Source organism: [Clostridium] celerecrescens 18A, assembly GCF_002797975.1.
GTDB lineage: Bacteria > Bacillota > Clostridia > Lachnospirales > Lachnospiraceae > Lacrimispora > Lacrimispora celerecrescens.
In genome coordinates, this window is record NZ_PGET01000001.1 from 3,993,437 (window position 1) to 4,051,107 (window position 57,671).

Annotated in this window: 48 protein-coding genes (2 of these 48 running past the window's edge); 8 read left to right on the plus strand and 40 right to left on the minus strand. The window is 39.1% G+C overall.

Annotated features, from left to right (window positions below; translation table 11 throughout):
• From H171_RS18150 to H171_RS18160, 3 genes are all read left to right on the plus strand, one after another.
• On the plus strand, positions 1–104 hold the 3' end of the coding sequence (locus H171_RS18150; protein WP_100306385.1) for a (4Fe-4S)-binding protein. 850 nt of this gene lie to the left of the window's left edge; only the last 104 of its 954 coding nucleotides appear in the window; its start codon lies off the left edge, out of view; the stop codon is at positions 102–104.
• Positions 105–202: 98 nt separating this feature from the next.
• The gene (locus tag H171_RS18155; RefSeq protein WP_242976990.1) at positions 203–1,240 is read left to right on the plus strand and encodes a YeiH family protein; all 1,038 of its coding nucleotides are present in this window, start codon (positions 203–205) and stop codon (positions 1,238–1,240) included.
• A gap of 39 nt (positions 1,241–1,279) precedes the next feature.
• Positions 1,280–2,074 (plus strand): sirohydrochlorin cobaltochelatase, encoded by a 795-nt coding sequence (locus tag H171_RS18160; protein WP_100306386.1) that lies wholly within the window; start codon positions 1,280–1,282, stop codon positions 2,072–2,074.
• 254 nt (positions 2,075–2,328) lie between these two features.
• Here the strand turns inward: H171_RS18160 and H171_RS18165 are convergent, their stop codons facing one another.
• The 3 genes from H171_RS18165 to H171_RS18175 form a co-directional block, all read right to left on the minus strand.
• Entirely contained in the window at positions 2,329–3,588 is a 1,260-nt protein-coding gene (locus tag H171_RS18165; RefSeq protein ID WP_100306387.1) for an Nramp family divalent metal transporter, read from the minus strand.
• A gap of 202 nt (positions 3,589–3,790) precedes the next feature.
• On the minus strand, positions 3,791–4,312 hold the full coding sequence (locus tag H171_RS18170; protein ID WP_242976992.1) for an L-2-amino-thiazoline-4-carboxylic acid hydrolase: 522 nt from the start codon (positions 4,310–4,312) through the stop codon (positions 3,791–3,793).
• A 68-nt stretch (positions 4,313–4,380) separates the two neighbouring features.
• Positions 4,381–5,613 carry a Zn-dependent hydrolase gene (locus H171_RS18175; RefSeq protein WP_100306388.1) on the minus strand — a complete coding sequence of 411 codons (1,233 nt, stop codon included), beginning with the start codon at positions 5,611–5,613 and terminating at the stop codon, positions 4,381–4,383.
• 187 nt (positions 5,614–5,800) lie between these two features.
• Here H171_RS18175 and H171_RS18180 point away from each other — a divergent pair, with 187 nt between their 5' ends.
• Positions 5,801–6,583: an IclR family transcriptional regulator gene (locus tag H171_RS18180; RefSeq protein WP_166433634.1), complete on the plus strand. Its 783-nt coding sequence runs from the start codon at positions 5,801–5,803 to the stop codon at positions 6,581–6,583.
• A gap of 516 nt (positions 6,584–7,099) precedes the next feature.
• Here the strand turns inward: H171_RS18180 and H171_RS18185 are convergent.
• Together H171_RS18185 and H171_RS18190 are read right to left on the minus strand one after the other, a co-directional pair.
• The gene (locus tag H171_RS18185; protein ID WP_100306390.1) at positions 7,100–7,510 is read right to left on the minus strand and encodes a YbaN family protein; all 411 of its coding nucleotides are present in this window, start codon (positions 7,508–7,510) and stop codon (positions 7,100–7,102) included.
• A 13-nt stretch (positions 7,511–7,523) separates the two neighbouring features.
• Complete coding sequence (locus tag H171_RS18190) at positions 7,524–7,997, minus strand: pyridoxamine 5'-phosphate oxidase family protein (RefSeq protein WP_100306391.1); 474 nt, start codon at positions 7,995–7,997, stop codon at positions 7,524–7,526.
• A gap of 116 nt (positions 7,998–8,113) precedes the next feature.
• On the opposite strand from H171_RS18190, the gene pdxR reads away from it, so the two are divergent.
• Together pdxR and H171_RS18200 are read left to right on the plus strand one after the other, a co-directional pair.
• The gene (pdxR, locus tag H171_RS18195) at positions 8,114–9,520 is read left to right on the plus strand and encodes a MocR-like pyridoxine biosynthesis transcription factor PdxR (protein ID WP_100306392.1); all 1,407 of its coding nucleotides are present in this window, start codon (positions 8,114–8,116) and stop codon (positions 9,518–9,520) included.
• Positions 9,521–9,839: 319 nt separating this feature from the next.
• A complete protein-coding gene (locus tag H171_RS18200; RefSeq protein ID WP_100306393.1) occupies positions 9,840–10,943 on the plus strand; it encodes a glycerol dehydrogenase in 1,104 nt (367 codons plus the stop codon).
• Positions 10,944–11,201: 258 nt separating this feature from the next.
• Here the strand turns inward: H171_RS18200 and H171_RS18205 are convergent, their stop codons facing one another.
• The 33 genes from H171_RS18205 to H171_RS18370 all read right to left on the minus strand — a co-directional run bounded on the left by H171_RS18205 (position 11,202) and on the right by H171_RS18370 (position 52,845).
• A complete protein-coding gene (locus tag H171_RS18205) occupies positions 11,202–13,280 on the minus strand; it encodes a glycoside hydrolase family 31 protein (RefSeq protein WP_330404261.1) in 2,079 nt (692 codons plus the stop codon).
• A 16-nt stretch (positions 13,281–13,296) separates the two neighbouring features.
• Positions 13,297–13,959 (minus strand): YesL family protein, encoded by a 663-nt coding sequence (locus H171_RS18210; RefSeq protein ID WP_100306394.1) that lies wholly within the window; start codon positions 13,957–13,959, stop codon positions 13,297–13,299.
• Between the two features lie 77 nt (positions 13,960–14,036).
• Entirely contained in the window at positions 14,037–16,052 is a 2,016-nt protein-coding gene (locus tag H171_RS18215) for a glycoside hydrolase family 31 protein (protein ID WP_100306395.1), read from the minus strand.
• A 10-nt stretch (positions 16,053–16,062) separates the two neighbouring features.
• Positions 16,063–16,920, minus strand: a complete 858-nt coding sequence (locus tag H171_RS18220; protein WP_100306396.1) for a carbohydrate ABC transporter permease — start codon at positions 16,918–16,920, stop codon at positions 16,063–16,065.
• 1 nt (position 16,921) lies between these two features.
• A complete protein-coding gene (locus H171_RS18225) occupies positions 16,922–17,824 on the minus strand; it encodes a carbohydrate ABC transporter permease (RefSeq protein ID WP_242976994.1) in 903 nt (300 codons plus the stop codon).
• A 90-nt stretch (positions 17,825–17,914) separates the two neighbouring features.
• Positions 17,915–19,255, minus strand: a complete 1,341-nt coding sequence (locus H171_RS18230) for an ABC transporter substrate-binding protein (protein WP_100306397.1) — start codon at positions 19,253–19,255, stop codon at positions 17,915–17,917.
• Positions 19,256–19,500: 245 nt separating this feature from the next.
• On the minus strand, positions 19,501–20,235 hold the full coding sequence (locus H171_RS18235; RefSeq protein ID WP_100306398.1) for a response regulator transcription factor: 735 nt from the start codon (positions 20,233–20,235) through the stop codon (positions 19,501–19,503).
• A 27-nt stretch (positions 20,236–20,262) separates the two neighbouring features.
• Positions 20,263–22,068: a cache domain-containing sensor histidine kinase gene (locus tag H171_RS18240; RefSeq protein ID WP_100306399.1), complete on the minus strand. Its 1,806-nt coding sequence runs from the start codon at positions 22,066–22,068 to the stop codon at positions 20,263–20,265.
• A 1,189-nt stretch (positions 22,069–23,257) separates the two neighbouring features.
• Positions 23,258–24,193, minus strand: coding sequence for an O-methyltransferase (locus H171_RS18245; RefSeq protein WP_100306400.1), 936 nt, complete (start codon positions 24,191–24,193; stop codon positions 23,258–23,260).
• Between the two features lie 39 nt (positions 24,194–24,232).
• Positions 24,233–25,531 (minus strand): ATP-binding protein, encoded by a 1,299-nt coding sequence (locus tag H171_RS18250; RefSeq protein WP_100306401.1) that lies wholly within the window; start codon positions 25,529–25,531, stop codon positions 24,233–24,235.
• A 655-nt stretch (positions 25,532–26,186) separates the two neighbouring features.
• Positions 26,187–27,338, minus strand: a complete 1,152-nt coding sequence (locus tag H171_RS18255) for a cysteine desulfurase family protein (protein WP_100306402.1) — start codon at positions 27,336–27,338, stop codon at positions 26,187–26,189.
• On the minus strand, positions 27,338–27,721 hold the full coding sequence (dndE, locus tag H171_RS18260; protein ID WP_100306403.1) for a DNA sulfur modification protein DndE: 384 nt from the start codon (positions 27,719–27,721) through the stop codon (positions 27,338–27,340). Before dndE ends, H171_RS18255 begins: the two co-directional genes overlap by 1 nt.
• Positions 27,718–29,664, minus strand: a complete 1,947-nt coding sequence (gene dndD / locus H171_RS18265; protein ID WP_100306404.1) for a DNA sulfur modification protein DndD — start codon at positions 29,662–29,664, stop codon at positions 27,718–27,720. Before dndD ends, dndE begins: the two co-directional genes overlap by 4 nt.
• A complete protein-coding gene (gene dndC / locus H171_RS18270) occupies positions 29,661–31,211 on the minus strand; it encodes a DNA phosphorothioation system sulfurtransferase DndC (protein WP_100306405.1) in 1,551 nt (516 codons plus the stop codon). Before dndC ends, dndD begins: the two co-directional genes overlap by 4 nt.
• Before the next feature lie 13 nt (positions 31,212–31,224).
• Complete coding sequence (gene dndB, locus H171_RS18275; RefSeq protein WP_100306406.1) at positions 31,225–32,298, minus strand: DNA sulfur modification protein DndB; 1,074 nt, start codon at positions 32,296–32,298, stop codon at positions 31,225–31,227.
• An 81-nt stretch (positions 32,299–32,379) separates the two neighbouring features.
• Entirely contained in the window at positions 32,380–37,722 is a 5,343-nt protein-coding gene (locus H171_RS24630; protein WP_157803188.1) for a helicase HerA domain-containing protein, read from the minus strand.
• Entirely contained in the window at positions 37,703–39,115 is a 1,413-nt protein-coding gene (gene dptG / locus H171_RS18285; protein ID WP_100306408.1) for a DNA phosphorothioation-dependent restriction protein DptG, read from the minus strand. Before dptG ends, H171_RS24630 begins: the two co-directional genes overlap by 20 nt.
• Before the next feature lie 2 nt (positions 39,116–39,117).
• Positions 39,118–40,842: a DNA phosphorothioation-dependent restriction protein DptF gene (gene dptF, locus H171_RS18290; protein ID WP_100306409.1), complete on the minus strand. Its 1,725-nt coding sequence runs from the start codon at positions 40,840–40,842 to the stop codon at positions 39,118–39,120.
• 616 nt (positions 40,843–41,458) lie between these two features.
• On the minus strand, positions 41,459–42,847 hold the full coding sequence (locus H171_RS18295) for a hypothetical protein (RefSeq protein ID WP_100306410.1): 1,389 nt from the start codon (positions 42,845–42,847) through the stop codon (positions 41,459–41,461).
• Positions 42,844–43,269, minus strand: coding sequence for a G protein-coupled receptor family protein (locus H171_RS18300; protein WP_157803189.1), 426 nt, complete (start codon positions 43,267–43,269; stop codon positions 42,844–42,846). Before H171_RS18300 ends, H171_RS18295 begins: the two co-directional genes overlap by 4 nt.
• Positions 43,270–43,354: 85 nt before the next feature.
• Positions 43,355–43,573 carry a hypothetical protein gene (locus H171_RS18305; RefSeq protein ID WP_100306412.1) on the minus strand — a complete coding sequence of 73 codons (219 nt, stop codon included), beginning with the start codon at positions 43,571–43,573 and terminating at the stop codon, positions 43,355–43,357.
• A 181-nt stretch (positions 43,574–43,754) separates the two neighbouring features.
• Positions 43,755–44,681 carry a DUF5688 family protein gene (locus H171_RS18310; protein ID WP_100306413.1) on the minus strand — a complete coding sequence of 309 codons (927 nt, stop codon included), beginning with the start codon at positions 44,679–44,681 and terminating at the stop codon, positions 43,755–43,757.
• Positions 44,682–44,874: 193 nt separating this feature from the next.
• A complete protein-coding gene (locus tag H171_RS18315; RefSeq protein WP_242976996.1) occupies positions 44,875–46,257 on the minus strand; it encodes an ATP-binding protein in 1,383 nt (460 codons plus the stop codon).
• 109 nt (positions 46,258–46,366) lie between these two features.
• Entirely contained in the window at positions 46,367–46,633 is a 267-nt protein-coding gene (locus tag H171_RS18320; protein WP_100306414.1) for a hypothetical protein, read from the minus strand.
• Positions 46,634–46,699: 66 nt separating this feature from the next.
• Positions 46,700–47,254, minus strand: coding sequence for a zeta toxin family protein (locus tag H171_RS18325; RefSeq protein ID WP_100306415.1), 555 nt, complete (start codon positions 47,252–47,254; stop codon positions 46,700–46,702).
• Positions 47,254–47,433 carry a hypothetical protein gene (locus H171_RS18330; protein WP_100306416.1) on the minus strand — a complete coding sequence of 60 codons (180 nt, stop codon included), beginning with the start codon at positions 47,431–47,433 and terminating at the stop codon, positions 47,254–47,256. The genes H171_RS18325 and H171_RS18330 overlap by 1 nt, the downstream gene beginning before the upstream one ends.
• Before the next feature lie 615 nt (positions 47,434–48,048).
• Positions 48,049–48,858 carry a recombinase RecT gene (locus H171_RS18340; RefSeq protein WP_100306418.1) on the minus strand — a complete coding sequence of 270 codons (810 nt, stop codon included), beginning with the start codon at positions 48,856–48,858 and terminating at the stop codon, positions 48,049–48,051.
• Between the two features lie 215 nt (positions 48,859–49,073).
• Entirely contained in the window at positions 49,074–49,355 is a 282-nt protein-coding gene (locus H171_RS18345; protein WP_100306419.1) for a type II toxin-antitoxin system prevent-host-death family antitoxin, read from the minus strand.
• A gap of 140 nt (positions 49,356–49,495) precedes the next feature.
• Complete coding sequence (locus H171_RS18350; RefSeq protein ID WP_100306420.1) at positions 49,496–50,425, minus strand: YqaJ viral recombinase family nuclease; 930 nt, start codon at positions 50,423–50,425, stop codon at positions 49,496–49,498.
• Positions 50,426–50,947 (minus strand): JAB domain-containing protein, encoded by a 522-nt coding sequence (locus H171_RS18355; protein WP_100306421.1) that lies wholly within the window; start codon positions 50,945–50,947, stop codon positions 50,426–50,428.
• Positions 50,948–51,103: 156 nt separating this feature from the next.
• On the minus strand, positions 51,104–51,358 hold the full coding sequence (locus H171_RS18360; RefSeq protein ID WP_100306422.1) for a hypothetical protein: 255 nt from the start codon (positions 51,356–51,358) through the stop codon (positions 51,104–51,106).
• A gap of 163 nt (positions 51,359–51,521) precedes the next feature.
• On the minus strand, positions 51,522–51,896 hold the full coding sequence (locus H171_RS18365) for a hypothetical protein (protein WP_100306423.1): 375 nt from the start codon (positions 51,894–51,896) through the stop codon (positions 51,522–51,524).
• Positions 51,897–51,909: 13 nt separating this feature from the next.
• Positions 51,910–52,845 carry a DUF932 domain-containing protein gene (locus tag H171_RS18370; protein WP_100306424.1) on the minus strand — a complete coding sequence of 312 codons (936 nt, stop codon included), beginning with the start codon at positions 52,843–52,845 and terminating at the stop codon, positions 51,910–51,912.
• Positions 52,846–53,057: 212 nt separating this feature from the next.
• On the opposite strand from H171_RS18370, the gene H171_RS18375 reads away from it, so the two are divergent.
• A complete protein-coding gene (locus H171_RS18375; RefSeq protein ID WP_100306425.1) occupies positions 53,058–53,255 on the plus strand; it encodes a helix-turn-helix domain-containing protein in 198 nt (65 codons plus the stop codon).
• A gap of 253 nt (positions 53,256–53,508) precedes the next feature.
• On the opposite strand, the gene H171_RS18380 is transcribed toward H171_RS18375, so the two are convergent.
• Together H171_RS18380 and H171_RS24745 are read right to left on the minus strand one after the other, a co-directional pair.
• Positions 53,509–54,792, minus strand: coding sequence for a hypothetical protein (locus H171_RS18380; protein WP_100306426.1), 1,284 nt, complete (start codon positions 54,790–54,792; stop codon positions 53,509–53,511).
• Positions 54,793–55,351: 559 nt separating this feature from the next.
• Entirely contained in the window at positions 55,352–57,328 is a 1,977-nt protein-coding gene (locus H171_RS24745; RefSeq protein ID WP_100306427.1) for an N-acetylmuramoyl-L-alanine amidase family protein, read from the minus strand.
• A gap of 312 nt (positions 57,329–57,640) precedes the next feature.
• On the opposite strand from H171_RS24745, the gene H171_RS18390 reads away from it, so the two are divergent.
• On the plus strand, positions 57,641–57,671 hold the 5' portion of the coding sequence (locus H171_RS18390; RefSeq protein WP_100305291.1) for an IS110 family RNA-guided transposase. The gene runs 1,223 nt beyond the window's last position; 31 of the gene's 1,254 nt are visible here — the first part of the coding sequence; it begins with the start codon at positions 57,641–57,643; the stop codon falls past the right edge of the window.

The window sequence follows — 57,671 nt, forward strand, 5'->3', positions numbered from 1 at the left end:
GTTTTGAAAATGTTCAAGCTCAGTTATACACGAATGATTTACTAGACCGCAAACAGGAAATCTTAGATGCTAAGCTTCACTTAGTCGGCGGCGCAACCTGTTAATATAAGCTTTATAATAACCGAATAGAGTAAAAGCTCTATCGGTTATTATTTCGGGCTTTATTGTTAAAAATTTAACTACATTTGAGGGGACATTACAAATGATGAACAAAAAATCTTACATAGCTATTGGGACCTGCGTTGTTATTGCAATTATAGCAACTTATCTTGGAAAACTTCAAAATATTATTGGTGCACCAATGATTGGTCTATTTATCGGTATGCTTCTTGTAAACATCTTACCTAGCGTAGACAAAGACTTTAAAAAAGGTACCACTTTTGCAGGTAAAAAGTGCTTGAACTTAGGTATCATCCTTGCAGGCGGAACACTTAATTTTGCTCAGATCTTAGGATTTGGCGCGAAAGCGCTTCCTTTAATCTTTATAAACATCTGTTTATCCTTTACAGTAGCTTATTTCGTTGGCAAACAATTAAAACAATCCTGGAATACCTGTACTTTAGTAGGTGGAGGAACTTGTATCTGTGGCGGTACAGCCATTGCTACTCTCGCTTCTATTATTAAAGCAAAGGAAACTGAAATTGCTTACGCTATGACAGCGATCTTCCTATTTGATATATTGGCAGCTCTGGTTTACCCATACTTAGCAGGTGAACTTAATTTAACTTCCAATCAATTTGGATTCCTTGCAGGCACTGCAATCAATGATACATCAAGTGTTGCAGCATCAGAAGCCACATATAATGCTATAAATGGTTTAGACTTAAATCTGGCAATTACTGTGAAGCTTACACGTACTACTATGCTCATAGCTTTAGCAGTGATCTTTACTATAATCACTGTTCGTAAACAGTCTAAGAACAATGCTACAAATGCGGAGCAAACAAGTATTTCAAAAACTGTATTAAAGGTATTCCCATGGTTTATCCTTGGCTTTTTAATAATGGCAGTTTTAAATACAATGGGGTTATTCGATTTAGTTAACGGATTAGATAAATACTTAAAAGCCGGTTATAAGTTATTTATTACCATTGCATTAGCAGGCGTGGGATTCAAGATTAAATTCAAAGATTTACTAACGAAAGGTATTAAACCTATTATTCTTGGTGGATGCACTTGGCTGGCTGTTGCTGCTTCCTCTATGACATTTATTCATTTGTTTGCAGGATTTATTGGTTAATATAAAAAGACATTTCAAGAGGAAAGGAGCCCTATCACTATGGATCTGCATCAACCAAAAAAAGCAATTCTGATTGTAAGTTATGGTACAAATTCTTTAAGTACCGGTAATAATTTTATCTTAGCACTAGAAAAACAATTAACTTCAGCCTTACAAGACTATGCTGTATATCCAGCAATCATTAGCTTTGGACAGGATAAGGATTCCACGGGACTGCCTTTTCTCTTTAAAGTGCTGGAACAGCTATATTATAATAAAATAACTACACTTTTTATCCTGCCAACATTCCTTCTGCCTGGTCATAGTTTTCTTAAAATGCAACAAACTCTGGCTGATCATCAACATTTATTTAATGAAATCAACATTTGCCCACCATTACTGGCTGCAAAAGGATGCTATGGCCCAATTTCCACTTCTCTTGCAGCCTTATATCCAGTTCACAATGATGATGAGGTGATTGTATTCTTAGGGCATGGGAGTTCCCACTCATCCGGTATTTATTACAATGAACTTGAAACTTATTTTCATAATAATCATCACATCAATTATTATGTGTTAACTCTTGATTTTCTTTCGGATATAGGTAACTTTATCGCCATGTTACATAAAAGAAGTATAAAACATATATGGCTAATTCCATTATTAATGCTTGCCGGTTATCACGTTTTTCACGACATGGCCGGCAAGCATCAGGATTCTTTATATTCTGTTTTAACTGCAGCAGGTTTCAAAGTTGACTGTGTTCTGTCAGGTCTTGAAAACGAGCCTTCAATTCAACAGTTATTGATAGATCAGCTGCAAAAACAAATTAATAAAGATAATTTACTTCTTTAATTCCCAAACATAAATATCAGATCATGGGATTGAACTTTTGACATGTACACCACACATTCTACTTGCCTAGAGAGTACAATAATGATTTTGTAGGGAGTGCGTACTCCCTTAGTGGCGATCAGTTTATTCCGAAAGTAGTTTCACAGCAACTGAGGACTTCATCTCCGCGGTTTCTGAAGTGTGTCTACCGGTACAGATGAAAGGCGTTGATCTATTAAAAATAAATCAACGCCTTTTTTAATACTTTATTTTATTTATAAAAAAGATATTAAACTGCTAATTCCCACAATAAGGGTTACCACTCCTACCAGGATACCCAATACATTCTGAATAGGAGTACTCTTATATTTGCCCATCAATTTCTCACGACTAGTTAAATAAATTAACAGGAAAACTACAATTGGAAGGAAAATTCCATTTACCGCCTGCGCTGTCATAATAATACTTACGGGTTTAAACCCGGACAAGGCAACTATAATTCCCGTTACAAGAACAATAACATTGGTATAAAAAAAACGTTTATCTTTTCTGTGCATTTCCCAGCCAAACAGACCAGATAAAACAAAAGAAACACCCAACGGAGTACCAGTGGAGGCCGAGACTCCGGCCGCAACCATTCCAATAGCTAAAAAAGGTTTTGCAAAACGTCCCAGCAGCGGCTCCAGTGAGCCTGCCATATCTGCTGCCGAAGCTACTTCAACACCGCGGATAACAGTACCTGCACTAATCATGATAGCGGCAGTAATAATACCGCCTATAATCATAGTTATAGTTGTATCAAATCTGGAAAGGGGAAGTTGTTTAGGGTCTGACCAGGTTCTCCTAGAACTTGTTGCGTGAATGAACATGTTATATGGTACTACTGTTGTACCTATCATCGCAACACATGTTAGTGCCGAGCCATGGGGTATCGATGGAATCATACCCTTAAATATTTCGCTCATATCTGGTTTTGTAATAATCATTGTTGCTGTAAACACCACGGCCATGACTGTTACCGTAACAGACAGAAGCTTCATAAGCGTTTTAAGAATATCGTCACTGATATTTATTATTATAAGTATACAGCACCCCCATACAGCTGCAACGATATTTGATGGTATTCCGGTTATTGAGGACACACCCATAGCAGTTCCTGTTAAGTCACCGCCCATATAGGCCATTCCACCCAGAGTAATGGAAAATGCAATGACAGCGGCCATTATTTTACGTATAACCGGCTTGTCTCCCAAATATGACATAATCCCTTCTGCCAGGCCTGTTTGTGTAACAATTCCGAAGCGGGATGCCATTTCCTGTAAAACAATTACGGCAATAATAGAAAACACAACAGTCCATAATAATGCGAAACCAAAGCTGGCTCCAGCCCTGGTAGCACTGGTTATGGAACCTGGCCCCATAAAAGTACCGACAACCAAAATTCCAGGCCCCATACCCTTGAGTTTTTCTTTCAGAGAGTATTTATTGTACAGTGAATTATTAGTATTTGCTTTTGATACTTCTTTTTCTCCCATAGTAATCTCCCATTTTTATTCAATTTTTTGTTCTTATCAACATACGAACTCTGTATCTTCTTCTGATTGACAGACTCTTTCATTCACAGTTCAATATGATTTCAGGCTCTGTACAACCGAGAGCAGGTACAAGCTCACTGAGTAGAATTGCCACATAATTATCATAGATATTTTGTTCTATATTCTTAACACCTTTGTAGATCTAATTATGCGCATCTTTGTTTTTCATACGGAAACAGAATGAACAGACTCCATTTTCATAAATACGTCTGTCATGGATACATTCCAAATCTTCGCTGTAACCTTTTGCAATAGCTGGATCGATAACGTCACAATACAGCTTTCCGTATTCTTCCATTCCATCTTTAATCCATTGTTCCGCAAATCCGCACTGAGTAAAGAGTTGCTCCACCTGATTGTCTCCATATGTATTTTCGGCGGTAAAATCATCACTTCTGCCCATATCATAGTTAGGTAGATAATTGAAAGCATCAATCGTACAGCCTTTTGCTTTTGCCCTCTCAGCAATGTTTCGTCCCCGCTCTTCACCAAAAGCCCAAACTCCATCTCTAATTGCCTGTTCTCCTTCTTCGCCGAATTTTTCAACTACCTCTTTTGCGAGGTGTGCAAACAACCGGCAGAATAAAGTAGCCCAGGAAACCGGTTCCTTACTCTCATTGTCCTTCATGCTTACTGCTCCCTCTGTTCTTTCAATGTTTTCCATAGTTAATTTCCTCCTCAATCTTTTTTTGTTTATTAAATTTCATCTATCAAGAAATGCATAGCATTTTCTTACGACTTACTGTCCAAAGCAAGTATAGTTTGATACAATACATCCGTTCCTTTTGCAAGTGCCTCGGGAAAAACGTACTCCTCAGGATTATGGGTAATGCCTTTGATGCATGGGACAAACAGCATGGCAGCCGGCCAACGTGCAGAAAGTATCATTGCATCGTGCCCTGCTCCACTGTTCATAGTGCGGTAGGAATACCCTAACTGCTCACAGCTTTCCTGAATCATGCTGCACAGATGCCCGTCCATTTCAATTGGATCTTGACGGGAATCAATGCGAACCTCAATATCCACATTGCATTCTTTTGCCACTTCTATGGCCTTTTGCTGAATGAAGGCAGTCAATTCATCAATATTTGACATCTTACCTGAACGTAGATCTACTGTAAAAATGCATTTTGATGGAATGCAGTTTGAAGAACCCGGCAACAAATCCAACTTTCCAATAGTGGCGGTAGCACTATGCGCATAATGCTGGGTAGTGTGACACGCAATGTGATTCACTAAACGGCATGCACCTGAGGCTGCATCCTGCCTTAGAGGCATGGGAACCGTTCCTGCATGACCTGCAAAGCCGGTGACCGTTACCGTAAGCCAGGAAATTGCAACGATGTTCTCAACAATGCCAATGTCAATGTTCTCAGTTTCAAGAACCGGCCCCTGCTCATCATGCAATTCTATAAACGCTAAGATTTCTTCGCTTTCCCTATATGGCGGACAGACATTGGCAGGCAGATAAGTATGATTGACATCCCTTAAAGTGTTCCCTTCTGTATCTCGGATTGCATCCAATTCTTTCTCACCGAACACACCGGTTATAAACTTGCTGCCTAAAAGTACCTGCCCAAAACGTGTACCTTCCTCTTCCATAGTTCCGATTACCTCAAAAGTATGCCGCAGAGTTATCCCCTTTTCCTTGATCATCCTGACCGCCTCCAGGGCACATACCGCCCCGGCGATTCCGTCAAAAGCCCCGGCGCACCTCACCGTATCCAAATGTGAACCGGACAGAATAGCAGGTAACCCCTTCCCTGATCCTTCTAATCTGCCGTATATGTTGCCGATCCCGTCCTCTCTTACAGCCAAACCAGCTTCCTTCATACGGCTCTTAAAAAAATCAGCTCCTTGTCGGTAGACTTGTGTAAAACCAATCCTAGTTGTTCCAGCATCACATGGTTCTGAAATACCTTTCAGACTCTCAATGTCCGACTGGATTCGCATCATATCAGCCATTTATATCAACCTCCTAGATTAACTGTACTATCGTAAATTGACAATTCTTATTTATGAGCTTATAATATCAGAAGAAAACGATAATGCAATGTGAATAACGGCATTATCGTGTAACTATAAAATATTAGTATTAATATCTAAATACAGCCAATCTATTTTGGCAATTATGACTGAGGGAGGGTACACTATGAAAGAAGAAGTAAAAACGATTCAATCAGTACAGCGGGCAATTGACATCATAAACTGCGTTGGAGATGCAGGGCGAAAGATAAGTCTCAAAGAGATCAGCTCGAAACTGGATCTAAATATAAACACTACACGGGGACTGGCACAAACACTTCTTGCCAATGGATTCTTATCCAGAGATGTAGAACAGGGAACTTATACCTTAGGGTATGAATTTCTGACAAAATCAAAATTGGTGTATCAACTTCAAATACAGCGTATACGAGATATTGCTCATCCCCGTATGGAGCAGATATCTGAAAAATATAATGTTTCATCCTGGCTTCAAATCAGCTTTTACAGAGATATTTATACTGTGGAAACATTGGAAGCACCCAAAACAAGTTATTCCTATACACCCAAATCTGGTGCAAGCCTTCCATTGCATGCGTCTGCGTCAGGTAAACTGCGCATTGCTTATATGCCGGAGAATGAACGGGAAAAGGTTCTGAACACCATATATCTGGAACAATTGACTACGCATACAATTACAGATCGAAAAGAATTTGAAAATGTGATTAAGCAGGTGTATTCCCAAGGCTATGCCACTGAGTTTGAGGAAATAGATATGGGAATCAGCAGCATAGCCGTCCCTATCTTCGACACCCGGGGGGCATTAGGCGGAACCTTAAGTATTGCAGCGCCGTCAGTTAAACTGAACCGTGTCTTTAGCAATATATTAGTCGATCTCAAAAGGGCAGGTATGTACATCACAGATGGCATTTCGAGCCGGCGAAGGATTTAGGCATATGGTTGAATCGGTAAGTTGGGGTATTTATGTGACCATTTTTACACCGTCTGGTTTTTGAACAACAAAAATATAGGCTTTCTTTTTATGACAACCTTTCTTTAAAGCGGTGCCACTTACTTCATCATATTTATATAAACACCTTACTTTGTGTTCGAGTTTACTGCAATCCTCATAGCCAAAGACTTCTATTGTTCGCGTATAGTCATCTTGTCTGCATTTTCTATCCGTATTAGAAAAAACAGTCTTCCGTCATGGCAGCGGCAGCCTATCTTCCTATCTTCTTATCTTCCTATCTTCCTATCTTTCCGATCTTTAAATAAAAAAGAGGCAGAGTTCATAGGTCATTTAGACTTAAAACTTTGCCTCACAAATTTGAAATTGTTGCATAGATAGGGGATTTGCCTATTACCGGACGGAAAATGATAAAGTCGAAAGTATCTCCAAACTTGTGACCTCTGTGGCACCCCATTTTACCCTTGCGTTCAACTACTGCGATTTGATTTTAGATTTTCATGTGTCCTCCTGTACTGTCTTATGAAGTGGTATTTTGCTTGGTATTGTCTTGATTTTGAAAGTAAAATACCACCATTTGAATACCATAATACAAGCAATTCCTGTTCGGAGAGTCCATGACGGAATAAGCATCATGGTAATGATCAGGATACAACTCACCGGAATACACAGGCCGAGCTTTGCCCTCAGCGTCATGGCTCGTGTTCTTACAAACTCCGCCATGTATTTCTGATATAGCTTCGTGCCTGTAAACCACTTATGAAACTGTGGCGAACCTTTTGCGAAACAGAAACAAGCCAACAGATAAAACGGGGTGGTTGGCAAAACCGGAAGGATAATGCCAACCGTTCCGAGTCCAACCGCCAGAAACCCAATAAATAAAAAGACGAGATTAAGGATTTTCTTCATGTGCAGCATATCCTTAATCGTAGTATTTTCCTGTCATTTCAAGAATCTCTACCTGAATGACTGCTGTTCCTCTTACCATATTTTCAGGCAGTGTAGTCCCTGATAGGTGAGGGGTATATTTTTTTACAACCTCCATCAGAGCTTCCCTTTTCAGGTCAATATCATCCACCAAGGCAGCCATACCAGAAAGTATCACACTTTCGTATTTTGTGTTGGTATCGCAAGCCTTGCCGTCCGGGTCAAGGAGTAAGTCTTGCATTTCATAAGCGGTGATACTCACATGAGGGTCTGCTTTGATGTTATTTATTTTTTTACCCTTGGGTAAGCCGTGCATATAAATAAAGCCATTGTGATAGACATGGTGCATTGGTATGACATATGGTGTACCTTCCTCATTCAGCATAGCAAGACTACACGTTGCAGTCCGATTCAGCAAATCCTCCATCTTGTCCTTGGTCATCATATGTGTTTTCATTCTGTATTGCATGATTTATTCCTCCATAATATGATACTTTATATCTTATCAAGTATATCGTATAATTGTATCTATCAAAAGTTACAATTATCAAATTTTTAATAGGTACAATTAAGGAGAGAGAGTATATGTTAATCATAGACAAGCATTCAGATGAACCGTTATATATGCAAATTTATCATCAACTAAGGGATAAAATTATATCCGGAGAATTATGCGAGGGTAGCATTCTCCCACCGATCAGAACATTGGCCAGTACACTCATAGTTGCAAGAAATACGGTTGACAGTGCATATCAGCAGCTTTGTTCCGAAGGTTATGTTCAAAGCAAGATTGGCAGCGGCTATAAGGTACAGAAGATAGCGATAAACAACCTTGCTCCGTCCCATATAAAACAAACTGACTTTGAAAAGCCCATCACAAAGAAATCAAAAGAAGCATATACCGTACAGTATGATTTCAAATACTGCCGACTTGATATTGCGAATTTTCCCCTTCGTATCTGGCGTAAGCTGCTGAATCAGGTATTGCTATCCGATGAAATTGGGCATATCGCTGATTATCATGAGAAAAAGGGAGATTCAGCACTTCGGGTACAGATTATGAAATATCTCACCAACTCCAGAGGGGTTGTTTGCCGTCCGGAACAAGTTATTCTTTGCTCCGGAGCTATGTCAGCCCTGAGTTTAGTCTGCCAGTTGCTCATACAGGAAACCAACATTGTTGCTGTGGAGGACCCCTGCTATGACAGTGCCAGAGAAACCTTCATCAATCATGGTTATGATGTGATGCCTATTGGATTACAGGATGATGGCATTGATTTGATGAAACTCTCGGCTTCCGGTACAAAGCTAGTCTATACCACGCCCTCCCATCAGTTCCCAACAGGTATTGTCATGTCAATCAACAAACGGCTCAAGCTGTTAGAATGGGCGGAGCAGAATCACGCTTATATTATCGAGGACGATTATGACAGTGAGCTTCGTTATAACAGCAGACCAATCCCCTCTATCCATTCCCTCGACAAGAAAGAACGTGTGATTTATGTCAACACCTTTTCGAAAGTGCTTGCTCCCGGTCTAAGAATGGGGTTTCTCGTTTTGCCGGAGGAATTACTGAAGAAATACCATGCTAACTTCTCAAGTTATCACTGTTCTATTCCTTGGCTGGAGCAGAAAGTCATGTATCACTTTATCCAGCAGGGGCATTGGAATCGGATGCTGAACAAATCCTCTGTATCCAATAAAAGAAAGCATGATATGTTAATCAGCACAATCCAAAGTCAGATGGCAGGGAGGGTAAACATCCATGGTAAAAATGCCGGTCTGCACATTCTGCTGGAGGTTCATAATGGGATGTCCGAAAAAGAACTCATTGCGTCAGCACAAAGGGCAGGGGTTGGAGTTTATCCGGTATCCGACTATTGGATGAACCGGCAAAGCTACTCGGACAATTTTGTTCTCATGGGATACAGCAGTTTATCAGAAGAAGAAATTGTGGACGGTATCACCCAGCTATCCTCCGCTTGGTTTTAGAATATACAGAAAATAAAAGTAAAGCAAACACTGCCAATAGAGTATATTAACATTTGCGATGCTTGGAGTAAAAAATCTCCCGGAGGGCAAGAAACAAAATAAGGGGAATGCTATCAACCCAATCCTGGCAGAGGATCACGCTTAATAACCTATCTGTAAAACTGCTGATAGTTCTGGATCCCTAATATCCTTTGATAAAAGATTAACTATAATTACTTATCTGGATTGACATTTATGTATAATAAAAATATAATATATTATATCGATAAATATTTATCGATATATAATTGTCAAACTAACAATCTAAGGAGGAATTAACATGGCTAATATAATTGGCAGCCCTGAACGTTACGTTCAAGGCAGAGGGATATTAGGTGAGCTATGTAAACATTTGCAAAATATAGGAAAGGCGCCCTTTATATTAGTTAGCGAATCCGGTAAGGGACGTGTTAAAGAACCTATCGAAAAGAGTGCAAAAGAATATAATACAAAATTATTTTTCGAAATCTTTCAAGGTGAGTGCTCTCGTAATGAAATTGACCGCTTAGTGAACGTATATAAGGAATCTGGTTGTGATGTAGTTGTTGGAATTGGAGGAGGAAAGATCCACGATACAGCGAAAGCTCTTGCTTTTTACGCAGAAGCTCCTGTAGTAATCGTTCCTACCATCGCCGGAACAGATGCTCCATGCAGTGCTTTATCAGTTATCTATACAGACGACGGCGCTTTTGAAGATTATCTTTTTCTTCCTAAAAATCCAAACATGGTTTTGGTCGATACTGAAGTAATTAGTTCTGCTCCGGCACGTTTACTTGTATCTGGCATGGGAGATGCATTGGCAACCTATTTTGAAGCCCGTGCATGTATGCAGTCAAACAGTCCTAACTTTATTGGCGGCTACTATACCATCACCTCTATGGCAATTGCCAGATTATGTTATGATACATTACTTGCTAACGGTATTCAGGCTCTTGTTTCTGCACAAGCGAAAGTATGTACAAAAGCACTGGAAAACATTGTTGAAGCAAATACATATCTTTCAGGTATTGGTTTTGAAAGCTGTGGTATCGCAGCAGCCCATGCGATTCATAATGGATTTACGGCTATCCATGAAACACATCAGTGTTACCATGGTGAGAAAGTGGCTTTTGGTACCTTAACTCAATTAGTACTTGAAAATGCTTCTCCGGAAGAATTTGAAGAAGTGATGAATTTTTGTTTAGATGTCGGATTGCCAACAACTCTGGAGGATCTTGGAATTCATGAGACTAAAATAGATGAATTAATGAAAGTTGCAGAATTAGCATGCAGCCCTAATGATACAATGGGGAACATGCCATTAACATTAACACCTGAAATAGTTTGTGATGCAATTATCGCCACAGATAGACTGGGGCACTATTTTAAAGCAAAGCGGCTTTAATTAAAAACACGTTCAAAGTGAGCGTGGACATACTTTAGTGGAACTGGAATAACCATCCAATAACTTGATTAAAAATAATGCGGCACAGATGGGTAAGGCTAAGGTCTTTCCCAACGCCTGCTGCGGCTTAACGGAGAAACGGTGGACCCTAAACGCATATAGAACTGAAAACAGGAGAGAAATGGTCATGATTCTTCTTAAACCGCTCCCCTCCCGGGTATCATATAATGATTCCATTAATTTCAGGAAAAACTGGTTTTATGGTTCACAAACATCCAGAACGAATCCGTCCCGCACAAAGAGCGGCATCTGATCCAACGGCGTCTCTACCTCGATACTCTGACCGCCTTCCCACGTTTTCTTCGTCCAGATATTCATCCATACTGCACCTTTTGGAAGGTAGACACTGATCTTATCAGCTCCTGCCTCCATAACCGGCACTACCATGACATTCGGGCCATACATATATTGATTTTCTGTCTCCCAGCATGCATAGTCCTCTGCGAAATCATAGAACAGCGGCCTCATCACAGGGGTTCCTTTTTCATGAGCTTCCTTCATCAGCTTCCGCGTATAGGGGCGCATATTTTCACGAATCCATAAGTACTTCTTACAAATTTCGTACACCTTATCGCCATAGCTCCAGATCTCATTGGGCGCGCCAGACACGCATGCTGCCCCTCCGGTAGTCCCCTGCTGAGGCTGATACGGCATCCGATAACCGTGAAGCCGCATAACAGGGCAGAAGGTTCCATATTCAAACCAGCGTACCAGCACCTCATGGAATTTCTCGTCGGTAATGTTGGCTCCAAAAAATCCTCCTATATCCGTAGTCCACCATGGTATACCCGCCAAACCCATGTTGAGTCCGGCTGCAACCTGATTTTTCATGCTGTCGAAGCTAGAATGTATATCGCCGGACCAAACCAGCGCCCCGTATTTCTGGCTGCCCGCCCAGGCACAGCGCAGAAGGTTTACCACATTCTCCTGTCCTTCCCCACGCATCCCGTCGAAGAAGGTCTTTGCGTACATCGCCGGGTAAATATTCCCGATCTGCACATTCGGCCCCAAATGATAGCGGTAGTTTTCAAAATCATAGACGGAGTATTCCGGTTCTGCTTCATCCAGCCAGAATATCTTTACACCCTTATTATAATAATTCTGTTTGCATTTCTTCCAGATGTAATCCCGCGCCTCAGGGTTTGTGGGGTCATACTGGATCGTGTTGCCCATATAGACATTGTCAATACGCACGCCCTTCTCCACCCGGGTCAGCAGACCCTTCGCCTTCATCTCCTCGAAATTCTCACTTAAATAATCGACCATTGGCCATACGGATACCATCAGTTCGATCCCCATATCATTCAGTTCCGCAATCATGCCGTCCGGGTCCGGCCAGTACGTAGGATCAAACCTCCAGTCCCCCTGTTTGGGCCAGTGGAAGAAGTCCACGACAATCACGTCGATGGGAAGCTCCCGTCTCTTATACTCTCTGGCGACCTCCAGAAGTTCTTCCTGCGTCTGATAGCGCAGCTTACACTGCCAGAATCCAAGACCATATTCCGGCATCATCGGCACCTTCCCCGAGGTGTTCGCATACGCCTCCTCAATCTCTGCAGGAGAGTCTCCCGCAGTAATCCAATAGTCCAGCTTTTTCGTGGACATCGCTTCCCATGTAGTAATATTTCTGGCGAAATTGACACGCCCGACTGCCGGGTTATTCCACAGAAAACCATACCCCAGCGAGGAAAGGGCAAACGGTACGCTGGCCTGGGAGTTTCGGTGCGCCAGTTCCAAATCTGCACCTTTCAAATCCAGAAAATTCTGCTGATACTGCCCCATCCCATAGATTTTCTCCTTAGGGTCAGATACAAAGCGCATTGTCAAGGCGTAATCCCCGCCGATAATCGGCTTAAATTCTCGAGCCTCAATCTCCAGGGAACTGCACGTATCGGCAAACATATCCTCCCGGTTGCGTACGTATTCTTCCAGAAGCAGTTCCCCTTTCTGGTTATAGAAAGAAAGCTTTCCAATATTATTGATAACCGCTTTAATTTTTCCATTCGTGATCTCTGCCGTATAATCATGAATTGTCACCTTCGATCCTGAAAACTCCGGCTTTCCTTCCAGCGCCCAAAGCTCCTCCGGCATCTGCGCCATCTTTGACGCACGCACCCGCAGAGAATTGGCCCCCCATGGCTCCACAATTAAACGTTCCGCGTCATAGCGATAATAGAGCGCCCCGTCCTTCTCTTCAAAATACCCCAGTAAAAACCGGTTATGGGAACGGAAATCTCCGGCTTTCTCCATTTTCTGCATCTCCTCTTTTTGGTCCATCTGCGTGATCCTCCTTTTACTCAACTGAATATGAATGAATTTTTTTACTCTGCGGTGTGTGTTCCGCCAATACCGGTTCTATCAGACAATGATATATCCTGTGGACAGGGGCCGGCAGAAGCAGAACAAGCGGAAAACACCACCAGACAAGCATGACACTGACCGCCGTAACCAGTACCAGGAGTATGGTGCGCGGTAAATGACGGAGACACATATAAATGGAAACTTTCAGAATCCACCCCGCGGGCATGGAAAAACGGGAAAGAGCAGGAAATGCGTAAAGCTGCGTCCCTATTGCAAAAACCAGGCACATACTGTACAGAAGCAGCAGAAAAACAGCTCCGTCTCCCTCCATCTTTGCCGAAACAATCCCAAGATTGAGCTGAAAAATGATAGCCGCAGCCACAAAAATTCCCCACAGTCCACAGGAAGGTTTGAAGTTCCGCCCAAAGGATCGAAAAAACACCTTTACAACATACCCCTTATCCTGCACTCCCTGTTTATGGACCGTATCATACAGCGCCGCGGTAGAAGCGCCGACGGTAATCACAGGCAAGCAGAACAGCAGCCAAAGCAGGTTAAGCGCCGCCGTATCAAAGATCTTCTCCATGTAGTAAAAGTAGTCTCCTCCGTAGGAGAATAACCCTTTGCTTCCAAACCTATTTCTGATTTTCTCCATATCCTATCGTCTCCTTCATCGCTGCCTTCCACGGAGTCCCATGTGATGCTCTTGCAATAATTCCCCGCAGTTTCGCATCACTTTGCGGTTTCGAACAGATAGTCCAACGTCCCTTCCTTTACGAACACCGGGATAGCGTTAATGGGGGCCGCTGCTATAATTTCCTCTCCCCCCTCATATACCAAAGCATCATTTAAGTTTTTCCAGCGGCCGGCCGGCAGATAGACCTTCCGCTCCGTCACAGCCTCGCAGAGAACCGGTGCAACCAGAACGTCCGGGCCGAATAAGTATTCATCCTCAATTTCCCAGCATCGGCCGTCTTCCGGATAGTCATAAAAAAGAGGGCGCATCACTGGTGTTCCCTTTTCGTGGGCCTCCAGCATCAGTTCCGTAATATATGGCCGCATCTTCTCCCGCAGGTAAATATATTTCCTGCAGACAGCGTAAATCTCTTCTCCATAGGACCAGATCTCATTCTCCGCTCCGCTGTTGTGTTTTCCTCCACCGGCAGTACCGATCGGCTCCTTGATGGGTTCTCTGTATCCGTGCAGCCTCATGACAGGGCAGAAGGTGCCAAATTCAAACCAGCGCACAAACACTTCTCTAAATCCTTCATCGTGTATATTACCTCCGTGAAATCCGCCAATGTCTGTCGTCCACCACGGAATTCCGGACAGTCCCATGTTGAGCCCGGCTGCCAGCTGGCTGCGCAGTGAGCGGAAAGATGAATCGATATCCCCGGACCACACCAGCGCCCCGTATTTCTGGCTTCCGGCCCATGCACAACGCAGCAGGCTCAATATATTTTCCTGTCCCGCCTGCCGGAGGCCTTCATACGCCATCCTGGCATATTCCTTCGGATAAATATTACCTGTCTCTAAATCGGTTCCCTGATAATACCGGTAATGAGAGAACTGATACCCGGTAAATTCCGGCTCCGCCTCATCGAGCCAGAACAACTCAATTCCTTTGTCATAATAATTCCGGCGCAGTTTCTCCCACACGAAGCTGCGCGCGTCCGGATGCGTGGCGTCAAAAAATGCCGCATTACCCAACTGACCGATCGCTTTTCCGTGCTCGCTGCGGACTAAATATCCTTCCCGGAACATCTTATGATAGTTTTCACTGCTTTCCTCAACGGTTGGCCAGACAGACACCATCAGCCTGATCCCCATCTCCTTCAGTTCACGCACCATGCCCTCAGGGTCGGGCCAGTAATCCTCATCAAATTTCCAGTCCCCCTGATTGGGCCAGTGAAAATAGTCGCAGACGATGACATCCAGTGGAATGCCCCTCTTCTTATACTCCCTCGCTACTTCTAAAAGCTCTTCCTGCGTCTGATAGCGCAGCTTGCACTGCCAGAAGCCCATGCCGTAATCCGGCATCATCGGTACCTTACCTACCGCATTCGCGTAAGACTCCTCGATTTCAGCAGGAGTATCCCCAGCCACAATCCAGTAGTCCATTACCTTTGTGGACTCCGCCGTCCATTCCGTGATGTTCTTTCCGAATGTAACGCTGCCAATGGCTGGATTGTTCCACAAAAATCCGTAGCCGCGGCTGGAAAGTGCGAAGGGGATACTTGCCTGGGAATTGCGGTGCGCCAGCTCAAGACGGCAGTTCTTTACATCCAGATATGGCTGCTGATACTGGCCCATGCCGTAGATTTTCTCTCCGTCACTCGGTTCAAACCGGACTTTTAGACGGTAATTATCCGTACCCGTGATTGGTTCAAAGGTCCTGGGATCAATTTCCAGAGCGCTGTTAAATTCCCCCTTAATCTCCTTGCGGAAACGGTTTCTGTCGTATTCCTCCAAAAGCAGCTCGCCTCTCCGGTTATAAAATTTTAACTTCCCGGTAGCCATCAGTTCACATCGAATGTTTCCATTTTCAATCCTGGCACCCATGCCGTCCAGCACGATGCTGATTTTTAATTCCTCATTTTCCGGTTCCAACAGAGCCGACCATTCTTCCTCCTTAATTGCAGAAAGTTGGGTAGCGCGGACCCGTAGGGCATTGGGCCCCCACGGCTCAATCTGCAGGATTTCTTTTTCCTGCCTCCTTATAACTGCATTTCCATTCTGTTTCAACATTTCTTTCCTCCTATTCTTTAACCGCTCCGGCTGTTAAGCCGCTGACGATATATTTTTGCAGAAATACAAATAGCAGAACAACCGGTATGACAAGAATCGCGCCGTACGCCATGATACAGTTCCATTTTGTTCCGTATTTGCTCTGGAACTTATAGATATTGGCAGTCAGCGGGCGCATCTCCGGCTTGACGTTAAAGGTCATGGAATAGACCAGGTCGTTCCAGCCATTCAAGAACGAGATAATTACCACCGTGATCACACCGGTCTTGATTGCCGGTATCATGATAGAAAAAAATGAGCGGACCACGCCGCAGCCGTCAATTCTTGCAGCGTCATCCAAGGACGTGGGAACCCCCTTGAAATACGGTCTCAGTGTCACCACAATAAATGGGATCGATCCCGAAGAGATTGCCAGCGCAGGGCCTAAATACGTACCCAAAAGACCGATTTTGTTGAAGATTAAATACATGGGAGTCAGCATCAGGGAGGCAGGCATCATCTGGGTCACCAGAAAGGCCAGCAGAAAGCCTTCGCTTCCCGGCACCTTATACCGCCCCATCCCATACGCCGTCGGCACACCGAAGCAGATAGAAATCGTCATAGACAGCAAAGCAATCAGGCAACTGTTCCTTAAAGAGCACAGGAAATCCTTGTCGGAGAAGTTCTTAATCCATGGCTCAAGCGTAAATGTGTGGGGATAATACGTCACTATTTTCCCGAAAGACTCCCCGTCTGTCTTGAAGGACATGGACAGCAGCCAGTAGATCGGGAAGAGGAAGATCACTGCAATTAATATCGCCAGCAGGCAGTTTAAAACATCTTTTCTGCCGCTGCTTGTACACACGGCATATCTGATTTTTTCTCCCATACTAATCATCCTCCTTTGTTATCAGCCGCAGATAGAACAATCCAATGACGAAGAGGCAGGCAAACAGCACCATAGCCGCTGCAGAACCCAACGAAAATTCATATTTAGTAAATGACAGGCTGTAAGCGTATGTCCCCAGGACGTCCGTGGCGTTCAGCGGTCCGCCGCTTGTCATGATAAACATTAAATCAAACGCCTTAAAGGTATAGATAAATCCTAACATCAGCACTGCTAAAATAGAAGACTTCATCAGCGGGAGTGTTATGTATCGGAAACGCTGAATTTTGTTCGCCCCATCCATGGAAGCACTCTCATAAACATCCTGTGAAATGCCAGTCAGGCCCGAGGTCAGTAGCAGCATATTAAATGGAATGCCGACCCAGCAGTTGACCGCGATAACCGCGGCAAGAGCTGTGCTTCCTCCCACCAGCCATTCCAACGGCTGCTGAATCAATCCGATCTTTAAGAACAGATCATTGATGACGCCCTCCGATACCCCGAATAAATTCTTTCCCAGCATGGCGGTGACAGACATCGGCATCATATATCCAACCAGAATTAATCCGCGAATCGGCCCCGACAGCGTAAATTGCTGGGAAAAGAACAGAGCAAACATGAATCCAATGGTGAACTGAATGACAAGACAGAACACCGTAAAAATAAACGTATTTTTTAAGACCAGTAAAAATGTAGGATCGTGGAACAGTGTGATATAATTCAAAAATCCCACAAATTCAGAGGTTCCCTTCGCAAAATTCTTAACGTTCGTGTTTTTCAAACTCAGAATTACGTTATAGACAAGCGGATAGCCAAGAATCAACATGACGTAAAAAAATCCAGGCAGAATAAAACCAAAGCCCTCAAGCGTCTTCTTTTCGGCTATTGTCATCTTTTTTCTATTCAAGACCGCACACTCCTTTCTCTCAAACTTTTATGCCATTTTCATACAGGGGGCGCAGCAACGCCCCCTGTAACGATCATTTGCTGCTGACTCCTATTTTGCAATAGGGACGTCAGCCAGAATTGGATCCACGATTCCTGCGGCCTGGGCCATAGCCTCCGTGCCCGTCTTCTCTCCCAGAAGCACGGACTGCTCAGCCGTATAGATCGCTTCTGATATGGTCGGCCAGGACTCGTGAGGGCCTCGCGCTACCGCATAATCCATGGATTCATTGAATACCGCATAACGGGCGTCCTCCGTCCAGAAATCCTTCAGCTTAGTGGCGTCGCCCCTTACTGGCAGCTTGCCGGCAATCTCGCACCAGTCCGCGTTATTTTCCGCAGTCATCATATATTTTAAAAACTCCACGCACTCCTCTTTGGCTTCTGTACCGGTACATACGCCAAAATTCTCGCCGCCGATAACCGAGGCGTTCTGCTTGCCCTTAGGAAGCATGGCGTACTGGTAATTACAGTCCAGCTTTACATCACCACTATCAAACTGAGCAATCTGCCAGGTACCGGACTCCAGCATCGCAGCTTTTCCCGCCGCAAAGGCGTTCAGCGCGTCCCCCTGTCCCCAGTTTACGACTTCCTTACTCATCAATCCTTCATTCACAAGCTTTGCGAGAAAATCAAGGGATTCGGCCGCCTCCGGGGAAGTGAGGGTCGTCACGTCTGCGCCCGCCGCATAGAGCCAGGGGATATACTGGAAGGTTCCCTCCTCATTGCCAACCGCACACATTGCAAATCCATATACGGAATCCGCCGGATTTGTAGTCGCTTTACACACCTCATAGAACTCGTCCCAGGTGGTCGGAGGCTCCTTAATCCCCGCAGCATTTAAGATATCCATATTGCAAAGCAGCGCCAGACAGTTGGAATTATTGGGAATACCGTGCAGCCTTCCTTCCGAATCCCGGCAGCTGTTTAGAGGACCCTCATAAAACTGGTCTAAATCTCCCCAGGCCTTCAATTCATCGTCGATATCTTCAAAAACTCCCAGAGATATATAAGAAGCCATGTCTGGAGAATCTACCATACCGATATCCGGGAGTTCCCCTGATACCGCGCCGATCGTGTACTGGTTCATCAGCTCATCCCGGGATACATACGTACATGTAATGTGGACATCATCCTGCAACTCGTTATATTTATCCGCAACCTTTTCCAAAGCTGCTGCCTCATGTTCGAAATAATGCCAGATGGATATCTCTTTTCGGTCTCCACTGCCTTTCGTTTCTGCCTTTGCCTGCTCCGTACTTTTTCCTCCTGAAGCCGCGCTTGTCACGCCGTCGCTGCTGTTACTGCTTTTGCTGCCACATCCAACCAGCACTGCTGCTGCCAGTAATCCAGTTGTCAAAGCCGCTGCCAACTTTCCCCAACCTGTTGTCATATCTTATTTCCTCCTTTTTCTGCCGCCGGACGACTCCGGAATGCTTTTTTTGACCGTCATTTAAGATATGACCATTATAAACAATCCCCCCAAAAAAATTAACCGATATCTTTAAGATACGGCCCTATTTTTAAGATAAAATTTTAATATTTTAGCATGATTTTAATATAACTTTCTCCTAATTTGCCCCATAAATCAGAAAATGGATCCCCTGAATCAGGAATCCATCTCCTCTCCTTGCACTGCTATCTTCTGTTTTCACGAATATATTCCCCTACGCTCATCCCTGTAGCGTTCTTAAAAACCCGGTTATAATACTTCTCATCTACAAATCCTACTTTAAAAGGCACTTCCTCTCTCGGAATGTCACTGTGGAGATAGAGGGATTTTGCTATCTCAATACGGTAATTTCTCAGAAAATGTACGAAAGATTCTCCCATATTTTTGCTGAACAGCCCTGAAAAATATTCCGGGCTGATCCCCAAATCATTTGCCATATCCTTCTGGTTCACGGGTGTCGAATACTCATTTTCAATCTTTCGCAATGCCTTTAAGATAATCGGATGGACTTCCGGATAACACTCAGACAGACTTACCTTGCAGTTATCCTGTTCCCCTCTGTCGCGGACAGCGTCGAGGGCCTTTCGGATGTCTTCCATTATCAGAGGTTTTACCAGATACTCCGATACGCCGCACGTAATCGCCTGTCTTGCATATTCAAATTCCTCATAGGCGCTGATAATCACAAATTTTGTATCCATCCCCAGTTTCCGCACTTCTTTAATCAGTGTGAGTCCGTCCATAAACGGCATCTTAATGTCCGTAAATACTGCATCTGGTTTCACAGTCTTAATCAGCTCCAGAGCACTTCTTCCGTTAGCTGCCTCTGCCACGATCTCATCTTCCTGGGAAATAGATAAGATAATATTCTTCAGTCCCCGTCTCGCCCGCTGTTCATCCTCAACAATCATCAGCTTCATGGCAATATACCTCCCCGCTTTTGCCTGTTACCTTTTTACTTCAGGGATAAAGAACCGGAACTCAGTCCCCTCCCCTTCTGCCGAAGTGACTTCCAGCAAAATCCCGGCCCCATAGAACAGACGCATTCTGGCGGCCACATTCCGTATCCCGATTCCGATATCCTTCATCTCTACCCCTTCTTCCCCCGTCAGGACTTTCCGAATCCGCTCCAACTTATCCGGAGAGATACCGCAGCCATTATCCCTGATGGAAACAGTCAGCCGCTCCCCCTCTTTTCGGGCCTGAATGGACAGCGTCCCGCCGCTCTCTCTGCCTTCAAACCCGTGTAGGATGGCATTTTCCACAAATGGCTGAAGCATCAGCTTGCAGCAGCTCCAGTTGACACATTCTTCCGGAAACTCCACCTCATAATCAAAGACATCCTCAAGACGCGCCTTCTGCAGGAACAAATATTGCTCAATCCAAGCAAATTCCTGGTACATGTATACATTCTGGCACTTCTGGTCAAATGTGTAACGCAGAATATTTGACAGCTTCTTTATCAGTTCTGAGACCTTAAAATTGCCGCACTCCATAGCCTCATAGTTGATTGTCCCTAGGGTATTGCACAGAAAATGAGCGTTGATCTGAGTCTCCAGGGCTTCCCGCTCCGCCTGATGCTGCCGTTCCATTGCTGTTATGCACAACTGATAATTTTTCTCCACCTCTTTTTCCTGCTTTACCAGCTTGTCTATCATATCGTTGTATCCTATGGCCAATTGCCAGATTTCGTGTTCGCCTTCCACAACAACCTTGTTGCATAACTTTTCACTGCCAGAGGCGGTCAGCTCCATAGCAGTCTCAATACTGCGCAGCGGCTTATTCACTTTTCCGATAATCATATAAAATATCCCAGCCACCACAAGAAGAAGAAAGACATAAACTCCCATCCCCTGAGCAATAATTCCCATCACACTTCTGTCTAACTGATCCTTATCAAGGGAAACGTGCAGCTGCCAGTTCACCTTTTCCAGAGGTTTGTCCATGATAAACAGCATTCCGTCCTCCCGATACACCGACTCAGGTTTTCCCGTATATTCTGGATTGGAGTGGCAGATGATCCTTCCTCCCTCTTCCGTCACGTATGCCTGCGAGTATGTCCCCTCCTCCCCTGATAAAATATCCATAAAGGGCTGAAGCATATCGAGCCGAAAGGTCACGCAGAGCATCCCGTGCATCTTGGAAAAACTGTTCTCCTTACCAACAATCGGATAGAAAATATGGAATACCGGTTCTTCGTTCGTCGGGTGACTGCCATGTTCCGTACTCACCAGATACTTAGGCACTATGCTGTCATTGGCCCGCTCATAGAGCTTCTTATACATCTCCTTTAAAAAACCGGAGTCCTTCGGCCTCCACATGATGGCATCAATCTGATACAGACGGTCATACTGATAGACTTCCCCCTCTTCCGAAGCAACGGAAATATTAATCACATTCTTGGAATAATTGGCCATGGTTGCAAAGGTTGCTTTCAGTATCATGAAATCCCGTTCCGGGTCTTCCCGTGTCCCCGTCAGCCTGCCGGCCAGATCATAAACAGCCGGGGCAACGGCAATCTGAACCCCCATATTGATATATTCCATCATAGTATAGTCAATATTCATCTGCATAGCGTCCAGCACAGCAGATTCCATCAGATGGTTCTTTTTCACCAGGAAATTCTCATAAGCCTTTCTCATATAGACCTGATAACAAAAAATAATCATCACCAGGGACATCATAAAAATTAAGCTTATCTGAATCCAGATATGGGTTCTTAAATAGTGCAAAAATAGTTTTATTCTGCTCATCCGTACGATTACCCGTTTCCTTTTCTCCTTTTTCCAGGCTTGTCGATTTTTTCATATCTCAAGGGACGTCTGCCTAAATTATAGGTCTGCCGGCCCGCGGTTGTCAATACAGGCATATTCTGCCAGAGAACCAATTTATGCAAGACGTATATCACATACAGGTAAAGATCTGGATTTCCTATTTCCAAGTCTGATGATGACAGCGGTTGATGAGCGAAATTGGCAGTTGTATGCGGAACTTTAGCAAACATAGAAGGCTGGGAGGTAACTGTTGAAACTTTATCTTTTTCTGCAAGAATTGCATCAAACGCTTCACGCTTGTTCTTGCAAATCCAGTAATAATAGGATTTTCTACCGTCAGCATGAGCGGTTCACCAATCAGATACTTTCTGATTGCTTGCCATGCATTCCTGAATCCGTTCAATCCAAAGGCTGAGTTTCTGGGAATCAGCTGCTACAGTTAAGTGAACCATAGATAAACCTCCAATCCCTTAAGGTACTTAAGTTCCTTAAGACTTTTAGAATTAGAAACATTATCTCATAAATAAAAGTAAAAAAATATACACCAACATATTTGACGCTTACTATTCAATAATATAAACCGAACTATTCCATTCGTTTCTCTGAAAAAAATGAGAACATGCTTTCTGTTCGGCTTTATGCGGTAAAAAAAGAACTCCTTACGGACTGGACTTAATTTCCAATCCGCAGAGGTTTTATGCACTACCCATAATGAATAAATAAATTAATAGCAAATCTGTATCTATACAATTCAGTCTTACAATTTTGAATGGTAGTTCAGGCAGTTCAAAAATTGACATTAATATTATAGTTACCCGAACTGCATTGTCATTCTGAAAAATAGAAATTATACATATGAAGTATACAAATTTTCGAGCCTCCTATAATTAATTATTAGAAAATATGATTGCACCAATTTGCACCAACTTTTTTATAATAGCAAAAGTCCCTCAAACCCTTATAAGGTTTGAAGGACTTTCTGAGAGAGGAGACAACTAGATTTGAACTGGAGATCGCTCAAAAAACGTAGGAAAAAGGAGGGTTTGGCGTGCCGGGATGGATTTGCGCAAGCGGGGGGCAAACAAAACTCAAAGTCTATTAATGTAATTTAATTCATTCATTTCTTTTAGTTAATATCATTATTAATAAAAAGATCTATGTATCGTACTCATGTAAAAAGCGATGTTTCCAAATAAAAAGGATAGTATCGATAAATTTTAGCAATCTGATTTATATGATCTTCATTAAGCCCAGGAATTTTTATTGCTGATAAATCATCACAAGGTAACTGTTCAAATATCTTTATTGCTTCTTTATATGTTAGTGGTGGAATTACTAGACTAAAGGCATCTGTACCTCGATCTTTTCTTACAAAATCTAGATGAGAAAAGTCTAATTTATTAAAACTACTCATATCATCTTCGTTCAAAATAATCCCACCAATGGTAGTCATTTCACAGCCATCTTTATAAATAAAATCCACTAATTGCACGTATGACATCCCGCCTCTTAATGACACAGCGTTATCAATAGTATTATTTATTGGCTTACATTGTGTTTGATGTTTATTCTTATTGTTAAAATCACGGCTACTGAGACTGAACGGATAATACTCTTCCAGTTTATCCTTAAAAAAAGGTTCTCTGTTACTGGCATTCCTTGGCCACTCTGAGTTGAAAGAGATAAAAAACATACTTCCAGTTGAAACTTTGGAAATAATAGTTTCAATATCTTCCAACATAAATTTTGAAAGTGGACTATCATAATCTAACCAAATAATGGAACGTATTTTCTGTATCCAATCAAGTTTAGGTAGCACATCACTAGAAAGTCCATACTCCATATTTATGCAATTTAGCGGTTTATTAAACTCATATTTCTCCTTATTATCTATGTCAGCTTCAATGCTTATCATCTTTTGGAAGCCAAACTCGCGATGAAACAATAAAAAATCTGCAAAATATTTTGCCCCCATACCGATATATTGGAACTCATGTAGATTAAAGATTCTATTTACACTACTAAAAAGTTGACAAAACATTCGTCTTTCAATTGATTTTTGTTGTCGTATATAATAATTAATTTTCATGTCTGTATCAGGCATTTTAGATTTCCTCCATTTCAACGAAATACTCAAATGTCTTTAAGCCAACATCTTTATTATTTTGCTAACATCTAAGGCTTTTTTTACCTTATCAACTAATTCCAGTTCAGCCTTATAGGAGATAGTTGTCATAGGAATTTTACTTGCTTCATTCTCAAATTGTCTTATATATGGATCAATAAAAGAAATATTCGTTCTATTCGAGATTTCTGTCGCAGCATAATAGTGAATCTCCTTTGGAGTTTGTTTTTTCAAATCTTGCGTAATAGCAGTACGGATCTCCTCATCAAGTTTTGCTAGTTTTTTTAATTCAGCCGTTATTACTTTGAATGCATCTATCATGTGAGGACGAGTTTCTTTATAAATCATTGATGAGCTATCTATTCCCGTTTTGGAAGTGTTCCATGGTAACATTTCTGGATATTTACTTGTAAAAAATACAAATCCTCTAAAGGTAGCATAATCATTATGATATTTTATTCCTTCATTATCGCTATCATCTTTCCAGGTTGTCAACGATGTTTTGTCAGCAGATAATATTTCTCTATTATTACAATATACATACCAACCAGCTTTATCTGGATTAGTCTCTGTTGAAATACCTGCCAATATCATAACAGTTATATTATTCGAATCAAAAGTATACTTATATGGCATGACATTCCCGCCCATAGCAATAGACAAAAATGAACCTTCAATTTTACTTCCATTAATTGTTATAGTTAAACCATTCTTAATTTCAGAATTTGTTTTACGTCGCACAGTGTTTATAATTTCGTTAATAAATGCATTATAATGAAAGCTTTGAGAGATACCAGAAAATAATTTTGTAACTATAATCGTAGTTCCACATTCCTTTTCATCATAGTTGACTGTATCGTCAGACGAAACAAGCGGAAAGTCCCATTCATCTTCTTTCATCCAGTCAGCGACATTCACTTTTAAAACAAACTCAGAATTTTTTGATTTAGAAGACACTTCAAACTCTTGCCCCATTTTAAACAATGCGCGCTTCATACCAATACCAAAGGTTCCCGTTGTTTCAACACGTTCTTCTTTATCTCTTGCTTCTTGCGGCTTCCCAAATACAAATGCATAATCAGTAGCAATTGCTAAATCAATTCCTCCGCAATTATCTTCTATTTTAAATGATTCTTGGTCAAAATTTACATGAATGTAATAATCATTGTATTTTGATACCTTTTGTCTTTTTATTCCATCTATAGAATTATCTATAAGCTCAACTATTGCATCTGGTAGCAATATATCTCTAGTTATCATCGAAACAAAAAATTCTTTTGTAGGCCCAGCTTTCACTTTATTAATTTCACTCCTCATATCATACTTTCCTCCTAGTTTATGTAAAATTATATAATATATACAAATTCCATATTAACATTGAATTTCGGATAAGCAATCTCTGATCTTTATCATAGCCTACACTCGTTAAATCGGGAGAATTAAAATGAAATTGAGTATTCCGGATACTATTGAACCAGCTGTCCGGCGAACGGGAGCCAGTACAAATAAGTATGATTTGGCTAAAATAAAGTTATTATTCAACATAAAATTTGTAAAGGCTGCTTCGCACCGCAGAAGCGGCAAGGCCTTGACAAATTTCCTGTTTCATAATTGATAGTAATTAAGCCAAATTAAAGTGGCTCTTTACCGCCGGAACGGTGGCTCTCATTTTTCCGGAAGCATGGCTCTCATCAACAAGAATATTCATGAAATAGTAGTTATCCTGTAATTATCCTGTAACCATCATTTATTTCAGTAAACATACGATGATAATAATCATGAATTAAAAGTACTTAATTATATGAAATTATATCATAATTTGTCAAAAAGTGTAAATAAATTAACTTTAAAATAGTAAATAACCAGATCACAAATTATCTATGATCTGGTTATTTGATATATAAGCGGCGGAACGAACACTAGCATTATAGGACCCTCTCAATTAAATCATCAATTACAGAATTAATTCTACCTAAAGCACTAATCCTCTTGCCACTTCCAATAATCTTTTAAATCCTTCAACAACTTCATCCTTATCTGACTTCGCGCCCCAACTGATTCTTATTGCCTCGGAAATTCTTTCAATATCCAATCCCATTGCTGCCAAAACATAGCTTGGACTATAATCACTTGATGTACATGCCGAACCATTAGATATACCACAGTACTGTTTTGAGGATAACATCAATGCTTCCGACTCGACACCTTTTATACTTATATTTAAAGTATTAGGCATACAATATTTTTGATCGCCATTAATTACATAATCTAATCCCGTTTGTTCCAATATAGTCAAAATAGACATCTTAATTTCCTTGTAATTATTCCAACTGCTATTATATTCAGATGATGCCAATTCACACGCCTTTCCTAATCCAGCTACTAATGCAACCGGTGTCGTACCAGGCCGTATTCCATGCTCTTGTTGGCCACCATACATTATGTTTTTAACTGGAGGGAGCTTGTAACGCTTTTTTCGCAAAATCAATGCTCCTATTCCTTGAGGGCCACTTAATTTATGAGCACTTAAAGAAAGCATGGTATATTTTAGTTCTCTTAACTCAGGAACAAGTTTCCCACAAGTTTGTGTTGCATCAACATGAAAGAATATCCCTTTTTCGGATAGAAAATCTCCTATTTCTTTAACAGGCTGGATCACGCCGTTTTCATTATTTGCGTGCATAACTGATACCAAAAGGGTATCCTCACGTACAAGGCTAGTAATTTGATCCGCATTAAATCTTCCACTTACATCGGGATTCACAATATCTACTTCAAATCCATCATCTTTAAGGCTCTTTATCGTTTCCAAGACAGCCTTATGTTCGATAGAGGTTGTAATTACATGCTTTTTCCCAGTTATGTCAGCATATTTTTTCAAACCAAGAATTGCAATATTATTGCTTTCCGTGGCACCACTTGTAAAAAATACTTCTCCACTATCAACACCTAATAATGTAGCAACCTGCTTTCTTGCTATTTCAACAACCTTACGAGCCCCTTCACCAAAATCATGTGTTCTGCTATCTGCATTTCCATATTCATTTTTATAAACCTCCACCATAACCTCCAAAACTCGGTTGTCAATTGGGGCAGATGCATTATAATCCAAATATACGCTCATTATTTTCCCTCTAAGACCAAATTCATCAAATCATCTAAGTTTTTTATAAAGTTTGTTCCTGACAAATAGGCGATTCCTCGCTCAATATGTAACTTAAAATACTTCGCCAAAGTATATTCATCTGTAGGAAGACCCATCTTTTTACACCATGCGATCATCAATGCGTCATATATTTCGCTGTACTCTCCTCCAAATGTATACCAAGATATTTCCACATTACTATCTCCATTAATAGAGATATCTGTTGGCCTTGTATTTTCAGATAGCGAATAACATAGTGCCCATCTGCAAAGTACATTCCAGTTCTGGATACCGCACTTTCCTTTTAATCTGCTTAACCGATCCTTAGATGCACTGGATAGCTTAATTTGTTTTACAATCACTTTACAACACCTCCCCACGAAAAATACCCTGATTCTATAGTGGTCTTTTTATCCTTATCACTATATTTTAGGGTATATTCATCTCCTACGCTTTCCCTAATCAACTCGTAATATGTTTCATCAATCTCTGAATCCGTAGAAAGAATAATTGTCTGATCACTTGCATTGGGAAAATATATCTTAACCAGTGCCTGCCTATGTGATGAATCCAATCTAGAAAGAGGTGTGTCTATGATTACCGGCAATCTTTTCTTAGAGCAAATTGCCAATGCCCACAGTAATGAAATGACCATTAGTTGCTTTTCTCCTGCTGATAATCGCTTTTTTGCAACTTCTTCACCGCTGTCGCTCAAATATCGTAAGTCTAATGTTTCAGAATCCATTACTATTTTTTCTACCATGTTCTTCTTATTAGCCAATTTTTTATAGCAATCTGTCATTGTTTTGGCTAATAAGTCTGTCTTTCTTTCCTGTAGCCGGATTCTATACAAAGAAATAATTTCTATTGCCATATGCGCATATTTCAACGTTCTTTCATCAGCATCTACTGTTTCCAAAGAAGTTAAAACACTCTCAGCCATTTTATTAAACTTTGACTCGGCCGCCATGGAAACTCCATGCAATGTTTTTCTATTACTATTTAGGCTTTCCAATTCTACTCCTTTTTCAATAATCTCTTTTTCGAGAGACTTAATTCTTTTAAACAAGCCACTCAATGCCTTTTCATCAATATCCACTGATAAATAATTATCAATTTCTTTTATTCTGCTCTGATATCGATCTTTTTCAGCCAATAATTTTTTTGCTTTTTTTGCACTATTCTCAAGTCGGCCATTATTTAATGAAATAACTTGATATAAGGTTGAATCGGAAAGCTTGTACAGATCTTCCTGATTCTCTATAAGCATTTTTTCTTTAATAAAATCAACGAATGTTCTAGTATTAGTAGTCTTATCGGAAAAAACATCATAGAGATTTTGAATTTTTTCCAACGCCATATGGTTAACTTTCTGTTCATGAGCAACTTCACCCTGTTTCTGAATATCATTTAACAAGGGTGTTACCATTAAAAGAGGCAATTCACCTCCTGCCATATCTATTAATAATTCCTGGCTGCTTATGAGAGAAGACATATTTTCATGACGCTGGCTCATCAAGTCATGCTTTTGTTCGATAACATCTCCGCCCTTTACAGAATATTCCGTATTTTTATTTTCTAATTCAGCCTGTAAAGCAATCAATTGCTGACTAATTTCCGCAATCTCCCTATCCGTTTTCTCTAAATCTTTAATCGCATCGTTCTTCTCTTGACGTAATTCTTCCAACTTTTGAAGATCCTGATTAACAGTACTTCTTCTTCCGATCTTACTTATAATCTTTCCTATATCACCCTCTAATACATCTAAAACGGAGATTCCAAGCATAGCCTTAATAGATTCTTTCATCTGCTCACTTGTATCCTCTACTGCAAGTTCCGCAATTTTCTCTCCATCAAAAAAGAAGAAGTTTGACAAAGCACTAGGTAATATATTTTCAACAAACATAGGCCAATTCTCTGTCAAAAAGGCATTCTCTTCTCCATTCCTTTTAACCCATATTCGTTCTCTAACTCTCTGTCCTTTACCCTCCCACTCACGATGCACGAAATAGACTTCACTTTCAGTTCTATCCATTGTAAATTCAATTTCTACATATGATTCGAGCGTATTATCGGACTTGTTTACATATGATTTTAAATATTGTCCATATGTCTGAAATTTACTTTCTCTATATGCAAATGAATTCGATCCATACAGGGCTAGTAACACTGCCTCAAGAATAGTCGTCTTTCCACGGCCATTCATGCCACCAATCAGCACAACAGGCTTATTTCCATGAAATTTCAATATATTTGTGGACGCATACACTCCAAAGTTATGCATCACTAATTTTTTAATTATCATTCACTACAATCCTCGTCTTCATCATCCTCTTCAGGTTCATCATATGAACTATCCAAGACCTTCTCATTATATTTTCCACCTAACTCTTTCTTTCTTATTACTTGATTTAAGTAAAATTCAGTCGCATCTTTTTCATTCTTATAATAAGTTCTCTGAATAATGTTTTCTAAAGAATCTGTAATGCCTTTTCGTTGGTTTAAACTGTTTGATCGATTTTCAATATCAATCAAACTGTATGCCATCTCAAATGCAAGTTCTTCATCCGGGTATAATTCTGAAACAACATTCTTCAATATATCCCATTCCTCACTCTTGAACGCATCTGAAGCGATCCATTCAGGATCATCAAACTTTTTTCCTAGCACTGCTTCATAAATACGAGGTAGGGAATCATCAAACTCATGCTTATCAAATACCCATATTCTTCGTATATTTCTCAATTCCGGTAATGTGATTAACTCTAAGTTTTCAAACTCTTTCGGACCATTCTCGTTAATATCTTTTTGTATTTCCAAAAGATCTCTCAACCACTCTTCACGTACTTCTTTTAAATAAGGGCCATGATGTAACTGCTTATAGCTTCCCTGCAAATATCCTGCCATCTTACGGAAGCCTCTCTTTTCTCTATCACTTTCCTCATCTCCAAACTTATTTCTAAACTCTAGAAGCGGTGTCATCCATGCCTTTTCATCATCATTTGCAATCATCGCCTCCATAGATTTGTCTTTTTCAACCATTGTACAAACCCAACAGCCAAAACGACTCTTCCCACAACTCGGGAGCCCTTTTTCTACCATCATGGGACATTCTCCATCCGCTGTAGCACCTTTATAAAGTGTAAGCAATTCTTTATTCGAATAGCCCCATGGATTCTTATATTGCATTAAAAACACCCAAACATCATTGTCGTTCCAGTCCTCCAAAGGAGAAAACACCAGTTCATTTACCATAGACTGGTTTGGGCTTAGCAACTCTCTAACTCTTTTCTTTTCATAATAAGCCATAGTTTGGGCACGCCTTGCGCTTTCCGCTTTACGCGTGCCAATCACCATAATAACCTCTCCATGCTCTGCTATTTTCTCCTTTACAAATGAATTAACAGGCTGGATTTTTAATCTGTCAGTACACCAACGAAGCTTTTTCCTAGGAAATGGATATCCTTTTCCAATTAAATTTACCCAAAATGTATTATTATAAGCTGGTGTCAATGAATGCGTCAAAAATGGAAGTCCCTGCTCTACAGCTGCCTTGTCCATTAGATTCAAAGAATTTTGAACCCATTTTGAAATTACTGGTGACTCAACTAATGTATCTGTATTTATGATATGGACCGGCTTCTTTAACTGTTCTTTAGGTAAAGTACTAAGTGAAAGCCATACCAACTGTAATGTTGCAGTGCTATCTTTTCCTCCAGAATATCCAATTACCCATGGAATATCATCAACCAAATATAAATTTCTTACTGTTTCCATCAATCCAACTATTATTTCTTTAGTAATCGTTACATCCCGCTTGTTAACTTCGCAGGTCGCACACTTTTCTGCCATCTTCCCATCTCTCCTAGATATTAATAGACCCAAGGAATTGATTTTCCCTATGCTCTTCATCCTTTGAAAATTCAAGTCCAATTTCTCTTTTGATTCGATTTGCTGTAAGCATTATTGCTTTATTGCTTGTTATGATTTTTCCATCAGCCCTAATTACTCGTAATTTCCACTGTACTGCACTTCTTTTCCAATCAATGCTCTGAAGCTTCAAAAGAACATCTTCCATTTGACTTTGAGGATTATTATAAAAATAATTACCAATGATCCCAAATGCCTGTATCACAACACCTTGAGTAACAATATAGTTTTCTCGCAGATCCACTTTAGAAATTTCATGGTTCATTAACTCATTCCACTGAATAATATTTTGAACAATGTTTGTCCAAAATTTACACAAAAATCTTTCAGCTGCATCCGATACTTCAGTACAGCCAACAATTCTTTTATTTGCTGTATAGAAAGTATTTAATGTAAACAAGTTAGATGAAAACTTCCCTAATATATCCCTTTCCTTATCCGTATAATCATTTAGAAATTTTACCCGTGAGACGACATTCCTATTAATAACAGCTAGTGCATCTCTTGAATCATATAATTCTGCAATAGAATTAGATGTCTTGACGGCATGCTTGTTTAAATCAGTAAATAGCTGTTGACTTCTAGTTAAGCCTAAATCCTCATAAAGTACGACTGAAATAGTTTCTGTACCAAGTGAAGCGTCTTCATTTAAAGCATCTAAAATGGCTGCTTTTCTATGTTGTCCATCGTTAATCAAAAGGCGAGCATCCATAGCAACCTCTAAAATACCCGTTCCCAGCCCATCACTGCTTTCATGAAATTCAAATTCTCCATCTATTGAAGCTGCTAATGCTGAAAATGCATAAGAATCCCTATTTTCAGTTATATACCTACTAATAACCGGAATTCTGGACTCATTCATTTTTCTTTGGGCCCTATATTCCGGAAGAACATATTCTTCTGTATTAGGGAAAAGTTTTGATAACATTTTTAAAGGCACCATGGCTATATAATACTCTCTTCGCGCTTGTTTACCTCTTACCACTGGAAATTTGTACGTATAATCCATAATTCCTCCAAAATAAATAAGCTATACTTAAGTAGACTACTTAAGTATAGCTTCATCATTGTTTTTAGTCAATTAAAACCCTTATCTTTCTTCCAATATTTCCTTTGCATACTTCCAGAAAGCGTTATCTTTCATATAGATTGGATCTTGAACATTTCCTATTTTAACAATGCTTTCATGTTTCTTTAAATTTTTGATATCACTACAAATGCGTGACTCATCTGAGCTTCCTGGTTGTGTGTTGAATACAAACCTAACATCTGCATTGGCTAGGTCTGCTACATTATGAATTACCCACGAAAGTATATACTTTGAATAGTCCTCTTCCTTTGTCACAAAATGTTTTAGGAACTGCGTTGAAAGTATAGTTCCCACTCCAAATTCTCGGCCTTCCTTTAAAATCTTTCTCAGTGATGGGTAACATTCACGAAGAAAGTTATCTGCCTCATCTACCAATATGAGTTTATTCATTTGGCGATAACTGCCTTCTAACTTGCTGTGCCCCGCCGCCTGCATCTGCGAATAGAACAGATCCAGTGTCAATGCAACAACAAGGTTTTGAATATCCGCATCATATCCCGACATATCGATAACTACTACGCCATGAAGAAGATCAAATAAAGATTTTGTATTTGATGCTACAGGTTCAAAAATTTCAAACATTGAGATTTTACTCAATATCGCATCAAGCACATCTCCCTTCTTTATATCTTCATCTAAATCATAAATTTGGTATATATTGGCAAATGTGGGTGGCTCATTAGCCCATGTAGAAGAATCTGCTTTTTTAATTCCGCATCTTGAATATGCCTCATCAATACAATTCAATAAAATATTCTTCTGCTTTGGACCTAATGAAGAATTTACTTTTGCCAAAGTATCAACAAAGGTATTTGCCGTATGTACTGGCAAAAGTGGCTTTGGTGTTTCAGACCATGCCAAAGCCAATGAATTAAATGGTAAATGATATGGTCTATATACCTTTGCATCAGTCAGTTTTACAAAATCCGTTTTTGTTTCGTTATAGTCTCCTTTATAATCAAAAATAAGGATTCCTACATCATCTGATGCAATATTTGCTGTACGTTTCTGATAAATCTGTGCAATTAATGACTGTGTAAACTGAGTTTTACCAGTTCCCATTGTACCTATAATACCAGTATTCGTATGAAAAAGAACATCTGTATTATTTGGTTCCCAAATAACATCCATACCATTTTGCTGGTTCACGCCAAATTTCACTCGGATTCCCGGAGAAGATACTTCTAACTTATTCATTTCCGAAAGCGTATTTTGAGGCTCATCAAATGGCTCATCATCGGGATTTCTCTCTTCTTGCTGTCCAGAACATTCACATATCTCTTTATCTTGTGTATTCTTATCCTGCTCAAATTCTGTAACATTTAACTTGGAAAAATCTCCTGTCAAACCTGAAATATCTTTCTCATTAAACAGCATGAATTCATTATCTTGTCTTAAAGCTATATTATCAGATATCTCATCTATAGTTTTTAGAATCAATTCAAATTCGTCATATTCGAGCATTTCAATAAAGTTAATAGCATCTTCCTTAAATGATGTCCGGCGTTCAATATGTGCCTTTCTAAAAGAGAGAACAGCACCCTTTCCCAAAACCTCTCGAATATCATCAGATATTTCATACTCCTCATTTAATATCGCTTCTCTAAACTGATCAATTACAATATCCCATTTTTGTGAGTCATCTACATGATATACCTTCATTTTTTTGCAACTCGTAACCAAAAGTTGCATCAAAAAGTTTCTATTTACTTTGTATAAAATTGTTCCTACCAATTCATCATTAGGTGCGAATGCTTGCTTCAAACCATTAGCAGTAGACGCAGACTGTTCAAATGCCTTTTTAATTACTACATTATCATTTATTCCCGTCTTTACCTCAGTTGGATACAAGTATATTTTTAATTTATCCGCATTGTAATTCAATCCAATGAATAATAAATCGTCACTCGTCGGTCCTTTTTCGAATCCAAGATTTTTGGCTGACAAAATACTTTCGTCCCGTGACAAACCTGCTCCTCCAGACACTCGTAACATTTCTTCCAAAGAGATAGGAACCCACAGAATATCTGGATGACGCAAGAATGCCAACATAAATTTGATTGCAGCAACAATACTAATTTTTTCTCTAGAAAAAGTTGAATCCTTATTTGCTCCTACCATCTTTTTAGACGACACAAGTCGTAGCAGCCAATCTCCGTTGATTGCATTAAAAAGATTTATAATATTGGAAATATCCCGAAGTTCTGCATCTATACCTTTATCTTTCAAATATTCTTGAATTACTTTTGAATATTGCTTTGACTTTTGAGTTACTGTTATCGCATCATATCCACTACTAGAAGTATACTGATCACTATAATGAATTATCAACAAATCACTATTTGCTTCTTTTTCACTGAAAAAATCCAAGTCTACTTTAGGATTCACAAATACAACCCAGTTTGAAGCGTCATATATTCCATTCATCTTATCTTCCGCTTTAGAATCTATCTGTGTAGATATACTACTCCCTGAATAATATGGATTTCCTGTCGTTCCTACTTGTACTAGTGCATTATATTGTTCCGTTAATTCAATTAGCTTTGTACGTTTCGCATATTTTGTTCCAAATCCTGTTCTGTATTTCTGCCCATACTTACTAGAAGGTACCCCTGATAAAATTCCTCCAATTGATGCACCCGTCTCAATTTGATTCATAGTTGCAATCTCAGATGTCACCTCAGATTCCATTTCATAAAATGATATATGTGCATAGGCATAATTTTTCCCTGTGTCTTTATAAAAATAACATGCAACATTCTTTGACATTATGCCTTCAAGATTGTTCATTGTAATACCACTTACAACCGAAAGCTTCATATCAGCTAAATACTTTTTGAGCAGCCCATAATCTCTCAAATTTGAAAAAACATTTCCTTTTTTATCATCTGTATAAACATGAATCTCAAACCTCATTAGCTGATCTACGTCTGGCTGACGATTAACCGAATGAATAAAATACTGAGCAATTCCTATAAAGACATCACTGCAATCCCCCATATTAATCAGATTAATCTTAATTGTCTTATTATTAATATCCTCAAAAATGTATTTGAAGTGTGAACTAAACTCTACAATTTTTTCTTCTACAAGTTTCGGAACATATCTTCTGCTGCCACGATATTTCCTGTTTTCAGCTGGAGCATAATACTTCCATTCTGTAGAATATAATTGGTCGGAGACCTTATAAATTTTTTTATTTCTTCTTATATACGGTAACAAATTAATAGAGTTTAGTCTGTCAACAACAATATCCGATGCTGAATCTATAGATTTTTCTTTCGCCAACATCAACTGATATTCAACGTTCAGTGGATGTAATGGTGTAAGAAGTATTTCATTATCTTCATTTCCAACTGATATTGATCCCAAGAACAATGCTTCTTCCTGTAACTTTGAAAATGGCTTACCTTCTTCCAACGTTACAAACACCTGCTTAAATGCCTCCAAATATTTCTGAGCTGCTTTTTTAATTTCCCCTCCCATATATGCCAAAGTTGGAACCGTAGATGCTGACTTGTAAGCTGCCAAAAAATTCAAATATGAATTAAGCAAATTACTTTCTATTTCTAGATTAACCTTTTCAATCTTAACTTGCTCTGATGCATAAAAATGACGACACTTTCCATAGGTAATTCCATCATCAACTATCTGCTGTTCTATGCGTAGTTCACGGAGTAAATTAGCCTTTGCAAAATACTCTTGTGATTCCTTATAAATATGCAAATTATCAATAAATTCAAAATTACCCTTTGTGGCGATTTTATCTCTAAGAATTTTTCTTCCTGTTATTTCCACACTCTTTGCTTCATCTGGAAAAAGTGAAAATGGAACAACTATTCCTGAAAAATTAATTTGTATATTAATACCGCATCCATAATTTGCAAGCTCGTCCTCTGAGGCATACAAATGTAAACGTTCATCATAGTTACAACGATACTCTTCATTATCATCTAACTTTTCTGACATATTTTTCGCGCCATTTTGGTTAAATATCAAATCAGTTCCAATTCCAAGCAACTTGATACTTGATTTAGATTTTGTTTTTTTCCAATTAATGATAAAATTTCTTTTTATGGTCTCTGCCAAATATGTTGCATAAAGGTCTAAAATACAAATTTTAAAAATATATGTAATATCATTAGCTGTATCAGTAATTTCAATCTTATGAAACGATATACCGCTTCTATTAAGTTCAAAAACCAGATTATTTGCCTCTTTTACAAAAGAAATATCATCTGCTGAAATATCATTATAATGTACCTTGACATTACATGCCACACGAATATGAATCATTGGATATTTATCCGGATTAAAAATAATCATACTCCGTCTGCGTTTTTTAGTTGTCATGGAACCTTCGTTGCGTATCAGTACTTTTTCATCCAATGCCAATGACTCCAGTGGAATTTCTCCATATATGGTAATATCTTCAAGATCTATTTGTAATGGATTTTCTTTTTTCGCCTGCTTCTTTTCCATTGCTGTCAAAACTTCTGCATAGGTAAACAAAGTACTCCAGTTCTCCGGATCATCTTTACGAGTACGCTCAATTCGGATAATGAAACTATCTTCAAAGTCATTAGACAAATCTGACTCTAAATTTCCAAATCTTATACTACGATCAATCCTCTCAAAAAACTGATTGTTCTTCTTCAATTCCTTATCAATCTGCATCTTACCAAAATTGGAGAAGTCCTTCTTTCCATCAACATAAAACAATCTGAACCCCGGGAAATTATTCCGGGCTACTAACCCGCCACTCATAATTGATAACAAATCTTTATACTCATAAAGTGATGTTTTATCGCTGAATACATCACTTTCTCTACGGCTCAATTCAAAATCTAAAATACGTTGCTCTAAAAAAGTGAGCTGTGTACTTTCCTCTGCCATCTTTCGAATTTCTTGCATAAGATTACCCGGATAAAACGGCATACCATTAGCAGTCATATTTCTAGAACCACTCTTAGCACTATCAATTGGATTTGAAGAAATCATCAAAATAGGTTTCTTAGCATCATTTGCTGCATTTCTCAAGGTTGCACATAAAAAATCATTTGTCATCCCATTAATCTGTGAAGCAATAATTATTTCATCATCAACAACTTTCAGGGTATACGTTCTATATACAGTGCCATCCATACACTTGTACGAATACTCTCCCAATGTTTTATTTTGCTCAGACAGCTTTCGAAGAGATTCTGTTACCCCTTCAACCATATCCCCATCGTCGAGTTTTAGACAGAAACTCTCCCCTAATTGCAAAATTCCTTGTGACGAGATTGCCTGAAAATAACCATTTATTCTTTTAGCTATAAAATCATAAAATTCTCTTAACATACTGTGCATCTCCACTATCACTCTTTTTATCAATCAGATTTAATTTTGTAAAAAACTCCTGTAATAATTCCTTGGAAGTATTATCTAAATAAATCCCCCTATATTCATATTCTTTATAAAGATCTATTAATCGAATCCTGTCTTTATCTTGCAATGAAATTTTTGTAAGAAAAATAATGTCTCGTTCTGTAAGATTAAGAACCAATCCAGATTTTTTACGATTCTTTACCCAACGTTCTTTGCAAAAATCCGAAAACTTCTCATTATAGAACTGATTTGCTCGTTTTCGATCCGTATTAAGGAACTGTTCCTCTACACACTTGAATAAATGCCTAAGAGCTTTATCCGTTTTCGATCCACCTTCTGCATAAGGAATTTCATCAAATTTTTTATAATCTCCGACACACGAGGTATATGCATGCTCTGCACTTTTTATTTCTGACGCAACAAATTCATCTCTACTTTCATTTGCTTTCACATAATTTTGTAAATCTATGTAGTCGCACATTAGATTTATATCATCATGCTGGTTAATAATTTCTAAAGTAATCGCATGGCTAAACATATGATTGATTTTTGCCTGTAGATTTTCCCAGCCTTCAACACAGCACAATCGGTTTTTATTTACTCTTTCCCAATCTAACGCAAAATATAGGGGTATTGGATCCTCTCTCTTTCCCATACCAAATTGGTCTAGCGTGATGCACGTTTGAGAAACATAATAAAAATAATATAGTGCCAAAAGATTTGACAGGTCTTCCAATGAAGTCATCCCGGTATCAAGCATGAAGTAAAAATCTTTTTTAAATTTTTCTTGAACATTCGTAATTATTGGATAGTAAGGCTTTTCCTTTCCCCTTTCTAATTGTTTAGATTCGATACTATCTATTACCATCTTTTCCAACACGTTATATGGATATTTATCAATAGCTTCTTTTATTATTTTACGGTCTGCATCACCAACTCCCATAACACATGACATGAAAAAAGCAACTCTATCAGCACTTTTATTCTGAACGTTGGTTTGATATGGATATAAGCCAATATTCTCGGCAATAAAATCTCCACCTCTAAAAAATAGATTAGATATTAAATCTTGAAAATATTCAAGGTCCTCTGCATCTATATCAATGTTACTGATCAACCTTTGACATAAAGACTCTTCATCTATATCCTCTGTTTCCAAATCAAGCGCTTTTCTAAAAAAACCACTGATAATTTCTTCCATATCATAGACTATAGGCGCCTGAGATTTTCCACTTGCTTTGTATGGGAATAATTTAAAGGCATTATCAGGATAATGGGACAATCGCAATGAATCTAAAGACTTCTCTTCTTTTTCCTTTACTTTAAAGCTATCTTTAAATCTTAACTCACTAAATTTGTAGTTCACTATTATCTCACCACCTTAAACTTGTATCCAAATTTTGTTTTATCTAGAATTGCTCTTTTCCCATTTTCTGAAACAATCATAATATTCTCACTAGCCGATCCCGTTTTTAAAACCTTAGAAACAAAACTAATAAAGTCAGCATGATTATTTCTATCCTCAGCCGTCTGAACATAGCCATCGTTCAATCTACTGATTAATTCAAATAATGAATAATCTATATCTAATGAGATAATTTCTTTCGTCTTTACATCTTCAAAGCACAACATTATAATTGGCGTAAAACGTTGTAGACTATTATCTCCATTACTAGATGGTACATTTTCAAGAAACGCCTCAAATTTTACATTTTCATATAGTTCAAATCCTTTACTCTCACTCAATCTGATATTTGAATCCGCTTCACTTCCACACCACTGTACAACACCCTTTTCAACCATGTCATATATAGATTGGAGTTTTCCTTTCTTTCCTGAGTTATAATAATAAAGATCTTTTAAGAAACTCTCATAAACCTTATCAGAATTCTCCGCATTCATTATTTTTGAAATACGAACAAGAATATTAAACATTTGAGCCTTTAATGCCCGATTGTAATTCAACTTATTCAAACTTTCCTTTGTACATAATACAGAAGAATATGCACTCCCCCCAATTGCCTCTTTTATAGACTCAGAGATATCCGAAGATACATAATAGAAGATGGCCATTGTATCCGCTATTTCAGTTCTAACCAATAATGGATCATACTCTCTAAGAAAGTTCATTAAATTCGACAAATCGCCATAATCAAACATTAAAGAGGGGGTAATACCACCAATATATTCTTTAAGATAATCTTCCGTATTAACTGATGCATCCGCTAACTTTTTGTAACTAAAATCATGTGCAACAATAATATCATAAATATAGTTCAAGATTTCTCTCGTAGTCAATATCTCCTTATCCTTTATTGTTGTCTTTACTAAAATTTCGGCCACAAAACTTCTAGCTGCTTCTTCTGACATAAAAGCGTAATTATGTCTAACTGGACAATTTAACGCCATTGGGCATTGAGCACACTTGCTCTGATAACACTCATAAAAAGGGTTTTTTTCATTATTTGTAAAAATTTTAGAAAGAATATCACTGATAAATTGGGGATCCACGCCATTCTCAGTTAAATAATACATATGATAATCTGAAAAACTTACATGTTGAAAACTACTTGTCGCATCATATATATTTTCATTTATTTGAGATGTGAGAATATTACTCTTCATGGCATATTCGCGTAGCATTGCATATTGTTTTCCGTATTCTGACTCGATAAAGTTACTTAAAACGCCCAAATTTATTGCCATTATAATATTCTGACCTGGCAGATTAATGTTTGCGTCGGAAAAACCATTTAAAACATCATTCAGCGTTTCTATGGCCGTCTTGAAAGGCGCACTACTCTCAGTGGCATCGTTATAAACACAATATCCATCAAGCAATTTCTCTTCATCCAAGTTCTTTAAATATGAAAGCAAATGTGATTTTCCATCACCAGCACTTCCACATAGAAGTACAAGTGTCTTCTTTCCAGATTCATTGATTTTTTTCAATATTACTTTAAGGTCTACCTCTACAGGTCGCGATATATGCATATACGCTTTAAAGTCATCAAATTTTCCAATATTATCTATTGACTCATTTGAAGACTTTCTAAGTTTATTCAGCTCATCTACAAACTCACATTTCCCCATTTTTTTCACTCACCTTTTTATTATTAAAACTACGTCTTCTATTCTCTAAGCCAGTGTTTTACATTTTTTAATTATCAAAAATCAAACGAGCTCATTTCTATTCATTCTTCATAAAGTACCAAGACTAATCTTTATTTGCTTACAAAGCTCATAATTTTATCCACTATGCAACAAATCAACATATAATTTTTCACATCCATTTCTATTATACTTTCATTCGTTTAATATCACAATAAATAATCACACTTTTCTCAATACTATCAAATTTATAATATTCTCAAAAATTATTTCCGGCCTAACATTTTCTGTAACCAGAAAATAATCTTTCAATAACGTCTCCATAGTATTCAGTGGAAAAACATAAAGGAACTCATCAAAAAACACTGGATAAAAGCTGAAAACATCAAAAAATGAGGTAATTAATCAGATTGATTGAATAAAAATACTAAGATCCATGTGAACCGGAATACGAGAATAAGCTTAATCCTATTTTTTTGTAAGTTAAGGAACTTCCTATTTTCGTTATTACACCCCGCTGCATTTAGAGCTAGAAAACCTATGATTTCCTATCTTTACTATTCAATATAATCAATATAAAAAATTACTCGTGCATTAATTATATTTCAAATTCATTATATAAAATGGAATACTCCTCTTGTTCAATCAAGCTCCATCTATATTGGGGCTTTTGTGGAATATCGTACATATTAAAAGGATTCTTTAGTACCTCTCGAAATCTCAAAGCATTTTCTTTCTCAATCATTAATATATTTTTTAAATCTTCAATACTTATAACTGGTACTTCACCTAATTTTGAAAAGTAACTATTTCCTGTAATTATCACGTAAAATATTTCTTTAATCTGAATTTTTTTACTCACAATTTTTTCTCTCTTCAAATTAGAAAACAACAAATAGTCGTCCTCCGTAATAGCTACCCTACAAGCATTTATTTGTTCAATAGCTTTTCTAATTATACATTCCGCCTTCCATAGTTGAAATGGTTTTCTATTACAATGAGCAACCTTTATTTGTCCAAGAATCACTTTCCCATCTTTGTATGCAACAAGATCAAAATCTGTTTTCTTTACTTTTAATCCTGATTGTAAAACCTCCCAACCGCACTCATTAGTTATAGACTTAACTACATTTTCAAAGACATTCTTTCCAAAAAAATCCACTTCTTCTCCTAGTATTTTTGACCCTTTGGCATTTAATGCAATATTCCTTGATTCTTCAAAAACATTATAATCTTCATCAAACATCCACTTGGCAATAATGATATTTTCTCCAACCCGAAAATAAAGATGTTCGCAAAAATCAGACAAAAAGTCAGAATTCTTAAATACAATATTATATACTGTCAAAAATTCTTCATCTGTAATTTTATCTCCAAAACAAATATTTTTTTTAATTTCTTTATAATGTATGGAACGATACATACCTGATTGAGTCATAATTAAAAATAACACTTCAATGTAGAGATATAATAATATAGATACTATAACAGATGCCGTATACTTCATTTCATAATGACGTAGCAGAATATCAAGCATATTTTCTCCCAAAAATTGTCTATCCAGCATTCCATTCATCCAACTTTTTAATATTTTACCATCTTCCTCAAAATAACATTTTTTACATATATAGCATTCATAAAACTGATATATTAAATCCTTTTTCCAGTCTTTAACCGCCATACGTTCAGCGGCAACTGTGCCATAATAGGCCGATCCCAACATTAACCTATAACTATATTCTGGCTTTTTCATACGTAATTGAACTTCAGGCCTGTTCTCTATAACTTCTATTTTCTCAACATCCTCTTTAAGGTAGCTAATATCATCAAACTTTTCAGCAATACAGCCACACTTTATCGCTTCTGAATAAATTGACTCAATTAACTTTTCTTTACATAAATAAATACTCTCAGCAATTTCTATTTTGCCCTGCGCTTCACTCCACGCTGTATCGTCAGGCAATACACCAGTTGCTAATTTAATCAAGAGTTTTTAGGATATCCAATAATACTGGGGTTATCCATTGCGAACATACCGACACATACTAAAAAAATAAATAAAGAATCAAATCCCTCTTGTATCTGTTGACTAATTTTATACTGAATTCTATTTATTACTGGAAATATTTCTTTTATAAAATATATATAATTCTTTACATTATCTGGCCTATTATATGTTATTAGTTCATATATCTCTTCTTTTTCTCTTTGATCAATTTTATTTGACAAATAAATCTTTAATAACATTTTTTGATTAAGCAATTCCTCAAAAGGAATATCCACAATGTTCTGCATTATATAGCTAGTAAGCTCAGTTTCACATTCTACTGGATTATTAATATATTTTTTAATTTTTTCTATGCTCCTCATTTTTACCCCATTATACTCCTCTCTTGTAAATATCTGCATTTATTTGTACCATTATAAGTTGTTAAACAGCAATATCAATTCATATCATATAACTGGCTAATCAGAACAGCTTCCTTATATGTATCTAACGTTCCGAAGCTCTGTTTATCGCTCCCATGAATGCAGGAAAGTATAATCGAAAACTCCTCCAGAAACCATTTCCACCAATCCGCATTCCACCACTAAAATCAATTCCAACATCTCCCAATATAATCAATATGTCTTCACGTTTCGTCTGAAAATGTTCACAGAACGCTTCTTCCCATTTAAACTGTCCATAGGTATCCCCAGTAATATAAATCATACCCAAATTCCTTTCCGGATGATTACCTTTCGGTCGACATCTTAATTATATCATACTTTATTTACAAAACGAAAAAGTTGTCTTATATTCTCCTTTTACAGAAAAAAATAAATTTTCCCCATATATTGCCCCCTATGGCTCTCAACCATAGGGGACAACAATTAACACACATTCATCTATTTTATTCTATAAGACTAATCCTACAATCTCGACGAGAATATTTATATACCCCATCAGAAAGGACATCCTCTTCCGGTACCTCATTCCTATTTATCTGACTGACCATTTCCTGCAATTCTCCATAATCCATATCTCCCTTATCCGGAAGCAATATGACTTCATGCACACTGGAGGGAAGTATAATAACATCAGCATTTTGCTCCTCAGCAAACTTCTTTAAACAGTCCTCATATAAAAGGCATCCAGCTCCATTAATCTGCTTTTTATTCGAAAGCACATACAAGTGTGGTTTCTGCGAATCAAAATCCAAAAAATCTTCTACCATCTCCTCCATTTCCAATTCCTCTAAACGCCCCTTCAAAATATCGCACATAATCTCTTTCATCGTTTTAATTTTCGGCGGCAGCAATATGGGAGTATTTCTCATTGCCAGACGATACAGTTCCTCTTTCTCCACTCCCCAAGGCTCCATATGAGAATTGTGAATCAAAGCCGTCATTTGCCCTCCTTTGTGCTCATCAAGAATCAGATAGAATACCACTGCAAGATCCAGAAATTCAATATATGGAACATCCTTTAAAAGCTCCTTATTCTTTTCCCTCTGGATCAGCTTAAAAGCCACTTTATCCTCCAGATTATTAAAATTCAAAAGCGCTCTCATGTCGCCAAAAACCACGTCATTATTCTCGTTATACGCAGATAGAATATCTTCTAGGATTTCCTGCAGTGACATACCATGGGTAAAATGCATATAGTATGAATTTAAGTAAATTGTGGGAGCGATATTTTTACTTGCCTTCCCAATAATCAGCCCATCCAGCACAATTCCGTTATTTTTTGTTATCTTCTGAATCCGAATCTTATAATCACTACCAAATCTTTTCTGCACTGCTGCTCTAACTTCCTCTAAAAACTGATTGTAATTCATTTGTTCTTCCTCCATTATCTTTCTCGCATTTTTAACAACAAAAAGAAGCATCTCCTTAGAAATGCCTCTGGCAAAAAACTCATGTATTCATTTACCCACTTCACATAGCCAATCTCACATTTATTTACCAATGCAAAATAAAGCGGCATAATAGAAGCTATAATCTCAACTCAAACTACAACTTCTCCCCTACTCAAGACTTCTCTTCATTCTCTCTTTCATAATCAAACCGAACTCTTCCCACCAGATAAATAGGCACGGTTATCTTCCGAACTGCCATACCGCCATAAGTATCCCCTTTCAGGAAATAAACAGCCTCTACCTTTTCATTTTTTAAAAGCTGCTGCACTGTATCTGTTTCTGATTTCTCAGCCTCTACCTCCACGCCATAGCTATTATCATTTTTCCAGCGTTTTATAAGGAAATCAATTTCCCCGTCCTTATACGTTCCAAACATTGGAGCTATTCCTGTTATCTCAAAGCCCCTGATACGTTTTAACAACTCAATATACACAAAATTTTTACTTATCATTTCCCTTAGAGCAGGCAAATCTGCTCCTGCTGCATCCAGAAAATATCTGCATACTCCAACATCCTGAAAATTAAGACGATTATACAAAGATACATTTACGGGATCACATTCATTGGCCTTATCACAATAACCTATGATATCTGAACGATATAGCCAGTCTATAACTGCACAAATACTTTTCTTCATGGTTCTATTGCTTTTTCCATTATAAATAATACGAGATAATTCTGTAATTAAATCACCATGCTCCTTTTTCTCCCGGGCAGAAAGCTGTGCAATTGCAGGAAATATCTGCTCCAGCAAAATCATTTCCTGTATACCGCCTAAGTATCTTTTTGATTCTTCTATAAAAGTCCTTATAATCTGCGTCAAAACTTTTTTGCATTCTTGCGTATCCTGGGTTTCCATATAACAATTTATGACATCCGGATAGCCGCCTATTTCACAATATATCTTATAATATTCTTTTAGTTCATCATATTGTTCGGGATTACTGGAACCAAGCAGATCAACGTCATTGTAAAGCTTCCGTTTCCCAAATGCCTCAACAAATTCTTCGAATGACAACGTATTAAGTATCAAATTCTCTGTGTCTCCTGCTGAAAGAAAATACCCCTTTTCCAATGTCTTTCCTAAGTAACTGCCTGCAACTATAAAATGACATACAAAATCTCTTGAAAATCCTCTGATTTTGGAATACACTTTTGCTGATTCCTGAATCTCATCTATAACAATAATCGTGTCTTTGTTATCCTCGAACCGGGAATCGAACAATCGGATAGCCTCTTGCAGCGCCTTTTCTATCCGCGGCTCTCCGGGCTTCCAGGCAGATGCCTGTTCCATACAAGCAAGAAATTGTTCACCGGACAGCTGAGCCATATTAATATAGATATAAACTTTATAATTATCTCTGGCAAATTTATCCAGAATAAATGTCTTTCCAGTCTGTCTGGAACCTTTTAATTCCAGGACCTTACCGCTGTCACGCTGCTTCCACCGAAGCAGATCATAGTAAATATTTCGTTTCAGTTCCACCAGAGCCATCCTCCTTTTCCAATATTTCTACTGTAACACACCACAACCCTAATTCAAATTCTTTTCAGTAAAATATATTACTGAACTCCTTATCTTTCATTATAGAAGCTTCCCTTTCTCAAAACTTTAAAAATACCTTTAGAACCCTGGCTCCATCTTTCATACCGGCAAGATACAGATAACGATTTTCTTCTGCCGACTGCATGACCCATTCATCCCAAAACTGCTCCATAGCAACTTTTGATTCCTCATCCAAACGTTCAAGAATATCTTTCATCTTGTGGTTTAACTCCCTTTCCTCATGAAGGGTTTCATCAGAACGTGCATTTAACAGCATCTCAATACGGTCACAAATGATCTGTTCCAATAAATCTTCCAAATTCATATCATCACCTTTTCCTTTTTTGCAACTAAAAAAAGCCCCCGCAGTCTCATACCGCAAGGGCTAATCCTATTGTACTCGTTGAAACCAATCCGGCACATTATGAGAAACACGGACCGGGATCCCATCTTTATAGATGGCAATTCTTCTAAATTCCTTAGTATTATCATATAGAGAAGCCAGATTACACATAGGAAGAACAATCTTCAAGTTCTGGAATGTTTCCAGATATCGTTTCTCCACATCCTTATCCGGTATTCCATGCCCACCTTTTGATACACGGTAGGCAATCCTCTGTTTTGCCAATTCCACACAATCAACTCCAACATAATAAAGTTCAATGTAATATCCCTGATTCCTGGCTTTTTCTATGGTTCTAAAAATGGTCTTTCCACAGAGCGTTGTTTCCTGATTAAAGGAACTTCCGGTAGATAGACATTGATTCAATTCCTGAACAGCCCGTTTTCCAGCTTTCATAATATCACTGGTTATTTTCCAGTCCCCAAATGTTTTAAGAATTTCATCTGTATTTATTCTAGGCATCTGATGATACTTGGGAAAAGTCTGATACAGCGTAGACTTCCCAGCCCCATTTACTCCTGCAAAAATAACATATCGTTTCATCAAAACCGATTCTCCTCAATCACCTTTCTCTGTCTCTGCTGAAGGACAAGGTCACTGATCATAGAATAAAATTCCTGTTCTTCTTCCGTCTCCGCCCCAAGGATTAACTGTGTAGTCTCATCCGGATCTAATTTCATGCACTCTTTGTACAACATTTTCAAGGTTTCATTCGTTGACATATCATCACTCCTTCCTTGTAAGTAAGTCCATTATATCATAGGAGCATAATAAAATACAATGAGCGCTCGAACATTTGTATCAATTATGCCAGTACATATTTTGCTGCATGCTCTGTAAATCAGCCTTCCATTTCGTTTTGCTTCTGCTCCATACTCAAGTCCATGCTTAGTTCCGCCTTAATTGTATCGTCCATATGCCATCATCAAAAATTCATTCACCTTAATTAAACCTTGTATTGTTGATACTCAAACTCACCTATTTCCAGCACAAGGGGCATCCCGGGGCCATATAGCTTTGATATATTCGATTGCAGACAGGACAAATTGCTAATTCCCCTATGCGAAACTGCTCATCAAGCCATGATTCCGGGTCTTGTCCATCTATACTTAAAAACATTTCCTCCGCTATCTCCTTCTGTCCCAGGCTCAGTTCGAGAAAATTCGCTCCGGTATACCGCCGTCCAGCAAGCTCCGGAATATAGCAAACTCCAGATAAAGAACAATAAAATGCCTCCGGGTTCTTATAAATACCTCTCTTGGAAAAACATTTCTTTTGAAGTTGTCCTAATGCTATTGCATCATGAAAAATACGCCTATCACTCTGACTTCCCTTTATCATGCCACCTCACTGTTTTCCGATGTATCCGGCAGACACTCATTCCGTATCTCGCTCATATCAATGGAAAGCTGTGTTTTCACCGTTTCATCTAAGGTAATCGCTTTCTGAAAATCTGACTTAATAGGTGCATATTTTAACAGCTGCTTAATCACCGTCTTTTTCGCCATCCCCTCATAATTATTCTTCCATGGACTGAAATCCGAAGTAAACGCTTTTGAATACTTAGTGGCATAAGCATCTACATAGCTTTTGCTCATAACTTCAAAGCGAAAGCCACCGTTATCCAGCCGGAAAATTGCGTAGAAAGCCCTGATCTCTCCTGGCTCATCAAAAGATGGCCGATGGGTCAAAGACGGATGAAGCCCCAATTCATAAGAAAATTCATCATTTTCATACACCACCTGAGCCTCAATGCTCTGCATCCTGTCATTGCGGTATGCCAAATCTATCAGTCCACGATATCCCAGCTGGAACTGACACTCCAATACCCCTTTATTTTTATATGGGATTAGATAAGCCTGTCCCAGGGGCGTATTGGGTTCCAGCCCAAGCTGAGCCGCATTCATCAAAGCCGCAATAAAGCTCATTGGAGTGCATTCCCCAAGCTTAGGAGTATTATTAATCGCAGACAACGCCATACGCGTAAATCTTTCTGGCGTAAGTATACTGGGAAGCGCCCGTTTAATTTCCGGTTCAAGGGCCTTAACCATATCAACGATTGTCATATTCTTTGTCAGCTTAACGGATTGACTTTGACTTCCGCCGCCTGCTGCCCTCTTCTCTAATTCCTGTTTTACATCTGACATTTTCTCACCCTTTCATTTTAGTTTATTCAATTCATTTGAAAAGGACCATCCTGCATCCAGCAAAACGGTCCCTCTCGTCAATAATCAAAATATCAAATTAACATAATCACGTTTAGAATCAACGACTGAATATATAATTCTGTTTGGTTCTGCTCTCTCATCTTATAAAAAACCAAATCATTTACCTGACTGTACATCTTTATATTCTGATTGCATTAAAAGTCATGAGATTTCCCCACCGAAAGATTTTTACGGATATCTGAAAATGTATTCTCGATAGGAGCAGTTCCCTCGTTATCCACATCAGCCAGAGCTTCCGCCAGCATTTTCCACAATTCCAGCTCGGTTTTCATCTTTTCATACTGGACATGGCTCATCAAAACAGTATCCTCCCGGCCATTTACTGTAATAAAAACTGGTTCTTGGGATTCCCGTGTTAAGGCTGATATCTCCAAATACTTACTTTGTAAATCAGATGAAGGTCTGATTGCTTCCATGTGTATCCTCCTCGTCATGATTTTATTGCATTACGATATCGTGATAAAAATACGTCTACAATCCGCATTTTTTGCATTGAGCAAAACAAGCATCATGTGAAGCGTTAAACTTGAATCTTTACATCTTAAACCTCAAACCATTACGCCGCCTTAACAGTAAATCGCCTTGACTGACTGCTTTTGGCAAAATCCCTGTAAAGATCCGGCCGTTCCTCCTTTAAACGCTTGCTGTCAATGCGGACCGTATCCACATTGCTCCAGGAAACTCTATAGTGCTCATTAAATGCCATTTCATATTCGCCCATATAAAGCTTAAGCTGCTGTTCAATCTGATTCTGCTCCTGTGTCAACTTCTTTGTCAGAAGAATGATTTCTTCCCTTCTTTTCAGCTGCTTATTTAAATTCGACGGAAGAGGAATCGTCTTTTTAAGGGCTGTTGGAAAATACCGGTTAATCACTTCGTTTGAAATATCACTGCCATCCGGGTCCGGCATATTTCCTGACAAAACATGTTCTTCCCAGAACTCTTTTTCTATAGCAATCAGATTTTGAATCAGCTCCTCATCCCGTTCAATTTTCTTATACTTAAATTCCCTCCCCAAAATCACAACAGCCAGATACCAGGCCTTCGCCCCAGTCACTGCCATATAATGATGACATTGGATTTCATAATGAGCAGGAACGGAATCTCCGGTCCATTTATCTGCATTATAGGCACTGGCGGTTTTGCACTCAAGCCCCATATTTTCCCCTGAAATAAGGCGGTCGACATTTGCCAGCATAAATGGATATTCTTCATTCTGATACATGGCGTTTGATCGCCGTACCTTTAAGCCTGTCTCTTCCATAAAACGCCGGGCAACATATTCTTCCAGATCCCGTCCCTGTCTCATGGATTCATTATCATAATCTTCTACTTCTGAACTTGTTTTTTCATAAAAAACACTCATAGGACTGACATAAGGATTAAGGCCGCAGATTGCACCTGCATCAGACCCGCCGATTCCCTGTTTTCTGTATTTCAGCCAATCTTCATGAGATAAGCCGTTTGTTGAAATCAACTTTTTCATTCATGCCGCACCTCCAATCCCAAAAGGCTCAATTCTTTCTTCCCGGAAGCTTACATATCTGCCCTCCGAACCAATCACAATATGGTCAAGCAATTCGATTCCCAGCAATGCCCCAGCTTCCTTAATCCGACCTGTAATAAGAGAATCTTCCCGACTTGGTTTCGGCTCTCCAGAAGGATGATTGTGAAAGCAAATGATTTTTGAAGCATTTGAAAGAATCGCATGCTTAAACAAATTACTGGTGTCTACCACACAGGCACTCACACCACCCACTGCCACAACTTCCAAAGCAATTGGCGTCATTGCCGAATCCAGTGACATGACCATCATAATTTCCCGGTCTGAATATTCAAAAAGAGGTCTTACAATGTCTGCTGCCTCTTTTGCTTCATGAAAACGCTGAGTACCATAAACAACCGTTCCTTCCCGGATCATCTTCAGCTTTATAATTCCCACCTTTTTCTTGGGAGCAGGCCACCTCATCATACTGATTACCTTTTCTTCCTGAGTCATACTTTTCATATACGTTAGATCCTTTCCATGGAAAAAGGAAGCACCAGTTTTTAAACAAGATACTTCCGTTTTCAATATAACTATTTTTTTCTTCTACCTTTACAGATTATTTTCTTTCTCGCAATCCAGGCAATGCACATACTTCAATGCCAAAACTGAATCACTTTATAAAAATACATAGTCCTTCATTTCCATTAATAACATTTCTGTGTCAACAAGCCCCTCATACCAGCATACGCTCAGAGGAACATTATTCAAATAGCTCTCTGTAATCTCACTTAGGCTCAAATATTCATTGATCTGCCTTTCAAATAAATCCAGCACTCCAGTGCTTACGTTCTGCTTCAAAATAGGAAAATCTCTGCAATCACATAATATCTTCCATTTCTTATTTATTTCCACCTCTTCCTTTCGCTTCAAGCATCATACCACCAAAGATTATAATAAGGATCTCTGAAATCTCTGGTCCTGAAACAGCTCCAACAGTTCTTCCCATTCCTCTGCATTATCCATTCCCTTACAACATCAGCAAGTCATCACTCAAAAAATCCCTCATGCTTATCCAAAATCCAATCAGACAAAACTACTTTTTAAGGTACACAATAATACGCCCATTTTTCCTGGTTTCTATCCGGTAAGCTCGCCTTAATTTAATTAAAGCACCAACGCCACCGCCCGCTACTCCAATTATAACAGCTGTCACTGCAACCTCGGTTCCTAAAATAGCAGCTGCAGGCGTCCCGGCAATCAGACTGACAATACCGGAAGTGCCACCCGTTATGGGAACCTGCATAAGTGCTATGATGGCAACAGCCAGGCAAACAAGACAAAAGCTCCAAAGAGTAAGGTTAATCTTATACAGCTTTTTTACCTTAGATGCAAGATCTCCCTCTAGTTCAATTCCATCCTTCCCCTCTCGTATTGCTTCTCCAAATTCTTCTTCATTACGAACATACATAGCTCTTCCCCCTTTACACTGCAGTTACCAGCGCATATGCCTTATCAATCATGGCATTGCCATCCACCGTCCTGGCGAATAAATTTTCCCGGTAATTGGCGCGTTCCCGAAGCGGCTTTGAATGAGTAGCAAAATCAGAAACGGCATTGACAAAACGGTAGGCCGTTTTCCCTACATGCTGCAAATCGGGAGCAGAAAAATATCTGTCCTTTACTTCTTCTTTCATCCGGCGCAGATTTTTTAGCTGCTGTTCAGTTGCATTATCAATCAAAGGAAAAAGAGCATCAATATATTCATATACCTGCTTATCCGTCAATTTCTGCCGGTTCATCTGATCAATGCTCCTTCCCAGCTCCGCCATGTAGGTATCTGCATACAGAAGTGTGTATCTGGCATCCTCCATCTTCCCCCGGATATCTCCTACATGATTGGTGGACCAGGAGCGCTTTGCTGTGGACAATGCCAGGTTTAGTGTGTTCTGGCAGACAACACGAATAGGTGTCATAGCCGCCTTGATTGCTCCCGTTCCATCATGAGAGTTCATGAACACCAGGTAAGGAGTGACCTCATCTCCGCTGATAATATACCGCTGAGGAAGCTTTGCCAGAATCCAGGTCCGCCGTCCTTCCTGCAGAGAGCCAGCCGTTTCATATGTAACACCTTCGCCTAGTAACTCATCCGTAAACGCAAAGGCTTCCTGATTTTGTACCACCTTATAACGATCTGTTACTACGCCCAATATACGATTATCATTGTCCCTTACATTTGCCTTAAAACCCAAAACGGGTATGCCGTCATCGCATATGAAATCTTTCTGGATGACCGTCCAGTTAAGCCCGGCAAGCTCCAGCGCTGATTTTGAGGTCGGAGCCTCTAATACCGAAGTGCCCAGGCCATGCCAGGGTGCCTTTCTTCCGGTGTAGAACATTGTTTCAACATTTGCTGCCATAATCGTTTCCTCCTGTCTTTTCATTTATTTAATTTTGTAACTTGTCATTTGCACCTGTAAAATGATTTTTCATGTTCTTTAAATCGTTTTACTATTCTTTTTCTTCATTTCCCACGTTTCCTTACCCCCTTTCCGAGCAATAAAAAAATACCCTCCTGTAAACATTTCAATAACTATAAATACTCTGAAATACTCACAAGGAGGGCTAAAGCATGTTGTTTGATGATTACGGAGACCTTTTAAACTTAAATGATATCTGCATGATTTTAGATATAAGACCGGCCACCGCTGCCAAACGCTGCCGGAGCGGTCGGTTAAAGGCCTTTAAAGCCGGACGGGAGTGGCGAATTACCCGGCTGGCTCTGGAAAGCTACATTTTTTCAGAAAGCCATTATTCCCCTTATACCTGATATTTCTCCGCACCAAACATAAAATCCCCAGGCCGCTAAGTGCCTGGGGAATCCTTTGGTTATTCATCTTTTCCTAAAAGTTCAAGAATGCAGGTAACTGCCTTCAGAATAACCGTGAGAATTTCTTTGTACATGAAGTTTACCTCCTGAAGTATTCTCACGGTTATAATATCTAATTGAAAAGATATTCCTTTTAAATAACCTGTTTTCTGCTTAATTTATCTGAATTTTAATTGCCACTATTTTTACATCATTACTGTATATCATAATAACCGTCAATAGGATATTCTAATTTGGAGCTTGAAGTATCAACCCATATATTGATTTTAGTGTAATCATTTATATCATCCCATAATGCGATGACATACGCCGGATTCTTTCCATTTGAATCTACTAAATCTCCTTGACAAACATATTTAGAACCATCATTTCCATATACTCCCATAGACCATGCTCCGTCGCCATCATTAGGATATAAAGTATATATGGTCTGATCAAAATTCTTGGTTGTAGAGAATACAAGAACTGGCACTCCATCTTTAATATCTGCTTTTACAAACAGACCAGACTCTTCCGCATACCATGTATTACTAAACTCTTTCCATACCGGGTATTCTTTTAATTCCGGATAGGTATTGCTTGTGCTGGGAATATAAACATCTTCCGGCATATCAGAATAATCGTCAGGAAGATCCCCGGAAGCTTCTTCTGTAGAATAAACCGCACTTTCTTCATCATAATAGCTGTCAGCTTTTACAGCACCATTAGGATCGAACACATAATCATCTTCCGTTTCTGGAACCGTTGGTGCCAGAGCTGCCGCCTGTGTGCTTCCAACTTTGTTTGAGAACGAATTCACCGGAGTAGTATCTGCCGGTCCTCCGTTTTTAATCATATAATCTGCCGCTTCAAATATCATATACAATGAAGTCGAGTATTCTAATTCATTTGTTGCCGTTTTCCCTTCATACTCTAAATAAGATATATTAAAATAATCGGAATCTTTGTCAACCGCAAATTGAACACATAGAATGCCTTTGCCATCTGAGGAACGTTTTAATTTACCATTATATTCTACATAATAGATACCTTTTTCTTTGGTCACATACTTCCAACTACCATTATCACAGAGTGCATCAAACGCTTCCCCATAAGTCATATTAGGATAATTGACTGGTGTTGATTCCTCCACTAACTTGGCAACTACAAATCTGGCCGGAATGATATCTGTAATTTTTCCGTTATTAAGAAAATTCCCAATCAGGATAAAAGCTGCCAGACCAAGAATTGCATTTCTCCATTCCTTTGCTTTCTTCTTTCCCTCTGGGGTAGACTTATCAATTTTCAATCCTTTCAGTTTCTCCGATATCCAACCAACGAATCTATCGACTTTCTTTCCAACATCTTCTGAATCAATGTCAGCAATCTTCTGACCGATTGTTCTCCTTTCCTCTTCACCAGTCTGCTCTCTTTCATCTGGCATATCTATTGTTTCTTCCATATTTCTTTCATTTAAATTTTTATCATCTTCGTTCATATCTTTTCTCTCCTTTGAAAACTCTACAGTTTTAAAGAATCCTATTTTCTTGACCGCTTCACTCAACCTCATTCTCAACATAAAAAACAAGAAATAACATTTCCAACTCTGCCGGATAAATCCATTGGATTTCTTCCAGACTCACCTTACTTACTTTCCGTTTTACTTCTCTCCGATTCTGCCATAACTATTACGTGACCGAAACGGCATGCCGTAACCTTATAAGTATTTATTAATCCTCTCCGTTCGTAAACTTAATCTGCAAATTTACTTAATCTCTCTTCCTCTCATCTACATTATTTTTTATACCCCTTTGTACCACCTCCAAGTTCTAAATAAAAATGACTTCTTTAATTGATTCAATCATAACAAGTAATAGTGACATCTAATGTCTCTGTAAATGGTTTTTCAAAAAATTTTCACCTTTATAGAGCTTTAGATGCCACTATTCCCAGACACAATATGTATTTAAAAAGCAGGATATCTTAAATTTTTATTCTGCTTACCTCCAGAGATATCACATGGTTACAATACTGGGTAATTTTTTATGAATCCCCTGTTACTGCAGCCATGCCCCATCAAGTCCCACTCTGTACCCATCCGGCGTTACTGTATCTGAGGCCATCCTGCCATCTGCATTCAAATAATACCACTTTCCGTTTACCTGCACCCACCCTGTTTTCATTGCACCGGATTCCTCCAGATAGTACCAGTTGTTATTATCTAAAAGCCACCCTGTTTTCATTTCACCAGATGCAGGAACCAGATAATACACCTTATCATTAATTGCATTCCAGCCTTGCAGCATATAGCCATCTGCACCGATTCTGTACCAGCAGCTTTTTACATAAACCCATTCATTTGCATAACTGCTTCCATCTGACTTCGCGAATTTCCATCCCTTTTGGTCTTGATTCCAAGCTCCTGGGGTTTCCGGGATCGCAGGGCTTGTTGCGGATGATGCTTTGGAGGAATAAAAACCGCCACTGCCTCCGCTGCTGCCTCCGCTATTACTGTTTCCCCCATTGTTACTTCCCGTTCCTGGCTCCTCTACTACAACTTCTTTTGTGATTTCTGCGCTGCCGTTAATAGCCCTGCTTCCTTCCCCGGATACTTTAATGGAACCACCGGAAATTTTGACTTCCCCGGTTGAATCATTTTCATTCGCAATGGCTATGGACTGTGTTCCTGATACAGTAATGGTCCCATTTGTCATGGATATCTTTCCCGTCTTATCATTAAATACCGCGATTTCATTATCAGATTCTGATATAATATGTCCACCTTGGATATTCAACTCTGCTTTTTGCAGATTCTTTATTACATAGGTTGCTTTAACACTTGAAGCCATGATTCTAAAATTGTTTAATCCCTTTCTTTTTCCTATAATCTGCACCTCACTACCAGCGGGAAGAATGAACTTTCCTCCATTTTTATTAAGCACGGCCAAATCACTATTATCATATATCACTCCGCCGTTTATTGTGGCCTTGGGATAATAAACGTTACCGTCACCATCTCCTGTAAGATTAAGAAATCCGATTTGATTATTGTAAATCTCTCCATCATTCATAACCAGCTGATTGGAATTGAAGATCCCTACATCGCAGCCCCAAATGACACCACCATTGATAGTTACACTTCCCCATGCAAATAGTCCGCCAGCCGGGTCATCGTCATCTGGATAATTTACGTTAACAATATCGCTGATTTCGCCATCATTAAGGGTGAAATTCCCTGTTTTTGCTACAAAAATCCCTGCTTTTGAAAATCCGGATATTTGACCTCCGTTCATCTCCCCGCTTCCACTAATCTCTACACCATATTTTCTTGGGTTTACTCCAGGCGATTGCTGTCTATCATTAGTAAGAGACATACCATCCCCTATCATCAGTTTGCTTCCCTGCCCTACAAGAAGAGCAGAATATTCCCAATCTGTATGTAATGGATTTCCCATTTTTGTCGCATCAATTTCAATGTCACTCAAGGTGACTACGGCTCCGTTTCTAACCAAAATCATTGTAGCATCCGGGAAATTCGTCCCGCATGACAGTTTTCCATTTTCCGAAGTGATAGAAACCTTTGAGGAATCAATTAAAAGTGTTTCGGAAAGCTGTACATCATTTTCCAGTACCACAGTTTTATCACTTTTAACAGCCTCCCTTAGTTCATTCTCATCTGATACGTAAACTGCATCTGATGGAGACGCTTTCAATTCCATACTTGCATTTAATGCTGTTGGTATCACTGTGTTGGTTTTATCGCCCTGAGTTGTCTCTTGGTCTAAATCTTTTTGACTTCTTTCCTGATCTGCATCTTCCTGGCTTATCTCCTGGTTTAAATTTTCCTCAATATCATCGTTTAAATTTTCTGCTGCCTCTGACGGTGAAGCTATATTTAATACTTCAGATACTCCTGTTGGCTTTTGAATATCCTGGACCACACTTTGCTGCGCATCAGCCAAAACAGTAATTCCGCTTCCGGAAGCTAACAAAACTGCGCTTAGAATCAATGTTAACATTTGTTTTCTTTTCATCTTTATAAATCCGCCTTTCTGCGAAAGGCACCAATGGGGTTATGAAACAGTTTTGCCCCTTAGTACTCTCGCTTGTTGTTTTTGTGTTATACTCCTTTTGCAGGCCGCTGGCATACTACAGAACCCGGGGAGGTGAGTGGCGGGGCTCTATAGCGGCAACCCCGTATCGTTATATGGTGTCGGCCGTCCGTTAAGGCATCAATGAATGGCGCTAACAAACAGCCCGTAAACTTATCTCTTCCGAAGTTGACTCGATTTCGCCGGACGGCCAGTCCCTGCCAGCACTGCTAATATTTTTGCAGGAGGTATTCTATGTTCAAAATCTTTCGTAAAATCTGTTGTG

Coding starts and splice junctions, on each gene's coding strand:
- H171_RS18155 (WP_242976990.1), top strand. CDS start 203: ATGATGAACAAAAAATCTTACATAGCTATTGGGACCTGCGTTGTTATT.
- H171_RS18160 (WP_100306386.1), top strand. CDS start 1,280: ATGGATCTGCATCAACCAAAAAAAGCAATTCTGATTGTAAGTTATGGT.
- H171_RS18165 (WP_100306387.1), bottom strand. CDS start 3,588: ATGGGAGAAAAAGAAGTATCAAAAGCAAATACTAATAATTCACTGTAC.
- H171_RS18170 (WP_242976992.1), bottom strand. CDS start 4,312: ATGGAAAACATTGAAAGAACAGAGGGAGCAGTAAGCATGAAGGACAAT.
- H171_RS18175 (WP_100306388.1), bottom strand. CDS start 5,613: ATGGCTGATATGATGCGAATCCAGTCGGACATTGAGAGTCTGAAAGGT.
- H171_RS18180 (WP_166433634.1), top strand. CDS start 5,801: ATGAAAGAAGAAGTAAAAACGATTCAATCAGTACAGCGGGCAATTGAC.
- H171_RS18185 (WP_100306390.1), bottom strand. CDS start 7,510: ATGAAGAAAATCCTTAATCTCGTCTTTTTATTTATTGGGTTTCTGGCG.
- H171_RS18190 (WP_100306391.1), bottom strand. CDS start 7,997: ATGCAATACAGAATGAAAACACATATGATGACCAAGGACAAGATGGAG.
- pdxR (WP_100306392.1), top strand. CDS start 8,114: ATGTTAATCATAGACAAGCATTCAGATGAACCGTTATATATGCAAATT.
- H171_RS18200 (WP_100306393.1), top strand. CDS start 9,840: ATGGCTAATATAATTGGCAGCCCTGAACGTTACGTTCAAGGCAGAGGG.
- H171_RS18205 (WP_330404261.1), bottom strand. CDS start 13,280: ATGGACCAAAAAGAGGAGATGCAGAAAATGGAGAAAGCCGGAGATTTC.
- H171_RS18210 (WP_100306394.1), bottom strand. CDS start 13,959: ATGGAGAAAATCAGAAATAGGTTTGGAAGCAAAGGGTTATTCTCCTAC.
- H171_RS18215 (WP_100306395.1), bottom strand. CDS start 16,052: ATGTTGAAACAGAATGGAAATGCAGTTATAAGGAGGCAGGAAAAAGAA.
- H171_RS18220 (WP_100306396.1), bottom strand. CDS start 16,920: ATGGGAGAAAAAATCAGATATGCCGTGTGTACAAGCAGCGGCAGAAAA.
- H171_RS18230 (WP_100306397.1), bottom strand. CDS start 19,255: ATGACAACAGGTTGGGGAAAGTTGGCAGCGGCTTTGACAACTGGATTA.
- H171_RS18235 (WP_100306398.1), bottom strand. CDS start 20,235: ATGAAGCTGATGATTGTTGAGGATGAACAGCGGGCGAGACGGGGACTG.
- H171_RS18240 (WP_100306399.1), bottom strand. CDS start 22,068: ATGAGCAGAATAAAACTATTTTTGCACTATTTAAGAACCCATATCTGG.
- H171_RS18245 (WP_100306400.1), bottom strand. CDS start 24,193: ATGCCTGATACAGACATGAAAATTAATTATTATATACGACAACAAAAA.
- H171_RS18250 (WP_100306401.1), bottom strand. CDS start 25,531: ATGAGGAGTGAAATTAATAAAGTGAAAGCTGGGCCTACAAAAGAATTT.
- H171_RS18255 (WP_100306402.1), bottom strand. CDS start 27,338: ATGAGCGTATATTTGGATTATAATGCATCTGCCCCAATTGACAACCGA.
- dndD (WP_100306404.1), bottom strand. CDS start 29,664: ATGATAATTAAAAAATTAGTGATGCATAACTTTGGAGTGTATGCGTCC.
- dndC (WP_100306405.1), bottom strand. CDS start 31,211: ATGGCAGAAAAGTGTGCGACCTGCGAAGTTAACAAGCGGGATGTAACG.
- dndB (WP_100306406.1), bottom strand. CDS start 32,298: ATGGATTATACGTACAAATTTCCAGTGGTAAGAGGTAAACAAGCGCGA.
- H171_RS24630 (WP_157803188.1), bottom strand. CDS start 37,722: ATGTTAAGAGAATTTTATGATTTTATAGCTAAAAGAATAAATGGTTAT.
- dptF (WP_100306409.1), bottom strand. CDS start 40,842: ATGGGGAAATGTGAGTTTGTAGATGAGCTGAATAAACTTAGAAAGTCT.
- H171_RS18300 (WP_157803189.1), bottom strand. CDS start 43,269: ATGCAGATATTTACAAGAGAGGAGTATAATGGGGTAAAAATGAGGAGC.
- H171_RS18305 (WP_100306412.1), bottom strand. CDS start 43,573: ATGATTTATATTACTGGGGATACCTATGGACAGTTTAAATGGGAAGAA.
- H171_RS18310 (WP_100306413.1), bottom strand. CDS start 44,681: ATGAATTACAATCAGTTTTTAGAGGAAGTTAGAGCAGCAGTGCAGAAA.
- H171_RS18315 (WP_242976996.1), bottom strand. CDS start 46,257: ATGGCTCTGGTGGAACTGAAACGAAATATTTACTATGATCTGCTTCGG.
- H171_RS18320 (WP_100306414.1), bottom strand. CDS start 46,633: ATGAATTTGGAAGATTTATTGGAACAGATCATTTGTGACCGTATTGAG.
- H171_RS18325 (WP_100306415.1), bottom strand. CDS start 47,254: ATGAAACGATATGTTATTTTTGCAGGAGTAAATGGGGCTGGGAAGTCT.
- H171_RS18330 (WP_100306416.1), bottom strand. CDS start 47,433: ATGTCAACGAATGAAACCTTGAAAATGTTGTACAAAGAGTGCATGAAA.
- H171_RS18340 (WP_100306418.1), bottom strand. CDS start 48,858: ATGTCAGATGTAAAACAGGAATTAGAGAAGAGGGCAGCAGGCGGCGGA.
- H171_RS18345 (WP_100306419.1), bottom strand. CDS start 49,355: ATGGAAGCAATCAGACCTTCATCTGATTTACAAAGTAAGTATTTGGAG.
- H171_RS18350 (WP_100306420.1), bottom strand. CDS start 50,425: ATGAAAAAGTTGATTTCAACAAACGGCTTATCTCATGAAGATTGGCTG.
- H171_RS18355 (WP_100306421.1), bottom strand. CDS start 50,947: ATGAAAAGTATGACTCAGGAAGAAAAGGTAATCAGTATGATGAGGTGG.
- H171_RS18365 (WP_100306423.1), bottom strand. CDS start 51,896: ATGTATGTTCGTAATGAAGAAGAATTTGGAGAAGCAATACGAGAGGGG.
- H171_RS18370 (WP_100306424.1), bottom strand. CDS start 52,845: ATGGCAGCAAATGTTGAAACAATGTTCTACACCGGAAGAAAGGCACCC.
- H171_RS18375 (WP_100306425.1), top strand. CDS start 53,058: ATGTTGTTTGATGATTACGGAGACCTTTTAAACTTAAATGATATCTGC.
- H171_RS18380 (WP_100306426.1), bottom strand. CDS start 54,792: ATGAACGAAGATGATAAAAATTTAAATGAAAGAAATATGGAAGAAACA.
- H171_RS24745 (WP_100306427.1), bottom strand. CDS start 57,328: ATGAAAAGAAAACAAATGTTAACATTGATTCTAAGCGCAGTTTTGTTA.